The following is a 54,031-nucleotide window of genomic DNA, read 5'->3' as shown; positions in this document are numbered from 1 at the left end:
TCTTTCGATCCTTCTGTAATATTAAAATTACATGGATTCTAACGTTTTTTTCAAAAACCTACACTTTTAATCGCACCCAATATACGGCGAGGCTCTTGGCTCATAAGGTCTTGCATGCTATGCTCTGAGCCGATTTTTAAAGGGTTTTATTGATTAACATGGTAAATAAAGTCAACAAAGTTAAAACGGCCGTCTTGCCGGTTGCAGGCTTAGGTACGCGTTTTTTGCCAGCTTCAAAAGCTTCGCCTAAAGAAATGTTGCCGATAGTTGACCGGCCCATCATTCAGTATGTGGTTGAAGAGGCAATAGCTGCAGGCATCGAAAACTTGATTTTTGTGACTAGCTACACAAAGCGAGCGATTGAAGATTACTTTGATAGTAATTATGAGCTTGAAGCTGCGCTTGAGGCGTCTGGAAAACATGAGCAGCTTAAAGCTTTGAAAGCCTTGCTTCCAGCCCATGTGAATTGTGTTTATGTTCGTCAACCTTACCCTTTGGGTTTGGGCGATGCAGTTATGCGAGCTGCGGCCATCATTAAAGAAGACTATTTTGCTATTTTGCTGTCTGACGACTTGATCGATATGGGTAAGAAATCCTGCTTAAATATGCTGGTTGAATATCATCATCAAGTGGGCGGGAATGTGCTTGCGGTAGAGCGTGTGCCAAAGTCTAAGGTTGATCAATACGGCATCGTTTCTGCCGATGCTGATGGTAAAGTCTCTGGGATTGTTGAAAAGCCAAGCTTGGCTGAGGCGCCATCAGACCTAGCAGTGGTCGGGCGTTATATCTTGCACAGAGACATTTTTGGCTATTTGGCCAACACAAAGAAAGGCCGTGGCGGTGAAATTCAGCTGACAGATGCCTTGTCAGCGATGCTATCTCATGCGCCTTTTTATGCCTGCGAGCATACCGGGCGTCGATACGACTGTGGCAATAAAGCTGATTTTTTGAAGGCGACCATTGCTTATGCGCTTAAGCGAAGTGAGCTTGCACCTGGATTGCTTTCGTACCTGAAAGAAATTGTCAATGAATAGGTGTTACTGCATTAGTTGTTCTGTAGCCTATATTTTTTTGGTCGGCTTGAGTTTGAATTTGAAGCGAGTGTGGTAAATCCCTTGTGAAAAAGTTGAGGGTTCTTCATGTTATTTCTGGGCTTGGGCAGGGTGGCGCTGAGGCTATGCTCTATAAGCTTGTCAGTCATATTGATAAGAAGCGTTTTGAAAGCACGGTTATTGTAATGACCTCCGGCGGGGCCTACGTAGAGAAGCTGGAATCTATTGGGGTGCCTGTTTACATGCTCAATATGAAGACGGTTTATGGTATTTTGATGTCTTTTTTTCGTTACAGGCGTTTGCTTAAATGTCAGCGCCCAGATCTTGTGCAGTCCTGGATGTATCATGCTAACGTCTTTACGGCGGTTATGCGCCCATTCTGTATTAAAACCAGGCTCGTTCAAAATATACGGGCAAGCTTGGCAAACTTTAAGAACTACAAGGTCATGACGCGATGTGTGATTCGTTTGAATGCTTGGGTAAGTCGCTTTTCTGATATTGTGGTGAATAATTCTATGCGCTCTCAGCAGCAGCATCACGGCATTGGTTTTTTAAAGCCAAAAGACATCTTTATTCCTAATGGTTTTGACGAAACTGTTTTCTATCCAAGCCAGGGTATCTACAGCCACTGCCGAAAATTATTTGGGCTTAAGCCGTCTTCAAGGTTAATCGGTATGTTCGCACGGTATCATCCTATTAAAAATCATCGTGCCTTTTTGGAAGTGGCGCGAGTTCTTTTGGACAGTGGGCTTGATAATTGTTGCTTTGTCTTGGCGGGTGAGTTTTGTGTTAAAGCTAATAATGCTTTGCTAAGGTCTATTCAAGATTTAGGCTTGGAAAAAAAAATCCGGTTGCTTGGCGAGGTCGATGCTTCACGCTACCTTCCTGCGCTGGATGTGCATCTTCTAACTTCGCTTGAAGAGGGGTTTCCAAATGTAGTTGGAGAGTCAATGTTTTGCGGTGTCCCTTGTGTCGTAACGAATGTTGGTGATTGCGCCAGGGTTGTTTCTGAGTATGGTTTTGTTTCTCAGCCTAATGACATCGATAGTTTGGCCGAAAACTGCCTTAAAGCGCTGAAAATGACCGATGAAGAACGAGCCAGGATGCGTGATTATGCTGTAGCTCATTATTCAATACATTCGGTTGTTAAGCAGTACGAGGATCTTTATAGTAGCCTTGTTGATAATCAGGCTGAGGTTCGATAATGTGTGGTTTTGCAGGTTACTGGTCTTTTGAGCATCAGCGCGCAGATAGCTCGCTTATCGAAAAAATGCTGGCGAGTATTCGCCACCGCGGACCAGACGGTGAAGGTGTTTATGCTCAGGATAGCCTTGCTTTAGGCCATGTTCGCTTGTCCATTCATGATTTATCTCAAGCAGGCCATCAGCCGATGTTTTCTGCCTCTGGCCGGTGGGTGATTGTTTTTAATGGCGAAATATATAATTATGCCGAACTAAGGGATAGCTTGCTCGTCCATGGTGGTTTGAGTTTCAAGGGTGATAGCGATACCGAAGTTCTAGTTAATGCGATTGATATCTGGGGCATAAAAAAAGCTTTAGAGCAATGTGTTGGCATGTTTGCGTTTGCCGCGTTTGACCTTGAGAAAAAAGAACTTTATTTGGCGCGCGATCGCTTTGGTGAGAAGCCACTCTATTATGGTATTCAAAACAATACCTTGGCTTTTGCTTCTGAACTCAAGTCATTAAGGCCGCTATCTTCCTTGGGTTGGCGTTTTCAGGTTGATCGCCAGGCTTTGGCGACGTATATGCGCTATGCCTATGTTCCAACCCCTTGTTCAATTTATGAAAATATTTCGAAGCTTGAACCTGGCAGTTACCTGAAGGTCGGTTCTGATCGCAGCCAATCATTGTCGTATTATTGGCAAGCATCCAGTGTGTTGTCTCAAGATAAATTTTTAGGTACTTATGATGAGGCTGTTGATCTACTTGAGTCTAAGCTTAAAGACACGTTAAAAATACAAATGCAATCAGATGTTCCTCTGGGGGCTTTTTTGTCTGGTGGTGTTGACTCTTCTATAATTGTTGCGTTGATGCAGTCACTCTCACCCAAGAAGGTTAATACCTTTAGCATCGGCTTTCATGAGGCAGCTTTTAATGAGGCACAGTACGCTCAGGATGTGGCTAAGCATCTAAACACGAATCACACAGAGTTGTATGTTGGCCAGAAAGATCTACTTTCTGTGGTGCCTAAATTACCTACTATTTATGACGAGCCCTTTGCCGATTCTTCTCAAATACCAACGTTTTTAGTGAGTCAGTTAGTAAAAACTCAAGTCACAGTGAGTTTGTCAGGTGACGCTGGCGATGAATTATTTGGTGGTTACAATCGCTATTTTTTGGCTGAATCGGTTTTCAGCCGTTTTATTGATCCAGGGCCTTTTAGGGCAGGCCTTAAATTGCTGCCCTCGGCTCTTTTGAAAGTTTTGGGTTACTTGCCAACGGCGTATGCGCAGCTGCCTGACAAACTGTTAAAACTTAAGGCTGTGGTCGAGCAGGGTGGTCGTTCTAGAGAAGACTTATATCGTCTGTTGTGTTCTCAGATTTACGATACAAGTTTCGTACTTGGTGCCAAGGAATACAGTTTTAATGAGCGCTGGTTTTGGAAGGCTTCAAAAGAGCTTTCTTATCAAGAGTGGATGATGCTTGCTGATTCGCAAACGTATATGATGGATGATATTTTAACGAAAGTTGATCGTGCGGCGATGGCGGTTTCGCTCGAAACCCGTGTGCCGTTTTTGGATCACCGTATTTTTGAATTTGCTTGGTCGTTACCATTGGCTTATAAAATAGATCAAGGTCAAGGCAAGCGTGTTTTGAGGGATGTGCTATATCGCCATGTGCCCAAGGGGTTGATTGATCGACCTAAAATGGGTTTTGGTGTGCCGCTGAGTCAGTGGTTAAGGTCTGATTTGAAAGACTGGGCTCAGTCACTGCTTCAGCCTGATATGCTTCGTGCTCAAGGCTACTTGGATGAGAAGCAAGTATCTTCTTATTGGAAAGAGCACCTTAGCGGTAAGCGGAATTGGTCTTTTGCGTTATGGAATATACTCATGTTTCAAAGCTGGTATAAACAATGGATGATGTAGTCAAAACTAAAACGGTTATGTTGGTCGTTGCAGACATCGGCTATTTTATGTCGCATCGCTTGGCGTTTGCTTTAGCGTTGAAAAATGCCGGCTTTAGGCTCGTCGTTGCCACCACTTTTTCTTCGCCGGTGGAAAGTCAAAAGTTATCTGCTTATGGCTTTGAGGTTTTTGATTTGCGTCTTCGCGCAAAGGGAGTGGCTTTTCTGGGAAACCTTAAGCTTGTATGGAGGCTTTGGCGTGGTTTTATCAAGTTGCGTCCTGATTATGTGCATGTCGTTTCTGTCCGCATGGTGTTGCTTGGCCTCATTGCTTTTCGTTTTTCAAGGGCGAAACAGTTTATTGGTTTGTTGGCGGGCATGGGTTATTTGTTTACTTCTCGTAGCCGCTTAACGCGTTTTTTAAAAAGCATCACCTTCAGCCTTCTTCGTTTGCTTTGCTTATCTTCTAAGGTGAGGCTAATCGTTCAAAATGATGATGACTACAATACTTTGGCCAATCGCTTAATCGAGAAGAGTCGCTTGTTTTTAATTAAAGGTTCGGGGGTCAGTCTAAGCGATTATGCCTATCTTCCGGAGCCCAAAGCACCGCCAGTGGTTGTTAGCTGTATTTCACGGATGCTTAAAGATAAGGGTATTGTGGAGTTGTGTGAAGCGGCGAGAATATTATATCAAAAAGGCCGGTCGGATATACATATCCAGTTGGTCGGTGATATACATGAAGTTAACCCGAACTCCCTGAGCCGACAGGCACTGCTCAATTTCTGTGAAGAGCTGCCGAATTTATTTTGGCTCGGGCGTCGAAATGATGTAGCACACATTTATAGCAACTCACACATTGCTGTTCTTCCTTCCTATCGTGAGGGCTTGCCAAAAACCTTGCTTGAGGCTGCTGCTTGTGGTCGTGCGATCGTTTCAACGGATGTTCCGGGTTGCCGTGAGATCTGCCATGATGGTGAGAATGGTTACTTGGTTCCAAGCAAAAACTCAGTGGCTTTGGCAGCAGCAATCGAGTCTTTGGCTGATGGTTCTGAAATCCGGCAAAAATTTGGGCGAGCTAGTCGCCACATGGTTGAAGCCTTGTTTTCTGATGAAATCGTTATTGCCCAAATAATGCGCTTATACGCTTAGGCTTTACTCAACACCCTTGGTTTACTATCAGTCGCCGTCTTGTATAATGCTGGCTGACTTTGGTTGTTTATGAGCCTGGATAGAACTCGTTTTAGCATGGAGATTGAATGAAGGCGGTAATTCTTGCTGGTGGTTTGGGAACGCGGTTAAGTGAAGAAACTTCTTTGAAGCCCAAGCCAATGGTTGAAATTGGAGGCATGCCTATTCTGTGGCATATCATGAAGATTTATTCTTACTATGGTATTCACGATTTTATTATTTGCTTGGGTTATAAGGGCTATGTGATCAAAGAGTATTTTGCGAACTATTTTTTGCATATGTCGGATGTCACCTTCTGTATGCGTGAAAATGAAATGGAAGTTCATCATAAAAAGGCAGAGCCTTGGCGTGTTACATTGGTTGACACAGGTAATGAGAGCATGACCGGCGGTCGTTTGCGACGCGTTAAAGATTACCTGAAGGATGAAGAAGCATTTTGTTTTACTTATGGTGATGGCGTTGCTGATATTGATATTGACGCATTGCTTAAACTGCACAGGAAAGAAGGCAGGCTTGCGACCGTGATGGCAGTTCAGCCAGCGGGACGTTTTGGTGCGCTGAATTTTACGGATAACAAGGTCGACTCTTTTCAGGAGAAACCTAAGGGTGATGGCTCATGGATCAATGGGGGGTTCTTTGTTCTTTCGCCTGCGGTTATTGATTATATTGAGGGTGATGCAACCATTTGGGAGCAAGCGCCAATGCAAAACTTGTCTTTGAATAATGAAATGAGTTGTTATTTTCACACTGGCTTTTGGCAGCCGATGGATACGCTGCGTGAGAAACACATGCTTGAGAAGCTTTGGAACTCTGGCCAGGCGCCTTGGAGGCTATGGGGTGAATAACACGTTTTGGAAAAATAAAAAGGTACTACTTACAGGGCATACCGGTTTCAAGGGCACCTGGTTGAGCTTGTGGTTAAAGGAATTAGGGGCAGAGGTTTTTGGTTATGCCTTGTCACCCAATACCGATCCTTCACTGTTTAACCTTCTTGATATGCCGGCTTTAATCAATCATTGTGTTGGTGATGTGCGTGATCTTGATGCATTACAGGCTCGCATGAGTGCTGTTCAACCTGATATTGTTATTCATATGGCCTCACAGCCACTTGTCCGTTTTTCATACGAATACCCTCTTGAAACGTACAGTATTAATGTTATGGGTACAGCGCATATTCTTGAGGCTGTAAAAGCGTGTCCGTCTGTCAGGGTGGTGATTAATGTCACGACTGACAAGTGCTACGAGAATAAAGAGTGGATTTGGGGCTATCGAGAGAGCGAGCCGTTGGGAGGGTATGACCCTTATAGTAGCAGCAAAGCTTGTTCGGAACTTGTCACCGCGGCTTATAGGGCTTCATATTTTAATCCTGAAAAAATTGAAGAGCATCAAACGTCGATTGCAACAGCAAGGGCGGGTAATGTTATTGGTGGTGGTGATTGGGCAAATGACCGCCTAATTCCCGATATTGTAACCTCGTTGCTTGGTAATAAGCCGGTACTTGTGAGAAACCCTAAAGCGATTAGGCCTTGGCAGCACGTTTTAGAGCCACTGATGGGGTATTTATTATTGGCTGAAAGTATGTGGAACGAGCCGGGGATTTTTTCATCTGCCTGGAATTTTGGCCCTCATGTCGAAGATGTTAAGCCGGTGGGCTACATTGTTGAGCGGATGATTGATGGCTGGGGGCAAGGTGCGGCTTGGGAGCATGATAAATCTTCGCACCCGCATGAGGCTCATTACCTTCAGCTGGATAGTGCAAAAGCAAGAAAATTTCTGGGTTGGACGCCACTATGGTCGCTGGATCATGCTTTGGACGCTATCGTTGAGTGGTATAAGGCATATGCTTGTGGGGCTGATATCTTTGAGCTAACATTGGCGCAAATTCGCGCTTTTCAACATCAATTTTCTGAAAAAGGGTCTTTTGTATGACGGTTAATAATCCTAAAAATATCTTCGTGCCTTATGGTCAAACAGTTCATGGTCAAGAGGAGATTGATGCTGTTGTTGAGTGTTTGAAAACATCGACGCAAATGGGTAAGCATGTTCGTGAGATGGAAAGTCAGGTTGCTCGGCTTTACGATAAGCAGTATGGCATTATGGTGAATTCTGGGTCGTCAGCTAACTACTTGGCTATCGAATTATTGGGACTGCCCAAAGGATCCGAAGTCATTACCCCTAGCTTAACATTTTCGACCACTGTGGCACCTTTGGTGAAAAATGGTCTCATCCCTGCTTTCGTTGATGTTGAGGAAGGAACGTACAATATTGATGCAACGAAGGTAGAATCAATGATTACGAGTAATACTCGCGCCATGATGATTCCAAATCTTCTGGGTAATTTGCCGGACTGGAAAAAACTTCGTGAAATAGCTGATAAGTATAATTTGATTGTGATTGAAGACTCATGCGATACCTTAGGTGCAGAGATTGATGGCCTGTCTTCTGGGCGTTTTGTTGATATCAGCATCACAAGTTTTTATGGTTCCCATGTTATTAACTGTGCAGGTAATGGCGGCATGTTATGCGTTAATGATAAGGAGTGGAATTCCCGTGCTAAGTTGTTACGCAGCTGGGGTCGAAGCTCTTCTTTGTTTGTTGAGTCAGAAGCAATTGAGAATCGGTTTAACGTTGACATTGAAGGTATACGTTACGATGCTAAATTTGTTTTTGAGGCGCTCGGGTACAATTTGGAGCCTTCTGAGATGGGCGCTGCTTTCGGATTGGTTCAGCTGGGCAAGTTACAAAAAAACATTGATGCAAGAAATAAATGGTTCGAGCAACAGCTTGCATTTTTCAAAGAATATGAAGATTGGTTTGTTTTGCCAAAAACCCTCGAGAATTGTCGAACAGGTTGGTTGGCGTTTCCATTGACTGTCAGGAGTGATGCGCCGTTCAGTAGAACTGATATGCAAATCTATCTGGAAAAGCAAAACATTCAAACTCGAACAGTGTTTACTGGTAATATTCTGCGTCAACCAGGGTTTAAAAACATTCCGCATAAAGCTAGTTCTGAAGGTTATCGTTGTTCAGATGATGTAATGCGCGGTGGTATTTTGACGGCATGTCACCATGGTTTAAACCAAGAAATGATGGATTACCTTCATGAATGTGCAGCATCGTTTTTGCGTCAGTACGCCTAGTTCGCTTAAGGCAGGGAGGTCAAAATGAAGTTTTGCTCAATAGATCTTCCGGGCGTTTTTGAAATTACCCCCCAAGTTTCTACTGACGTCCGCGGCTCTTTCGTTAAAACATTCCACGCCCAAGAGTATGCTGATAACGGTATTGAGGGTTTTGATTTTCAAGAAGAGTATTACTCTGTTTCGAAGAAAAATGTTTTAAGGGGGCTTCATTTTCAGCTGCCGCCGCATGATCATGAAAAACTTGTTTATTGTTTATCGGGCGAAGTTTTAGATGTTTTCTTAGATTTGCGAAAAAACTCAGTTACTTTTGGCCAAGCTAGGTCTTTAATTCTAAGTGAAGACAAGGCCAATATACTGTATTTGCCTAAAGGTTTTGCCCACGGATTTCTGGTCTTAAGTGATTTAGCGATCATGGTCTATAAAACCACATCGGTGTATGCTCCCAAAGCAGATGTTGGGCTGCACTGGAAATCTTGTGAGCAACTGTTTTCTCGTGGCGATGAGCTCCCTTTGCCGATTATTTCTGAGAGGGATCAGCAGCATCCTTATTTTAGCGAGTTTAATTCACCTTTTTAAATGGCTGGGTAGATATGGCAAATTATATTGTTACTGGTTCAACAGGCTACATTGGCTCTTCTCTTGTAAAGTCACTTGCTGCATGCGGCAACTCTATTTTGTGCATAATTAGGAAGGGGTCTGATCTTACCTTGCTAGCGCAGGTGCGTGAACGTGTAGAGTTTTGTGTATACGACGGAACTCTTGAAAGCTTGTCCCAGGTAATTTCTGATTTTCATGCGACTGCGGTGGTGCATGTTGCCTCTCACTTTATTGCTGAGCATAAACCTGAAGACATTACCTCTCTTATCAATTCAAATGTTTTGTTCGGTGCTCATCTATTGGAGGCAATGTCTGGTTGTGGTGTGACCAAGCTCATCAATATAGGTACAAGCTGGCAGCACTATATGAATCGTGAATATGATCCGGTTTGTTTTTATGCTGCGACAAAGCAGGCCTTTGTGGATTTGATCAAATATTATGTGAGTGCTAGGCAGTTTTCGTGTATTACTTTGAAGCTATTTGATACCTATGGTACTGGCGATCCTCGAAAAAAGCTTGTTCATCTTCTGGGGCGAGTCGCTAGTACCGGTGAAGAACTTTTAATGTCGCCGGGGGGGCAAAAGTTGGACTTAGTTCATGTTGATGATGTTGTGAGTGCAATATTTGTCGCGTTAGAAAAGCTGGGCCAGCTAAAGCAAGGTTCCTATCAAGAGTTTGGGGTTTCTACTCGAAAGCCGATGACCTTGAAGGAGGTCGTCAGTCGTTATGAGAAACATTTTAACAAAAAGCTAAACATTGTCTGGGGAGGGCGCTCTTATCGAGATCGAGAGGTCATGGAGTTGTGGTCTAACTTCAGAACCCTCGATGATTGGTCCGCGCGCCATGTTTTTCCTGAGGGCTTGGAGTGAAGAGTTTTATTGCCCTTGGAGCATTATCAAGCTTCTTGCAAATGTCAGTTTCAACATTAAGCGGTTTTGTGCTTTCTTTTTTTGTGGTCAGGGACCTCGGTCACGTTGATACGGGTATATGGTTTTTGTATTTAAGTGTTTTTACCTTTATGACTTTTTGTGATTTTGGGCTGGGGCCATCCTTGAGTCGTGAGATTGGTTTTGCAAGTTATAAAGTCCAGCCTAAGTACAGGCTTGAAAACTTATACTCAACGGTTTTTAGTCTTGTTCAAGTTATCGCTTTTTTTGCTATTTTTCTGCTAGCTTCATTGTATGCTTATATTATTCATTCTTTCCCGCGAACTTCTGGCCATCTCACGGCGTTTTCTTTGTCGTTCGTCTTTTTTTCGATAAGTATCTTGCTTAGGCTTCAGTGCAACCCGCATCTTTCACTTATGTACGGAATGAAAAATGTTTCTACTGCGAAATTATTTGAGATGGCTGGCGTTCTCATTGGTCTCGTGTTGGCTATACTGTTTTTGTTCTTGGGTGCAGGTTTACTCGGCTTGTCAATTGCATATCTGTTAAGGTATGCGTTTCTTTTTATTGTTTCTTATTGCTATAGTAAGCGAGTATATCGGGCAAGGCTGCGTTTAAGAGTCAATAAGGCCGTCTTTTACAGGATTTATCCTGTGTGTATTCAGTGGAGTATTATGTCCCTGGGTACAATGCTAATTTTTCAGGCTGCGCCATTGCTACTGTTTCGTTTGAGCGGCCCTTCAAGTGTTACTGCTTTTTCGGTTATTTCTATGCTTGTCACCGGCGTTCTGATGGTTTCTAGCGTCATGGCTCAACCGCTTATTCCAATGGTTTCGCATTTTAAAGGGCAGGGTAATTTTGAGAAAATCCATGAGTTGTTTTCTTGGGGGCTTAAATATTCATTGTTAACAGCTGTTTTTTTGTGTGTGATTATCTTTGTTTGCCAAAAATCAATAGCTCAGGTTTGGTTGGGTGAGCTTAGGTTTCAGCCGGTCGCCCTGTCTTTAATGCTGATAACAGGCTTGCTTGAGGTGAATCATGTTTTTTGTGCTCAAATGGTTATGGCGTATGGTTACGTCAAGTTTGGCCTGGTAGCCCTAATTTCTGGCGCCATTAACCTTGTATTGTCTTATTTTTTTATTGTGAAGTTCGGTGTGGTTGGCGCAGCTCTTGGTATAGTTATTTCTCAGCTTCTCACAAACAATTGGTATGCTGTTTTTGTCTCTGTCTCAAAGCTGCGCTATTCGTTCCGTCGGTACTTTCTTATTTTCTTTCAATGCGCTTCTTGCTTTTTGTTTCAAATTTTGGTTCTTAACAAGGCTGGGGATGTTTTTAGTTTTCCGATTTTGAATATACTCTTGGTTTCAGCGCTTTCTCTTATCTTAACCCTATTGTTTACTCTGTTTGGTAGGGCTGAGAGACGTTATCTTTATAATGCTCTTTTGCGCTTAAGATTGATTTAGTGGGGCCTGGCATGATGAAAAATAAACCCAGCTTGACGATTGCAATCCCGACTTATAAGCGTGAAAAGCTTTTAAAAGCTGCTCTAGATAGCGCGCTTGCTCAGGAGACAAGTCGCGATTATCGGGTTATTGTTGTTGATAATGATACGGATAAAAATGGAGCCGCTGGACGCTTGCTTCTTGAGCATTACGGGAATGTCTCGAACTTGACGTACTATAAAAACCCAGAGAATCTGGGTATGTATGGCAATATTAATCGTTGCTATCATTTGGCTGGTACGGAATGGGTAGCTCTTTTGCACGATGATGATTTTCTGGCTAACGACTATGTTGAAAAAGTGCTTGAGCTGATCGATACATACAATTGTTGCGATGCATTTGGCATTATGCCGACTGTTCTTTCTGAGAAGATGACCCTTTACTGTAAAGCAGCTAATTTCTTTTCTTACTTGTGCCATTTTTTTTGCGCGCCTATTCGCAGCGTAACCCTCGAATCTATGGCTGTTAGTAATCAGGTGTATCAGGTAGGTTTTGTTTGTCGAAAATCTAGTTTTTTAAGTGTGGGTGGCTATGATCAAGATACTTGGGTTGCAGATTATAATTTTTATGTGAAGCTGCTTCGGGCAGGTTTCAATATGATGCGATATCAAAAGAAGTCTCTTGGCTATTATAGGGTTTTTGTTAACGAATCAAGGAATCCTGATACGGCTCTCTCGATGATGAGTGACGTAAAAAAAATTAGGCTTGAGATAATACGCTCAGTTGCTTGTCCGCTTCATATTCGACTGATGTTTTTTCTCGATTTTAGTCGCTTTAGGCTCTTAAATATAGCTTCGGAGATCTTAAGGCTTTGTTTTTATAGGGGTTATGTCACTGTAAAAAAATATGAAAAGTTTTGAATATTTTTTGCGGGCATTTATCCAATTTGATTGGCTTATTAGGAGATTTTTTTTTGGCATCTTTTATTTTTTTGGTCAGGCTTAGGAGCATTTTTTGTTTTTGATTATATTGCTTCTGGGGGTGGTTTTTTTTAGATTCCCACCTACTTATAGGCATATCATTGCCTACTGCCTTTTTTTTCACCTTTTGTTGCTGGTTATTAATACCTACTTCTATGCTATTCCGCCAATGTCGACCAGTGATCCGAAAGATTTCTTAATTAATGCGCTTTTCTATTCTAATGTTGGCTTTTTAGATACGGGCTTGGGGAATGGTGCTCAGTACTACGCTTATTTTTTATCTGTTCTATATGACTATTCATTTTTCACAAGTAACATTCTGCTGTTGGCGCAATTGTCGAGCGTTCTATTCTGGCTTATTTCAGCTTTTCTGTTGATTAAAATAGCCGAAAAACTAGGCTTTACGGCTGGGGATGAGTTTTATTTGAAGCTTGCATTGCTACTGTTTTCCCTAACTCCTCACCTCTTGGTTATTTCAACGGGAGTATTTAGGGAGGGGATTCAGTTGATGTTTACTATGCTGGCCGCATTTAGCTTGTTAACCTGGAATGAAAATAAAAACTTTTTTTATTTTATTTTGGCTGTGCTTTTATTTGTGTTGGCGGGTGTTTGGCATGTTGGTGTTTTGATCGCGGCGGTATTGCTTTTTATTTTGCTTTTTGCTTTGGTTATTCCCGGGTTTTTTTCCGGTTCGGGAAGAACGCCTTTTGGTAAGCAAATTTTTATTTTACTTTGTCTTCTTGTCTTTTCATACTTTGCATTTTATTGTTTTCTTGCCTTAAAGCAGGGTTTTGTCACTATGGCGCTGGATTACTCCTCTAAAGTTTCCCTTGCGAACACGGCTTATCCTCCGTTTGCTTCTCAAGGAACCTACTTCTCGGTTCTATTGGGCTGGCTTTATTATTTGTTCTATCCTTTTTTGTGGAAGATTGATGATGGCCTGTCGCTGTATTTTTCACTGTTTGGTGTTCTTACTCTTGTGCTATTGATTTTTTCTCTGGCCAGCTATTTTTTTGAAAAAAATGAGACCATAAGAGATGCTGTGCTTATCTTACTTCTTCTTTTTGTTTTGATTTCGCTGGTGTATTCTATCGGCACATCAAACTATGGAACAGCGATGCGACATGGGTTTTTAAGCTTTTGGATTCTATTGTTGCTCGGGGCGAGAGGGTTTCTTGTGTTGCGTGCTCGTTTTCTCGGTGAGTCTCCTTGATGTTTTTTTGAGTTTTGATTTTCTCTTGTCAAAAGTTTTTTCTAGTGTTAGTTTCACTCTATCTTTTTTAATATACGTCATAATATCATGAAATTATTTGCATCCCATTTAGGTCAATCCATCCCAAGCTCCCGTCATAGAATATTGCAGTACATCCCTTATCTCGACAGGCAGGGCATTAGCGTGCTTCTTTCAAAAGGGCTCTTAGATGCTTATCCGCCTTCGAGCAAGCTGCTTCAGCCTGTTTGGGGTGGGGCTAAACTACTTGAAGGACTTGCTAATATTCCACTTAGTTATACTTGTGATGTCAGTTTTGTGCAGAGACACTTTATTTCTAAGTTTTCAACCGTTGAACCATGGTTTAAAAAGCCGATGATTTTGGATGTTGATGATGCTATTTGGTTAAACGGCGAGGCTTCTGTGCAGAAAAATGCTGCTTTAGCTAGTACTGTTATTTGTGGAAATAGTTTTCTTGCTGAGTATTTTTCTAAAATTAATCCGCGCATTGAGATTTTGCCGACAGCGATTGATATGGATTTTTATCAAGCCAACTCTGTTGAGCCTCCTACAGGGAAATCTGATAAATTCGTTGTGGGCTGGAGTGGCAGTTCTGGTGGCTTTAAATACCTCTACGAAATTGAGGGGGCTTTGAAAAAGTTGCTGGAGCATGATCGCCGCATACACTTTCATGTCATGTCGGATAAGGCGCCCGAATTTAAGTCTTTGAATAGTGATAGAGTCGTTTTTCAGAAATGGTCTCCAGCTGGAGAGGCAGCTTTTATACAGGGATTTTCTGTCGGGATTATGCCTTTGATTGATGGTTTGTGGGAGAGGGGTAAGTGCAGCTACAAAATGCTTTCTTATATGGCTTCTCGCCTTCCTGTTGTTGTTTCACCTGTTGGTATGAATGCAGAGGTTTTGTCGCTGGCTGAGTGCGGATTTTCTGCAGCTAATGAAGATGAGTGGGTGTCAACATTAATTGCGCTATTTGATGACGCGAGCCTGGGGTCAAAACTCGGCCAGAATGGCTATCAGCTTATTTCTGAACGCTTTTCTTTGGAGGTCCTGTCCCAAAAAATGGCCAAAATACTGCGCTCTGTTTTGTAACGATTTGAACAAGCAGGCCTGCTGTTTTTTTGCTCAAGTTTTGATGCGCCCTAGTGTTTGCATCCGCTGCCCAAAGCTTGCTATAGTCCGGGCCATCAAGCGGGGAATCCCATGATCCAAGACGTCACTGAAAAACAGCTCCAATCGATCAAGACGCCACCGCATTCATTGGAGGCTGAGCAGTCGGTTCTAGGCGGGGTGATGATTGATGCCAACACCTGGGATCGTGTGGTCGAGCACCTCTGTGCCGAAGACTTTTACTTGGCTAAACACCGCGTTATTTTTGAGGCCATGCAGGAGCTAACTCAGCGTGAGCGCCCGCTCGATGTGCTCACGGTTGCGGATCTATTAAAAGCTAAAAAGCAGCTTGAAAGTGCCGGCGGTGAATCCTATCTCTTTAATCTTGCTAATAATACGCCGAGCGTGGCTAACGTGGGCGCCTATGCGGAAATCGTGCGTGAGCGCTCGGTTATGCGCCAACTTATTATGGTTTCCGGGGATATAGCTAACACCGCATATAACCCTCAAGGGCGTGCCAGCCATGAAGTCCTTGATGAAGCCGAGCGTAAAGTGTTTGCGATTGCCGAGCAAGGCCCCAGCCGCGGTGGTCCACAAAGCATTAAGCCGTTATTGGCCGAGGCGGTTGACCGTATCGATACCCTGTATCATTCGAAGAACCCGATCACGGGGGCCCCAACCGGGTTTACGGATTTAGATGAAATGACAGCCGGTCTTCAGCCGTCCGATTTGATTATTGTCGCCGGCCGACCTTCCATGGGTAAAACCACCTTTATGATGAATATCGGTGAGCATGTTTGTGTGAAGGCGGGCCTGCCAGTGTTGGTCTTCAGTCTTGAGATGCCAGGCCATTCTTTGGCCACGCGTTGCTTGTCTTCACTGGGGCGGATCGATCAGCACAAATTACGCACAGGTCGTTTGAATGATGATGATTGGCCGAGAATTTCTTCGGCCATGAGCATTTTGTCGAAAGCGCCCATGTTTATCGATGATACGGCAGGCTTAACACCATCGGAGATGCGCTCTCGTTCGCGTCGTGTGGCCAAAGATCATGGTCAGTTAGGTTTGATTTTGGTCGACTATTTGCAGCTGATGACGGTGCCAGGCATGTCGGATAACCGCACGCTGGAAGTGTCTGAGATATCGCGCTCATTAAAGGCGTTGGCCAAAGAGTTAAAAGTGCCCATTATTGCAGGCTCCCAGCTTAACCGTAGCTTGGAGCAGCGGGCGGACAAGCGGCCTGTGATGTCAGATTTGCGTGAGTCCGGTGCCATCGAGCAAGACGCGGACGTGATTATGTTTTTATATCGAGACGAAGTGTATCACCCGGAGACGGCTGAAAAAGGCAAGGCTGAGGTGATTATTGGTAAACAACGTAATGGACCAATCGGTAGAGTGGATCTCACTTTCCTTGGCCAGTACACGCGGTTTGAGAATTATTTGAATGAACAGTTCGTGGGTGACTATTAATCTCGACAAATCTGCATTGGAGCATAACCTAAGTCGAGTTAAAGAGTATGCCCCAGCCGCTAAAGTATTGGCGATGATCAAGGCTAATGCTTATGGCCATGGCCTCATCGAAACCGCTGATGCTTTAACGAATGCCGATGCTTTTGGTGTGGCTCGTTTACCCACGGCCATAGAGCTTCGCCATGCCGGCTTTACTCAGCCCATTGTTTTAATGGCGGGAGTGTTAAGCGAAGACGAACTTGCTCTGGCGCTAGAACATGAGTTGACCTTGGTCGTGCACACGCATTATCAGCTGGATTTACTCGAGCAGGCTAAAGCGTCGTACCCACTGTGGTTGAAGATTGATACAGGCATGGGGCGTTTGGGCTTTTTACCCGAAGAGTTTCCTGAAGCCTTAAAGCGTGCTGAGGCGATCACCAAAGATTTAGTCCTATTTTCTCACTTGGCCAATGCTGATCAACCCGATCATCCTCGCAATCAAGCCCAGATTGATCTTTTTCTTGCTCTGACAAAGGATTTGCCTTATCCGCGAAGCCTTGCAAACTCTGCTGGGTTGATTGCTTTGCCGGGTATTCATTTTGATTGGCTCAGGCCTGGCATTATGCTTTATGGCGCTTCGCCGCTAGAGAATCAATCCGCCAAATCATTGGGTTTAAAGCCTGCTATGTCTTTGTATGCTAGGGTTATAGTGATCAAGACGCTGAAAACAGGCGATTATGTCGGGTATGGGAGTCGTTATCGTTGCGACAAGGAAACGACGGTGGCGGTTTTGGGTGTGGGCTACGGTGATGGATTGTCGCGTGTTTTGGATGAGGCGGCGCATGTCATGATTTTAGGGCAAGTTTGTCCAATTATCGGGCGCGTTTCTATGGACTTGATCACTGTAGACATCACTGGCTGTAATGTGAAAATCGGTGATGCTGCGATGTTTTGGGGCGAGGGCTTGGATGTGGCTGAAATGGCAGCGTCAGCGAACACGATTGCGTATGAGATACTGGTGCATGTTTCACCACGTCTTGCGATCTGAGTTTACTCTCGATGGCGGTTTTGTATAATGCCTCTTTGTTTTTGGGGCGATGATTGGAGTATGGTTTGGATAAACGCACGATATTGATAACAGGCGCAGCAGGATTTATCGGGTTTCACTTGGCTAAAAAACGCCTAGAACTCGGTGAAACGGTTGTTGGCATCGATAACCTCAATGATTATTATGATGTGGGTTTAAAACAAGCCCGGCTTGCCAAGCTTGCCGAGTATTCTAACTTTATTTTTGAGCAAGGCGATATCGCAGACCTATCGTTTGTTAACCATGTGTTTGGTGAATATCAGCCTGTTTGTGTGACTAACTTGGCGGCTCAAGCGGGTGTGCGCTACTCTTTGGAAAACCCTCACGCCTATATTCAGTCCAATGTGGTGGGTTTTACCAATATTATCGAGGCGTGTCGTCATCATGCGGTTAAGCATTTAGTGTATGCGTCTACCAGCTCTGTGTATGGCGCAAATCAAGCCCAGCCTTTCAGTGAAACAAAGGGGGCTGATCATCCTTTGGCTATTTATGCAGCCAGTAAAAAATGTAACGAGCTTATTGCGCATTCTTATGCTCACCTTTATGGCTTGCCTTCGACGGGCTTGCGTTTTTTTACCGTGTACGGCCCATGGGGGCGGCCGGATATGGCATTGTTTTTGTTTACAGATGCCATGATTAAAGGCGAGACCATCAATGTATTTAATTATGGCAATATGATTCGTGATTTTACGTATGTGGCTGATATTGTTGAGGGGGTTTCTCGTGCCATGGATCATCCTGCCAAGCCAGATCCCAATTGGGATCCTTTAAACCCCAACCCTGCCAGCAGTTATGCGCCTTATCGTATTTACAATATTGGCAACAATAATCCGGTAAAATTGATGGATTATATTCACGCGATTGAAAAAGCGCTTGGTATTGAGGCAAAGCTTAATATGATGCCGATGCAGGCAGGTGATGTGCCGTCTACGTATGCTGATACGTCCTTGTTAGAGCATGATTTAGGGTATAAGCCTTCAATGTCGGTTGTTGAGGGTGTTAAGCAATTTGTGGACTGGTATAGAGAATACTATCAAGTCTAGTGGCGCTTAAACTGGATTATTATGGCTAACAATATTCACACGGTTATTTTATCTGGCGGCGCGGGCTCAAGGTTGTGGCCTTTGTCGCGGAAATCATCACCCAAGCAGTTTATTCCTTTGTTGGGTGAAAATAACTTACTGCAGGATGCTTGTCTTCGTTATAAAGGTAATGATCAGTTTCAGACATTGACGGTAGTGTCTAATGAGGAGCACCGCTTTCAAGTCGCGGAGTCCTTAAGAGCAATCGGTATTAATGATGCTGAAATTATTTTGGAACCTTTTGCGCGAGATACTGCGCCTGCCGTTGCTTTGGCGGCTTTGTCACTCTGTGAGAAGTTTTCTGATCCTTTGATGTTTGTCGTTCCATCAGATCACTATATGGAAAATCTCGAGGAAATGTTTTCTATTCTTTCGAGCGCTCATTTCGAAAATAATGCCTTATACACCTTTGGCATTAAACCTAGGTCGCCCGAATCGGCTTATGGCTATATCGAAGCTGGCGAACAGTGCTCTCGTGGTATTTTTAGTGTAAAGCAATTTGTTGAGAAACCCTCGGTTGAAAAAGCTCAGGCGTATTGCGATGCTGGTAATTTTTATTGGAACAGTGGCTTTTTTCTATTCAAGGCTAAGGCCTACTTGGATGCATTAAAAACACTACAACCGGCGGTGTATGCTCAATGCTATAAAGCTTTTCAGCAAAAAACTAAAGATTTGGATTTTATCCGTGTTGGCGTAGAAAGCTTTTCGCAAAGTCCAGCGATATCCATTGATTACGCTGTGATGGAGAAAGCCAGTAATGTTAAGCTCATTCCGCTTGAATCGCTAAAGTGGTCTGATATTGGCTCTTGGAATGCATTGTTTGATCTAAGCGAAAAAGATGAAAGCGGTAATCTCATTAAGGGTGATGTTTTTCAGATCAATACCAATAATTCTTATTTGCGCTCTCAAACGCGACTTCTTGCTGCAGTCGGCGTTGATCATTTGATTGTTGTAGAGACGGCTGACGCAATTCTTGTTGCGCATCGGGATCATGATCAGGATATCAAAAAGTTGGTTTCTGTTTTGAAGAAGGCTTCTAGAAGTGAAGTGGTCAAAAATAAGCGCCGCTACGGCCCTTGGGGGCGTAGTGATTGTTTTATTGAGTCGGAGCATTTTGTGATTAATCGGCTAAGTTATAATGCTAACGCAAAAAGCTCGCTGCAAGTTCACCATCATCGTTCAGAGCATTTCGTGATTTTGCGTGGGCTTGCGAAGGTTGTTGTTGACGGTGTTGAGCATCAGCTTTCGCAAGGCATGTCAGTTAATGTTTTGCCTAAGCAAAAGCATCAAATTTTTGCGTTCGGTGAGGAGCCCTTGGAAATTCTGGAGATACAATACGGCGAGATTATTTCTCCAGAAGACGTTGTGAGGTTGGGTGAGAATTAGCTGTTCTATAAATAATATTATTAGGGCCCTAGCTCAGGCTTGCCTTATTCTTTTTAAATAATAGCTGCGATAGCATAGTGGCAATATCCAGCCTTAGCCGGGAGCCGCTGATCGGGATAGAAATTAATTGGCAGATGGCTATTATAGCCCTACAGCCCCACCCAAAGAAACTTATAAATACATACCGAGGTAGCTTGTTTTTGATCTTTTCTAGCAAAATATAGGCGTGTTTGTTAATCAGTTTGCTTAATATATTGTACGCTTGTTCTGATATCAAGGGATAAATTCTGTGGGAGCCAGGCTCGTTACGAGAAAATTCATATTTGTTCCATGATGACTTTCATAGTACAATCTGCTTCAATTTTAATCATCACAAAGGCCTTTTTATGAAAAAAACAATGACATACGCACTGATTGGCGCTCTATCGTTGAGCCTGGTGGCGTGTTCAAATATGACAAAGCAAGATGTCGGTGTGATCACCGGCGGTGCCGTAGGTGGTTTGGTGGGTAGCCAGTTCGGCGGCGGCAGTGGCCAGATTGTGGCAGCTGTGGGTGGTGCTGTTTTGGGCGCTGTCATCGGCGGCGCTATTGGTAAAAATATGGATGAAACGGACAAGCTCAAAGCCCAGCAGGCCTTGGAAGACAACCGCACGGGCCAGTCTTCTAGCTGGAGCAACCCGGATAATCATCGTCACTACCGTATGACCCCGACGAAAACCTATTATCACGATGGTAAACCGTGTCGAGATTACACGATGCTGGTGACCATTGATGGTAAACCTGAGAAGGTGCACGGCGTGGCTTGCCGTCAAAATGGCAAGTGGGTTCAAAAGAAATAGGTCGACATCGGTCAATTTTTGACCTACAATCTGAGCCCCTGAAGAATAAAAAGAAAAAAGCCTATGTATTGCTGCGAAGTGGATCACTGTACGGATAAGCTCGGCGACGACAGCGCGGATCGCGGGCTTTTTTTACAAAGTTTGATTAAGCGTGGTCTGGCTATGGGCCATTTGGACAGCGCGGCAGTGTGTTTGAATGAGCTTCGAGAGCTATTTGGCGAACAAGCCAAAGTCTTTGAAACTTTATTACCCTACTGTCCCTTGGGTGCTGATTTATCGGAAGAGCTGGCTGAGTACCGCTTAGGTTTGGTGGTTGAGAAAGCCAATAACGAATCGTAATGAGTGTCTTGCGCGGCAAGCATCTTGTGTAACCTGGGTTGAAATGTGAAGCATTGAAAGCCCGGGTTTAAATTTCCCTGGGTTATCCTCACTGCGTTCGCCAATCCAAACTACATCCACGGGCCAACGCGTCGGAAGACGGTTGCCACAGACCCTAAAATACCGCTTTAAAATCCTCTGCTCCTTCGTATAATGGTTGTTTGAATTAAACACGGCGCACTGTATGAAAACGATTTTCGCTTGCCAAAAATGCGGCTCACAATTTCCTAAATGGTCAGGGCCATGCGGCGAGTGTGGTGCCTGGAATAGCCTGGTTGAAGAGGCGCCGGCTACAAGCGCTAAGGTTGCGGATAAACTGAAAGGCTATGCCGGTGAAAAAGCCGCGGATATTACCTCGTTAAAAGATGTTTCCCTGGAATCTGAGGCGCGCATTCAAACGCCGATGCAAGAGTTTAATCGCGTTTTGGGTGGTGGTATCGTTCAGGGTTCGGTGGTGTTGATTGGTGGCAGCCCCGGTGTGGGCAAATCGACCTTGTTATTGCAAGTGCTCACGGACCTCTCCCAAGCCAAACATTCTGTCTTGTATGTCACCGGTGAGGAATCGCTGTCGCAAGTGGCCTCACGCGCGAAGCGCTTGCAGCTTAAGGCCGATGAGCTTTCATTGTTAGCTGATACGCAAGTCGAAAACATCATGACTAAAGCGAAAAAGCTGAAGCCTCAAGTGATGGTGGTCGACTCCATTCAAACCATTTTTACCGAGCATTTAAGTGCAGCCCCTGGCTCTGTGAGTCAAGTGCGCGAAAGTGCAGCGCAATTGGTTCGCTTTGCCAAAACGACAAACATCACGTTATTTATTGTGGGGCATGTGACCAAAGAGGGCACGATTGCCGGGCCGCGCGTGCTCGAGCACATGGTGGATACTGTTTTATATTTCGAAGGTGAGGGCAGTAGTCGCTACCGTGTGATCCGCGCGATCAAAAATCGTTTCGGTGCGGTCAATGAATTGGGTATTTTCGCCATGCTCGAAGGCGGCTTGAAACCGGTGAGTAACCCTTCGGCGATTTTTTTATCCAAAGACATGCCAGAGCAATCAGGCAGTGTGTTGATGGCTGCTTGGGAAGGCAGCAGACCTTTGCTGCTCGAGGTGCAAGCGCTTTTGGATGATAATGAATCCGGCTACACCAAGCGTGTAACAGTTGGGCTGGATCAAAACCGTTTAGCCATGTTACTGGCGGTGTTGAATAAACACACGGGGATTTCTTGCCATCAACAAGATGTGTTTGTAAACATTGTGGGCGGTATGCGCGTTTCAGAAACCGCAGCTGATTTGGCGATTTTGCTCGCAGCCGTTTCAAGCTTGAAAAATAGGCCCTTATCACGCGAAGTGATTGTGTTTGGCGAGGTGGGTCTGGGCGGTGAAATACGCCCCGTGCCTAATGGCGAAGCGCGTTTAAAAGAAGCAGCCAAGCACGGGTTTAAACGCGCGATTGTACCGAAAGCCAATGCACCGAAAAAACCCTTGCCCGATATCGAAGTCAAAGCGGTTGAGCGTTTATCCGATGCGCTTAGCGAATTGTTTTAAACCTTGTTTTGCCAAGTGTCTCTAAGGCCCACGATCTTGTTAAAACACGGCGAGCTTGCGCTGTGATCAAAGCGGTCTGCGCAGAAATACCCTAAGCGGTTAAATTGAAACGCAGCTTCAGGTTGTGTATGGGCGAGACTGGCTTCAACTTTTGCGTGTTTGATGTCTAAAGAATCGGGGTTGATTGCTTCTAAGAAATTCTCAAGCTTGCCTGGGTCTTCGTCTTTAAATAATCGGTCATACAAACGCACGGTGGCGTCTACAGCGTGGTCGGCGGATAACCAGTGAATGATGCCTTTGATTTTGCGCCCGTCTTCGGGTTTTTTGCCGCCCAGGGTTTCTGGTAGGTAGCGGCAGATTAATTGAGTGACCTTGCCTTGTTCGTTTTTAATGATCTCTTGACACTCGATCACGTAGGCATTGAGTAAGCGAGCGGGTGTTTCCGGTGTGAGGCGGTGAAACCCTTTGGGTGGGTTTTCATCAAAATCCTCACGCTCGATGTATAAGCGCTTTGAAAAAGGTAGCTCACGACGGCCCAGTGCTTCGTTTTGCGGGTGATTCGCAACACTTAACATTTCACTTTCGTTGTCGGGATAGTTGCTGATGATCACTTCGATGGGGTCGAGCACGGCCATGCGGCGCTCGGCATGGGTGTTTAAATCATCGCGCACGTGCTGCTCTAGAATACTAAAGTCAATCGTGGAGTTCACTTTCGACACACCAACGTGATCGATGAAGCTTCGGATGGCCCGTGGCGTAAATCCACGGCGTCTTGCGCCGGCTAAGGTTGGCATGCGCGGATCATCCCAGCCGGTCACGTGTTTTTCATCCACCAGTTGTTTGAGCTTGCGCTTGCTCGTGACCGTGTAGTTTAAGTTTAAACGCGAGAATTCAATTTGCTGTGGGCGTGCCTCAAGGCCTGAGTGTTCGACAAACCAATTGTACAAAGGGCGATGGTCTTGGAATTCGAGTGAGCATAGCGAATGGGTGATGTGTTCAATCGTGTCTTCCAAGGCATGTGCGAAATCATACATGGGGTAGATGCACCAAGTATCACCGGTGCGGTGATGGTGTGCTTTGCGAATGCGGTACAAGGCAGGGTCGCGCAGATTGATATTGCTGGCGCTCATGTCAATTTTCGCGCGCAAAGTGTATTGGCCGTCGGCAAATTCGCCGGCTTTCATACGTTCGAATAAGTTTAAATTTTCTTCGACTGTGCGATCGCGATCTGGGCTGTTTTTACCGGGTTCGGTGAGGGTGCCGCGGTATTCGCGCATTTGCTCGGCGTTTAAGCTGCAGACATACGCTTTGCCTTCTTTGATGAGTTTGATGGCGACGTCGTAAAAAATATCAAAGTAATCCGAAGCGTAAGTGAAGTGATCGCCCCAATCAAAACCCAGCCAGGCTACGTCGGCTTTAATGGCGTCGATGTATTCTTGGTCTTCTTTAAGCGGGTTGGTGTCGTCCATGCGCAAATAGCAGGGCCCGCGCTTGTAATCTTGGGCGATGCCGAAGTTGATGCAAATCGCTTTGGCATGGCCGATGTGCAGATAACCGTTCGGCTCCGGTGGAAAACGTGTAATCACTTTGCCATCGTTTTTATTCGCTTGGATGTCTTCATCGATTTTGTTGCGGATGAAGTTGGTAATGTGTGCCACGGGGTCGCCTCGCCGTCGTTTTTAGTGGGCTTACTGTATGCGATTTGGCTTTGAAAGTCGATGTTTTGCGAGTGCATCTTTTAATTGGGTTGGTGAGTAATACGAAGATAAGCCAGGCCACATGGACCCAGAAAAGTAGCTTGGGTTGAAATGCGAAGCACTGAAAACCCGGGTTAGCTTCGCTAGGCTTATCAACCCAGGCTGCATTTTACCGCCAATGCCATTGTGTCAAGGCTTACTCCGTCTGCGAGACCGAAGAAGCTCTCTAATTGCAGGTAAAACGCTCAAAACGATGATGAGTAAAATCACGAGGGAGAAATGGTTTTTCACCAGCGGGATTTTGCCAAACCAATAACCGGCAAGGCTCAGAAGCCCGATCCAGGCGATAGAGCCTAGCACACTAAAGCGCAAAAAGAAGGCATAAGGCATGGTGGCAATGCCTGCCACAAAGGGGGCGAAGGTGCGAACAATCGGCAAAAAGCGCGCGAGCACCACGGTTTTGGCGCCGTATTTTTCGTAAAATTTTTCGGTGTAGTGTAAATATTGGCGTTTAAAGATACGGCTGGCTGGGTTTTTGAATAACAAGCGCCCAAACTTGCGGCCTATCCAGTAATTGCTGGAGTCCCCGAGAATGGCGGCGATGATCAGCAGGGTGATTAGCGAGCCAATGTCCACCGCTTGCGGTTGACTGGCGGCTAAGGCGCCGGCGGCAAACAAAAGCGAGTCACCGGGTAAAAACGGAGTGATCACTAAACCCGTTTCACAAAAAATGATCAAAAATAAAATGCCGTAAGCCGTGGCGCCATAGTTGTGGAAGAACAGGGCGAGATAGACATCCAGGTGCAAAATAATGTGGACTAATTGTGAGATCGTTTCCATAAACTGCCTTCATTGCGCCCCAGAAAGGATTCGAACCTTCGACCTGCCCCTTAGGAGGGGGCCGCTCTATCCAGCTGAGCTACCGGGGCGAAGCGGCCATTATACCGGTGTTGGCCTTGAAGTCTAATGTGCGTTTGTTTGATCGTACGCGTCTGTTCGTTATCCCGGAAAACGCATAGCGTTTATCCGGGATCCATGGATTCCCGTCTGCGCGGGAATGACGGTTGCTACAGGTAAACATCAAAGCGGTGGGTTTTGCTGGTCTGGCTAAAGCTCGGTTTGCCGAGAATGTCGCTAAGTTTGGGTCGCTTTAACACCGTGCGTTTTTGCGCATGACTGAGTGCCGCGGCAAGCAAAGCTTCAGCATTATCGCCATGACCCAAAAGTTGCTGCATGATCTGCATGTCTTTTTTAACCAGCGCCGATTTTTTTCGCTCGGGAAACATGGGGTCACAATAGACGATGTCATGCGCCGGCAGTGTTTGAATCAGCCCAAGACTGTCGCCATGAAGTAAGGTGATCCGTGAGAGGGTTTCCGGGTAGCGTGCTTCCGCGCGCTTGAGCGCATCGCTTAATAAGGCAAAAAGCTCGGCGGATTGCTCAACGGCGGTGACACGATGCCCGCGATGGGCGAGCAAAAAGGTGTCGCGCCCAAGACCTGCGGTCATGTCCAGCACGCTGATGTGCTTGTCATTACCGATGGCTTTAAATAACGGCGATTTTTGCCCGGTTTCGCGCAAGCGTTTATGAAAAGCGGGGCTTAAAAAATCAATGTGCAGATTTTGCCCATGAAGTGTGAGTACTAGGCCTTGTTTCGTGGATGCCAACATGTGAAGGGTTTCGTTAATATTTGCTTAATGATGGCAGTGTATACTTTGATCACAAAAACAACAATGAGGTTGGCTAATGGGAAAATCTGACGCCCAAATCCTTGCAGCGCTAGCGGAAAGAGTAAAGGCATTACCCCCTGTGCCAAAAGTCACGACGGATGACGAATCTTCTCCTGAACGTGTATACATTTCTACCGCGTCTCGGGCATCAGTTGCTGAACGTATGCAGTACAAAGCCGCGGTTAATAGCGGTAAGTTTAGTGTCGTTATCGAGTTGTGTCGTTTAAACGCTTTACCTCGCCTGTTACCTGTGCAATCTCCTTGGACGGGTGAACTATTTAGTCAAAAAGGTGTGCGAGTCGGTTCTTCGGAAAGCGGTACAGTTTATTGTCAATTTGATCTTGGTTTTCTGGATCCGAATGATTTAACGGATGATCAAATCACTCATCTGTTAAATGTTGCAAAAGCTATCGGTAAAGGCAATTCTTTGTTGGTTCAGTGCGATAATGACCAATATAGTGCTAATAGTTTGCTTGCGCTCTTTCAGCTTTACTTGGGTGTGGCAGGTATAGTGCGGGATCAAAAACCCAGTACTGAACTTAAGCACAAATTGGATGACTTTATTCAACCGTGTGATAAGTCTTTGGGTGATGAGAAAAACTCATTGTTTTCTTTGCTGTTGAAGCTTTGTGAGTCTGATGGAGCGCTCAGCCGGAATCTTGTAATGATCACCGAGTTGATTCACGAACATTTGCCTTGCCACTCTCCATCGCCTTGAATTTATTCCTGATAATGGCTTGGTTTCTTAAGGTTGGCTTAATAAAACCTTGCCAGACTTTGGGCTTGAGTTAAAAGAGTCGAAACAATGACCACACCACACGATAAAATTAAGTGCTTGCTGCGGGTGAGTAATGAAGCAGCGGATCAAGTGACTTCTGAGGCGCTGATCGAGCGAGCCAAGGCGATGGCCATAAGCTGTGCGCAGGCGGATATTGATAATAGACTCCTGGTCGAGCCAGCGCAACTTCTCCAACTTTCGGACCACTTTGAGTGTTTTTCACCGGCTTTGGATATTGCGGTTATTCAGAGAAATTATGAGGAACTTAAGGCTGTCTGTGATGACCGTCGCACCTCTGACCAAAATAAACCCACCGTTTTGTATGAAAGCAGCTCTTCACCTTTCGATGCGCTTGGATCAGACGATCTTGCGATTCTAAAGCGCTACGCTGATTCTATGTGGGAGATAGTCGAGACGCCTGGCTATTTGAATCTTGCAGAAGTTTTGAGCTATCAAGAGCCGTATTATGATATCACTGACCGTGAAACCCGGGAGGGCGCTTACCCGCGTCGCCAATATATTGAAGGTTTTGACTTTTTCCCTGTGGGCGAGACCGGCCTGTTTATCAGTCAAGGTCCTTATGAGTCAGAAGAGCAGGCTAAAAATTTTGCTAATGCTTTAAGCCAGTTGAAAGTAGATTATTGCATTGCTTTGGGCGATTGTGACAGAAAGGATTTTTACCCCTATTGGAAAAAACCCGAGCCGCCGCTTGAGAGTTTGGGTGCTACGATTTGGGGTGATGGTGTCGCAACCCATGATTTAGACGGTTTGCCTGATACCAAGGCCTACCAGTTTGATATTGTTGATATGACGGCAGAACCGTTAACACACCATCAAATTGCGACGTTGTATGAAGTTGCACAGGCTTTGAAGCGTCCGGAGACCAAAGTCTTGGTGCACTGCAGATCGGGCTATGGGCGCTCTGCGATGATTATTGGCGCGATCGATTGGTATCTGAATGCTGGGAAATATTTGCCTCAAAATATAAATGAGATAACACCAGATTGTTTGGGGCATTATATCAATCAATTTCGCGAATCACGCGCAGGCGCTTTTTTGACACCGATGCAAGCAGTGAATAGCTTGAAGATAGCCAGTGCCTTGTTTAACCATGAGTATGATTTGCGTCTTTCTACTTCGGTTGATGCTATGGTTAACCGTCGAGGGCTTTCGCCATTGCGAGCCGGATTTTCGGGTGAGCAGCCTCCTGATGCTGCTGATGCACTTGCAAGAAAAAGTGCGATGTGACGGCAAAATGAATAATGATTAAAAAGGAGAGAATATGTACGGTCAGATTGATAAATTAAAGGCGTTGATTGAAGAGATAGAAACCTGTGAAAAGCGCTTAAGTCTTGATGAGCTTACCGCTTCGGTGCTGGATTTAAACTTCCAGGCCGCGTTGCTTGCTCCTGGGTTTGAGTTTTCCCTTGAAGAAAATGACGTGAAGCAGCTTGAGGACTTTTTGGTTTTCTTTAAACGTGAGTTGCTGGCTGTTCAGGATTGCGCTGATCGGCGAAGTTGGTATGATCGGGTGCTTGCACACTTTGGTTCTGATGAAGTGGATCCTCTTTTTGAACAATGGGGCGCTCTTTGTTCGGACGAGGTTTCTCAAGTCATCATAAATGCACTTATTTGGTCACGCGGTGATTTGCTAAGGTCTGGCTTATTGACTGTGCTGGCCGAGGAGGAGACAAGCTTTGGTAGTGATCCCTTACAGTTTACTGAGCAAGAGTATCGTTTATCGGCTGTATTGCGTATGCCTTATTGGGCGTATCGTATTGCACAGCGCGCGCTTAAATCAAGCGAGCAAGGCGGTGGTTTTGAACCGTGGCCGTATATTCAGCTTTTTGATGGCTTACCACTTTATACCTCGCAAGGGCCTAGAGCCTGCTTGGCAGAACACTTGGATGGTGAGAGTAAAGTTAGAGGCTTATTTATTAAGGCGTTGCTTGATAGACGTGTCAAAGCCGTGGTTGCGCTGGGGGTCGATTCTGCGCAGGTCGAAAGCGGTGAACGATTTGATTTTTATCATTATGCTCAAGCCCAATCTGATGATGAGAGTGGGCTTAGGCGACATTGTAATAATATTCCTGTGTTTCAGATCACGTTGCCCGACGGCGCTGCACCTGAAGCATTGAATAATGACCAGCTTGCAGCATTGCTTGAAGCCGCGAGAATCTTGGCGTCGGGTCAGCCTGTGTTGGTGCACTGCTCCGCAGGACTTGGACGTGCGTCTATGATGGCCATGGCTTTGCGATATTTTGTGTGTGCTGATCGCTTGCTTGAATCCGATTCGCCGCAAAAATACCTTCAGGCTTATATTGCTAGTCTGCATTCTGTGATGGAGAAACGAATAGGCGCGTTTCAAAAAGCGACACAGGCATTGTCGGCCTTAACAATTGCACAGCAAATGTTTGAGCTGAGGCTCAATGCTGAGCTGCGTGTCAGTGCTGCTTCAAGCGCAACGTTTCGGCTTCCCACCACCCCACCTTCGCCGTACAGTTTGCCTGCTGCCGCCGCTGATATTGCCGCTGCTGCTGCCGGCCCTAAGAACCTTTGATTAAATGTTAGGTGAGAAGTATATGCCAGAGTATGAACAGGTTTATGGTGACGCAATAAGGAAGCTTGTTGCTGGGCGTGCGTATACTACGTTGGAGCTTTTTTCCGAGGGGGACTCGATAATAGCAGAAAGGTGGCCTGGAAACGTTTTGTATGGGACCAAGCTTGGTAAAGGAAGCTTTGGAGTGGTTTTGGCAAGCCCCGAGTCTGCACGCGTGCTAAAGCTTTTTTTTTATGCTGTATCAGAGGGGGCTTTCCTGGCGCCTGGAGGCGCATTTTCCCGAGAAGTCTTTTTTTTAAGCATTGTGCATGGTGCGGCACTTGAGCTTTTGTTGCTTCATTCACAACCTTTTCAAGGGTATCAGCGTTATGCAATTAGCTTTCCTTATGATCCGGCGTTTGGCACCTCATTGCATGCTTATCTTTATGGCAAAGAAACCCAGTTTAATCTGAGCGATATATTGAGGGTACTTAAAAAAATGGTTGGTAAGCTAATAAAGCTTCGCCGTACAATCAATAACGCTTCTGTTGTGCAAGCTAATGGCTTAGGCCACTTTGTCCATTGTGATATAAGTACGGCAAATATTGTGCTTGATCCACAAACGTTGCGCGTCCGAATTATAGATTTTGGTTGCGGGCATTTTGAGGGTGAAGTAAAGCATGATCTGCCTCGCAATGGCTCGGTGGGTTATATTACAGATAGGCGAGCGAGGGCTGATTACGTGCCTAAGCAAGAAGATGATGTGTATTCATTGTTGACGATTATGGTTCAGGCATTGTGCCGCCTTTTTGCTAAAGGGCAGGTAGGAGCCCGCTTTTTTTCACAGGCGCTAGGTGCACTTAGAACACGTATTTCACAGCAATGGCCAGCATTTATTCAGGCTATCGCCGACAAAATTCCAGTTGACGTTGGCTCTTATACTGTAACGGAGTTATTGCATTACATTCGCACTCAGTTTGAGCATTACTTGAAAAATGAGCCGATGGATGAGGCTGAAAAGATCAAGCAGACGCTCAAGGACTTTGGGGCTAGGTTAAGCCGTGTTAGTCATAGGGGGGTGGGGTTTTTTAGTCAGCCAGCCCCACCACCGCCAGCGCCACCAAACTCACTATCAGCGCCACCACCACCAAACTCACCATCTGACGGCTATTCTCCATGCGCGCATAGCCCTGGCGCATAGCCTAATCAGTCTTTAAAGCCCTGTAAAAAACGCGTATACTCGCAAAAAAATACGGGGCTTGAACTATGTTATTTAACCGACATTATCCCAATACCCGCATGCGCCGTGTGCGCGCTAAAGCGTTTTCGCGTCGTTTGGTCGCCCAACATCATCTAACGGTAGATGATTTAATCCAGCCGATTTTTGTGATCGAGGGTGAAGGGGTCCGCGAGCCGATTGCCTCAATGCCCGGTGTTTCGCGCTTAACGATTGATGAGTTGCTCAAAGAGGTCGATGAGTTAGCCGTGCTCGGCGTGCCGGCCGTGGCCTTGTTTCCAAAGCTGGATACGCACAAAAGCTTGATGGCTGAGTACGCTTATGATGATCAGGGTTTGATGCAGCAAGCCACGCGTGCGATTAAAGAACAATACCCCGAGATGGGCGTGATTGTGGATGTGGCGCTGGATCCTTACACCACGCATGGGCAAGATGGTATTTTGGATGAGCAGGGTCGCATTTTAAACGATGTGACCGTTGAGAGCTTGGTCAAGCAAGCCTTGTCTTTGGTGCGTGCCGGTGTGGATATCGTAGCTCCTTCGGATATGATGGATGGCCGTGTCGGCGCGATTCGCCAAGCGTTCGAAGCCGAAGGTTTTGATGAAGCGATGATTTTATCCTACGCGGCTAAATACGCCTCTAAATTTTACAGCCCGTTTCGCGATGCTATCGCTTCAAAGAGTGCCGCAGGTATTGAGGCGGATAAGCGCACGTATCAAATGTCCTTTGAAAACCGTGATGAAGCTTTGCATGAAGTGGCGCTGGATATTCAAGAAGGCGCGGATATCGTGATGGTAAAACCCGGCACCTTGTATTTGGATATTTTGCGCGAAGTCAAAGACGCCTTTCGCCTGCCCACCTTTGTGTATCATGTGAGCGGCGAGTACAGCATGCTGAAAGCGGCTGTGCAAAACGGCTGGCTCAAAGAGCAAGATTGTGTGATGGAAACCCTGATGGCGTTCAAGCGCGCCGGTGCTGATGCGATCTTGACGTACTACGCCAAAGAGGTGGCGAAGTGGCTGGCTTAAAACGTTTTGATGTCATTATCAATGGCGCAGGTGTGGCCGGCTTAACGCTGGCCATTGCTTTATCGAAACAAGACTTTTCCGTGCTACTGGTTGACCCGCGTGAAGCCTTGGGTGAGCTTGATGACAATATTGACCTGCGCGTGCGCGCAATCAATGAATCTTCTCGTAAGATCTTATCAAATTTAGGTGTGTGGCAGCGCTTAGATGCTGCGCGTTACGGCCGTTTTGAATCCGTAGAAGTTTGGAATCAAGAGGGCGCTGTGCATTATGATGCGAGCTTAAGTGGCGCGTCGTTTTTAAGCGCGGTGGTGGAAGAAAAACAATTACTCTTGGCGCTTGAGCAAGCCTTAAATGAGACCTCGGTGCAGCGTGTTTATGCCAAAGCGCGACACCTTAAACAGTTTACAGACAGTGTGATCGTGCTTTTGGATAATGATGAACGTTACGAAGCCAGTGTGTTGGTGGGTGCAGATGGTGCACATTCTTGGGTGCGCGAAGCCGCCGGTATTGCGCTCAAAACCAAGAGTTATGGTCAGAGTGGCTTGGTGGCGACCGTTAAACATGAGAAGCCACATGCTCATTGCGCGTGTCAGCGTTTTATGCCCACAGGGCCTTTGGTGTTTTTGCCGCTGGCGGATTTGCACGGCTCATCGATTGTCTGGTCATTGCCGAATGAGCAAACACAAGGTTATTGCGAGCTCGATAAGGCTGTATTTAATAAGGCCTTGGAGCATGCATTTGAATCTCGTCTGGGTGAGGTGAGTGTGCAAAGCGAGCGTGTGGCGTTTCCCTTGATTGAGCGCTTGGCAGCATCCTTTGTTGCCCCTCATATTGCTCTGGTGTCAGATGCAGCGCACACCATGCACCCTTTGGCCGGGCTCGGTTTAAACTTAGGTTTAATGGATGTGGCCTGGCTTGTGGATGTATTGAACAAGGCGAAAACAGAGCATTTGCCGATCGGTGATGAGCGTATTTTAGTGCGCTACCATCAGGCTCGAGTGTTTCCCGTTTTAAAGCTTCAAAAAACCATGGCTGCGTTCCAGGCCTTGTTTAGCAATAACAATCAGCTTCTCGATATTTTGCGCAACAAGGGCCTTGAGTTGACCGATACCCAAGCCTGGCTTAAACGCCTGCTGCTGCTAGAAGCCCAGATGCTAGAGGCTTGCCCGCCGTCGTTGGTGCGCCGTGTACCGTGAAAAACGCTACGACAGCGATGTGCGCTTGCCCCGTTGTGAAAAGCAAAAGCTTTTCGATCACAGGCCCGGGTGATGCGCAAAAATGCGTGACGCAGCCGCATCAAATTTGGTCTGCGATCTCCATTAAAGACGCCAGTGGCAACAGTAACTTTGTCGGCGCTTTGTACCAAAAAACCTTCCCTGATTCACCAATTGTCACTTCTGGCAGTTAATCTTTCCAGCTCGCCGGCCGTGTTTTCGCGGCCGGTTTTTATGGATAAAAACCCCTAGCGTTCAGATAAGGCCATCGTTATACTCTGCCAACATTCTTCTTGCTTGAGGAAAATAATGAGCAAAAAAACACCATTGCATCAGGCCCATGAACAGGCGGGCGCCAAGCTTGTGGATTTCCACGGCTGGACCTTGCCGATTCACTATGGCTCACAAATCGAAGAGCACCATGCTGCGCGTCAAGATGCGGGTATGTTCGATGTTTCGCATATGACGATAGTGGATTTTACAGGTGCTGAGCTTGAGGATTTTCTACGCCGTTTGGTTACAAACGATGTGGCGAAAATTGTGCCCGGCCAGGCGCTCTACACAGTCATGTGTAATGAGCAAGCCGGCATCATAGATGATCTCATCATTTATAAACGCGAGCAGGGCTACCGTTTGATTTTAAACGCAGCAACGTTTGATGACGATATGGCCTGGCTTGAGAAGCAAGCCGCTAATGTTGATATCGATTATCAGGTGCGTAGTGATTTGGCGATGCTGGCGGTGCAGGGCCCCGCGGCACGCGAAAAGGCGGCTAAAGCTTTGCCTAAAGTGATCGTGGATCAAGCCAGTGCATTGAAACCGTTTTATTTTACTGAAAGTGGGGATGTGTTTGTCGCGCGCACGGGTTATACCGGCGAAGACGGTTTTGAAGTGGTGATGCCCGCGGCTGAGATTGAACACTTTTGGAACGCTTGTTTAACGAGTGACATTAAGCCTTGCGGTTTGGGTGCGCGCGATACTTTGCGTCTTGAGGCAGGCTTAAATCTTTATGGCAACGATATGGATTTATCGCATCATGCCTTGGAATCGAATGTTGCATGGACAGTGGCCTTTGTACCGGAAAATCGTGATTTTATCGGCCGATCAGCGCTAGAAATGCTTAAAGCTAAAGGCGGTTATCCTGCGTTGTTGGGTTTGGTGTTGTTAGATCGCGGTGTGTTGCGCGAGCATTTATCGGTCTTTAAAGATGGTAAACAAATCGGTGAGACGACGAGCGGTACATTTTCACCGACACTGCAAAAAGGCGTGGCCTTTGCAAGAATTCATGCAGCACCCGGTGACACTGTGCAGGTTGAAGTGAGAAATAAATTATTAAATGCGCGCGTGGTGAAGTTGCCGTTTGTGCGCAAAGGCAAAATTATGATTGAGGAGATACACTAATGAGCCATATTCCCGCTGATTTAAAATACACGCAGTCGCACGAGTGGGTGCGCCTTGAAGGTAACGGTCTAGTGGTTGTGGGCGTGACTGATCACGCGCAACAATTATTAGGTGACTTGGTATTTGTTGAGTTGCCAGAAGTGGATGAAGACGCCCAGGTCGGCAGCGAAGTGTGTGTGTTGGAGTCGGTGAAAGCCGCGGCAGACGTTTATGCGCCCATCACCGGTACGATCACGGAAGTGAACGAAGCCTTAAATAACACCCCTGAAATCATCAACAGCGATCCTTACGGTGAAGGTTGGTTGTTCAAGATGGAAATCACAGACGAGTCGACGTTGAATGACTTATTATCGGCTGAAGCCTACCAGCAACACGCTGCGTCTGAACAACACTAATTCATAAGCGAGCAGATCATGGCGTTTACTCCGCACACAGAAAAAGATATTGAATCGATGCTTAAGACCCTGGGCGAGCGCTCAGTGGATGCCTTGTTTGATGAGGTGCCTAAAGACTTGCGCTTTACTGCGGCATTGAATATGCCAGAAGCGCTGTCTGAGATGCGTTTGACGCAACATATGCAAGCTTTGGCGGCGAAAGACGATGGGTTTGTGAATTACATCGGTGCGGGCAGTTACGAGCATTTTATTCCCGCGGCAGTCTGGGAGCTGGTGGGGCGCGGTGAATTTTATACGGCGTATACACCGTATCAAGCCGAAGCCAGCCAAGGTGGTTTGCAGGTGATTTACGAATACCAAACCATGATCGCAAGCTTAACCGGAATGGATGTCGCTAATGCGTCGGTTTACGATGGCGCGACGGCTTTGGCTGAAGCTTTGCTCATGGCGGTGCGTGATAATCGTGCGGTGAAAAATAAAGCGGTCTTGGTCGCGGGAAATTTACACCCGTACTATCGTGACACAGTTAAAACAATTTTAGGTGAGCAATCTATCGAAGTCGTTGAAACGGGTGTTGATGAAAAAACAGGTTTGGTTGATGTGAACGTTTTAGGCGATGTGGCGTGTGCTGCGCTAGCGATCGCACAGCCTAACTTCTTCGGTGGCTTAGAAGACGTGGATGCGCTAACAAACTGGGCACATTCAAACAATATGCACGTGATCGGCTGTGTGAATCCTTTAACGTTGTCACTTTTAAAGCCGCCAGGCCAATGGGGCGAGAAAGGCGCAGACATTGCCTGTGGTGATGGCCAGCCTTTGGGTGTCCCCATGGCTTCAGGGGGGCCGTATTTTGGTTTTATGACCTGTCGTGAACCTTTAGTGCGTCAATTACCCGGTCGTATCGTCGGGCGCACAGTGGATGTCGAAGGTAAGCCGGGTTTCACTCTAACATTACAAGCGCGTGAGCAGCACATTCGACGCGGCAAAGCGAAATCTAATATTTGCACGAATCAAGGTTTATTGGTGACAGCCGCCACGATTTTCATGAGCCTGCTAGGTTTTGAGGGCTTAAAGAAAATGGCCTTAAAATCACACGAGCATGCGCAAGCCTTGTTAGAAAGTGTGTGTGAAATTCCTGGCGTGAAGCGCCGCTTCGAATGTGAAAATTTGTATGAGTTTGCTTTGGAGCTGCCGGTTGCAGCCAGTGATGTCTTGGCGATTCTGGAAAAACAAAAAATCATCGCAGGTTTGGCGCTACGCCAGTTTGATCCGGCTTACACAAACACCTTGCTGGTGTGTGTAACCGAAGTGAAAACCGAAGAACAATTGGCTCAATATAAAGAAGCCTTAGAAGCTGCGATTGCAAAGGTGAGTGTATGATTATTTTTGAAAAATCACGTCAAAGCCGTTGTGCGAAAAGTTTACAGTGTAAAACTTCAGGCAAGTCGCCGAAGATCAGTAAATCACTGTTGCGAACAGATAAAGCTTTATTGCCAGAAGTCTCTGAGCTTGAGGTCGTGCGCCATTTCACGAATCTCTCGCGTAAAAATTTCTCGATTGATGCCGAGTTTTATCCGCTAGGTTCATGCACGATGAAGTACAACCCGCGTGCGGCCCATAAGTGTGCGTCATTGCCAGGGTTTCTCAATCGACATCCTTTGGCCCCGGTGTGTGCAAGCCAGGGGTATTTGCAAGCGGCGTATGAATTGCAAACGTATTTGGCTGAAGTGACGGGCATGAAGGGTGCTAGCTTAACGCCGATGGCGGGCGCACAAGGTGAGTTGGCCGGTGTGGCGATGATACGCGCCTATCACGAAGCACGCGCTGATCATAACCGCGATGAAATCATTGTGCCCGATGCAGCGCATGGCACCAACCCCGCGTCTGCTGTGATGTGCGGTTTTAAAGTGAAAGAAATTCCAACCGGTGAAGATGGCGATATTAATGTCGAAGCCTTAAAAGCGGCCTTAAGCGAGCGTACCGCCGGCATTATGCTGACAAACCCATCGACGGTGGGCGTGTTTGAGCGCGATATTCAAACCGTATCCAAATTAGTGCACGAAGCCGGCGGTTTGCTGTATTACGACGGCGCAAATTTAAACGCGATTGTCGGTAAAGTGCGCCCCGGTGATATGGGTTTTGATGTCTTGCATTTTAATTTACACAAAACCTTTGCTACACCGCATGGCGGTGGTGGTCCCGGTGCTGGCCCTGTGGCCGTGAGTGAGCGTTTAAAGCCGTATTTGCCAGGCCCGATTGTGTTAAAAGAAAATGACACGTATCGCTACAGTGAGCCAGGTGACTTGCCCAATAGTATTGGTCGTTTGTCCACGTTTATGGGCAACGCCGGCGTTTTGTTGCGTGCGTACATTTACGCGCGTTTGTTGGGCCGTGAGGGCATGCCAAAAGTGGCGGAAATGGCCACATTAAATGCCAACTATCTCATGAAAAAATTATCGGATGCGGGTTTTAAGCTCGCTTACCCGGGCCGTCGTGCCAGTCATGAGTTTATTATCACCTTGTCTGATCAAGCCAAAGCCTATGGTGTGACGGCAAAAGACTACGGCAAACGTTTATTGGACTACGGCATACACGCACCGACCACGTATTTTCCGATTCACATACCCGAATGTTTATTGATTGAGCCGACGGAAACGGAAACCCAAGAAACCTTGGATCGTTTTATTGATGCAATGATTGCGATTAAGCGTGAAGCTGAAACGAACCCAGAGCGGGTGAAAACCGCGCCACACACGATGCCGGTGCGTCGATTAGATGACGTGAAAGCCGCTCGTGAGTTGGATATTGTATTCAAGGCCACTGAATAGGCGTGGATTTCGATGGGTTGAAAATTGCTTGTAAATATTCTATGTTAGCTTGTCAGAGTAATGAAAGGAGTTTTTTTATGAATAAGCGTATGGAAGAGTTGGTTAAAGCGTATCGCCCTAAAGACGATAGCAGTAATATTAAGCGGGTTGATGCCTATCAATTGCTTACGTCGTACGGCTCGTTTACGGTTAGCGAAGCTAAAATTTCTCCTAGGTTGAAAAAAGTGACCTTGTCACGAGCGGCGCTAGACACGTTATTGTCTGAATCTCAGAAAATGAGTGTGATTGATCTAGAGTATGTTGCCGCTTATCGCTTTTTTCTCGCCGAAGCTTTAAACAGAATCTGTGATGGCAAGCTTAGGGATGTGCTCACAGGCATTCTTCACGATCGACAATCGGGTGCCTTGGTATTTGAGGTGGAAGGCTTTGAGCCAGATGCGGACAAAGACTTTGATAAAATGCTAAAGCTATCCACAGCAGTGTCGTATCTTTACGGTAAATCTAATTTAGACTCCATGAGTGGAAAGTACTATGCCCGTTTTGCGGTTGAAAATACCGATGCGAGTGATAGTTTCTTACGGAAATTTGCTGAGCGCATGACGCTGCATAATGATGGCAGCTATGTTAAAGAGTTAACGGATTATGTGTTGATGATGAAGCTGGCTGAGCGTGAAGTCAAAGGCGGGTATTCATTACTGCTGCATTTAGATGATTGGGAAGATTTGGCTTTGTTTTCGAATCACCCCATTGGCAATAGAAGCTTGAAGTTTTCATCACCACCCAGTAAGGGCTTGAGTTACAGTGTTCATCATCCGATATTTCATCAAGATCGACATGGTCTTCCTTGTATGTCGTATATTGACCAGTTTGTTAAGCCGGCTACCACAGAAGAAGGTCTGTATGTCTATGCGTTGAGCCAATCTCTGGAAACCAGCCAGTCGGTTCTGGGTTTTGAATTGAAGGTAGGCATGTTTGTGATTTGCAATAATCATTTCTGGTTGCATGGTCGAGATAAGTTTGCTGAAAATACGAAGCTTTATCGTGAGCTTATGCGCCAGCGCGGTATTTTCTTTACTAATTTGTATAGACAGCCGTACCCCGATGAGTTGGAGCGTTTCTAAGAAAGGATTCTGTAATGAAATATGATGTGATTATTGTCGGCGGCGGTATCGTTGGCTGCGCTACGGCGCTTGCTATTCTTAGAAAGGACCCTGCTCTTAAGCTTTTGTTGCTTGAAAAAGAAAGCAAGCTCGCTGTGCACCAAACCGGGCACAATAGCGGTGTGATCCATGCAGGCGTGTATTACACGCCGGGCAGCTTAAAAGCCAAGTTTTGCCGTCAAGGTTGTGACGACACTAAAGCCTTTTGCCAAGAACACGGCATTCCTTTTCAAGTACCGGGTAAGTTAATTGTTGCGGTCAATGAAAAAGAGCTGCAGTGGATGGAAGAGTTGATCGTTCGCTGCGAGAAAAATCGACTGACGGTGACGCGCTTAACACCTGAGCAAATTCGTGCGCAGCAACCCGGCATTCAAGCGCTCGGGGGCTTTTTGGTGGCTGAAACGGGTATAGTGAATTGGGCGAAGGTTTGTCAAAAATACGCAGAGCTTGTGCGTGAGATGGGCGGAGAGATTCGCCTTGGCCAAACGGTGACAGGTATTAAAGAAACCGCACAGTCTGTCACGGTTACAACTCAAAGTGATAGGTTTGAAGCTGGCTACCTTGTGACGTGCGCAGGTTTGTATTCTGACAAGATGGTGATGCTCTCAGGCCATAAGCCAGAGGTGAGAATTTTACCGTTTCGCGGTGAGTATTATCAGCTGGTTGAAAAATACAATGGCTACTTTAACCACTTGATTTATCCCGTGCCTGATCCGGATAGGCCTTTCTTGGGTGTGCATTTCACGCCTCAGGTTTCAGGTATAGCGACAGTCGGGCCAAACGCTATTTTAGCGTTGTCACGCGAAGCGTATCGTTGGCGAGATTTTAATCTTAGAGAGGCGGCAGAAATCGTGACGTATTGGCCGCTGTGGAAAATGTTATCTCAACAGTTGGGTGCAATTGTGAGTGAGCTTAAAGGTTCGATTTCAAAACAGCGTTACACTAAGCTTTTGCAGCAGTATTTTCCAGGTATTCAAGCCGGTGATCTTAAACCGTATCCCGCTGGCGTGCGCGCGCAGGCGATTGATGCGAAGGGTAATTTGGTCAATGATTTTGTGTTTACCGAGTCCGATAGAATTGTGCATACTTGCAATGCACCATCACCTGCAGCCACATCCAGTTTGCCCATAGGTCGGTACATTGCTGAGAAATTGTTTGATAAAATGCGCGCCTAGGAGAGGTTTATGTCAAATGCTTTGAATGCGTTGATCGATGAATTGGGTCTGAGGTCTTATTTTAATGGTCAAGTTAATATCGACGGTCAGGACCCGATGCTGGCTTCGCCACATAAATTGGGCGAGGCTGTTTCAACCGCTTTGCTTTTAGGGGCGGCGGCAGGTAGCGCCATTTGGAAAATGCGCACAGGCCAAGACAATGATTTGTCCATTCGCATGTGTGACGCCATCCATTTTCTTCACCCCGTGCATTTCATTTGGCAAAATGGTTATAGCATGGATGTTCACGCAGATAGCGTGGATTTGAATTATCACTATTTGTGTCGTGATGGTCGCAGAGTCTGGATTCAATGCGGGCCGCCGTATGCAAAATTGCAGAACGGTTATCTGAATTTTTTTAACTGCGGTAATAATAAAAAGGCAATTGCCGAGAGAATAGTACAGTGGAATTCGTTTGAGCTTGAAGAAAAATTAGCAGAGTTAGGCTTGCCTTGTTGCGTAGTTCGCACGCCTGAAGAATGGCGAGCTCACCCCCAGGGTAAGCTTTTGGTGAATACGCCCTTGATTGAAATTGAAAAAGTGGCTGATGGTAAGCCCGCGGGTTTGGATGGAGAGACCTTTCTTCCGCTGACGGGTGTTAACGTGTTAGATTTTACGCATGTCTTGGCAGGTCCGCGAGCGATGATGGGTTTGGCGGAGTTTGGCGCCAATGTGCTTCAGGTCGTTCCGCCCCATCATATCGATCCCAAAACCATTAACTTAGGCGTTAATGCCGGTAAACAATCCGCTTTTGCAGATTTACGTGATGAGCGTGATTTAAGGCAGTTTAAGCGTTTATTGGCTCGTGCAGATGTTTTTGCTTCTTCTTATCGCCCAAGCGTGATCGATCGCTTTCATTTAGCCTGTGAAAAGGTTGTGCCGCTGAATTCGCGCGGTATGGTTTATCTTTCAGTCAATGCTTATGGTCACGAAGGTCCTTGGAAGGATCGTGCTGGGTTTGACCAGAACGCACAAATGGTTTCAGGTTTTGCAGCTACCGAAGGTACCTTGGATGCGCCTAAGCCGCCGCCAACTTTTTATATCAACGATTTATTGACCGCGTACTTTGGTACAGCGGGGGTCATGGCCGCTTTATTAAGGCGTGCAACGGAGGGCGGTAGTTATCATGTGAAGATTTCATTAACACGAAGCTGTATGTGGGCTCAAGATTTGGGTTTAATCGCGCCAGAGGTGTATCGCCAAGCACCGGAGTCAGATTGCTTTCCAAGACGATTCACGAACGACCCTTCTCAATATACATACTTGCCGTCCTTTAGCCATGAGCGTTCGCCCTACGGGTTGATCACGCGTCTTGCACCGCCTGTGAAGTTTAGTCATTTGACGTTGGCAACGCTGCCCTCGCCCGTGCCATATGGTTCGTGTTCATTATCTTTTTAATGTTCGCTTGTGTGAGTGTTTTGATGCCTTCGCTCGTTTTGATACGAAGGCCACCCTCATTATCAATACCTTGTGTAGGATGAGCCTGGTCACTGCCCTCTAACACAACGCTTTTTTCTTTGAGGTAATCGTAAGGTAAAAAACGTTCATTAAGATCGTCGGTGTGACTGAAATCTCTTGCTGCGTTAAGCAACGCAGGGATCAGCTTGATGGCAATCATGCTGCGATTAAAGGTTTCACCGCTTAATTCTGCTAAAGACGTCCAAGGGTTTGAAAGGGTATCGGTATTTCGCATGTTGACATTCAGGCCAATGCCAATGATCGCTTGTGTTTGTTCACCTTGCGTGATGGTTTCGACTAAAATGCCGGCGAGCTTTTTATCGTTCACATAAAGATCATTCGGCCATTTGATCATGATCGGTAACTCAAGAGGCTTTAGGCTTTCAAGCACGTTCAGTGCGACCAATATGGGCAGGCGGGTGACGTGTTTTAGTGTCTTCAGCGGCATTTTGATGGATAAGTAAATATTTTGAAACGCCGGCGAGTGCCAGGATTTATTGCCTTGGGCTCGACCGGCTGTTTGTGCTTCGGCTAGGCAAATGTGGATACCAGCTCCTGCAGTTTTCATGGCTTCGTTGGTGGAGGGGATGCTGTTGTGCACGAGCAGTGAATCAAAAACGATGGCGTGCTTTTTAAGTTCTTTCTCTATGGTTGCGGTATTTAAGGGTGTCATGGCGTTGATTATATGACGCGTGCTATGCGGCGAAAAGAAAAAAATGAGGCTGAATGTGTGCCTGAGTCATTTGCTTAATGGTGGTTCGCAGTCTAAGATCAAGGCTGATCTTTGCAAGGAGGCAGTTATGTCATCACATTTTTCTATCGGTTCTTCACTTTCAGGGGCTTGGTCAGGCATGCGTGGTGCTAAGCTTAAGCTTTGGGGTGCGTTTATTACTATGCTTGTTATTGTCGGTATTTTTAATCTCATCAGTAGAGGTTTGGGAAGTACACAGATGCCGGTCCTTGAGATTATTGGCGGCGTGATTATGTTGCTGGTCGCTTTTTTTATTCAACCCCAGCTAATGGTTGGTATGCTGACGGTTGCCTTAAGGCATGTTCGTGGTCAGCCGGCAAGTGTAGGACAGGTGTTTTCTGGCTTTAAGTCGAACCTGTTTTTGAATATTGCCGGTTTTCAACTTTGTATGGTCTTAAGCTCGATAGTTGTCGGCTTTGTATTGTATCTGATTGCGGTCTTGTTTGGTTTGGCTTTTTCGATCAGCCCGCATGGTGTGCAAAGCCTCAGCCTTATTGCAGGTCTCACCATGCTTTATGGCATTTTGATGGATTACATGGCCATTCCGGCCTTGGCTGACGGTAAGGATTATACCAGCGCTTTTATGTTCGCTTTAAAAAGATTGACGCCTTTGCGAGTCATCAAATTGATTATTCTTTGGATCATTGTTGCCATCGTGTTGGCGATCAGCTTGATTCCGATTTGCCTTGGTTTGATTTGGACCTTGCCTTGGATGTTCACGGTGCAGGCGAAAATCTACCAATCGTTGAATGGCCAGTAAGTCTTTTTACTCGCCTGTTCCAATGCTATGATGTGCGCAAAATCTTAAAGGTGTTTTGTGCACATCAAGTCAATTAAAGTTAATACGGTTATTTTGGGTGGCGGCATTGCCGGTCTTTGGTTGTTGCATCGCTTACGAAAGCAGGGTGTGGACGCTGTATTGCTGGAAAGTGACGCCTTGGGGGCCGGGCAAACCGGTGCCTCGCAAGGTATTATTCATGGTGGTGTGAAGTATGCGCTTAACGGCGTGCTCAATCGCGCTTCACAAAGCATCGCGGATATGCCGGGCATTTGGCAAGACTGCTTGCTGGGTTACGGTGAGGTGGATTTATCCGAGGCGAAGACTTGGTCGGATTCTCAGTATTTATGGTCGCCGAAACGCTTGGGCTCTCGTTTAAAAATCTTCTTTGCCTCTCAATTGTTGCGCGGTCGCTGCGATGCTGTCCCGCGTGAAAAGATGCCAGCCCCGTTTGATACGCCGGCCTTTAAGGGACAATTGTACCGTTTAAATGAATCCGTGGTCGATGTGTATTCCGTGCTCGAGGCGCTGGCAAAGCCTTTTCAGGAGGTGGTTTTAAGTGCGCCACGTTCGCACACTTCAATTAAAGTGTCTCAACATAAAATTCAAAGCATCGATGTGGTGCACGGTGAAAAAGTGTTTCATCTTCAGGCCGATAATTATGTGTTGGCTACGGGCGAGCAGAATGAAGCCTTAATTCTGCACACACGCGTGGTACATTCACCCATGCAGCGAAGACCGCTGCGTATGGCCTTGATCACCTTTGACGGCATTACGCCTGTTTACGCCCATTGTTTTGCCAAAGGTAATAAGCCTGCGATCACCATAACCTCGCATAAAAATGAAAACGATGAATGGGTGTGGTACATCGGCGGCGAGGTGGCTGAAAAGGGTGCTAAGCAGCCACCCGAAAAGCATCGAGCGTGTGTGTTAAAAGCCTTGAAAAAAGGGTTTCCTTGGTTGGGCTTTGAGCACCTGCGTTTTGATAGCTTTATGGTGGATCGCGCTGAAGCTTGGCAGCCTGATGGGTCGCGCCCCGATTTGCCTTATGTGAAAAATTTTGGCGATGTGACGGTGGTCTGGCCCACAAAGCTTGCGTTTGCACCCATGGTGGCTAATGAGGTGATGCAACATTTAAAGCCCAGCGAACACCCTGCGTCGGGTTTAGATCATTTGACCGATTGGCCAAAAGCGCAGGTCGCTAAAGCCATTTGGGAGCGCGTATGAAGTACCAAGCGGTTTCGGGGATAGATCGCGCTTTGTCATATATTGGCTTGGGTACCGTCAAGCTTGGGCGTGACCAAGGCGTGAAGTACCCAGCCTCTTTCAAGATTCCAAGTGATAAAGAAGCCGCTGATCTGATTGCGCTGACAAAAGACTTAGGCGTGAATGTTATCGATACCGCGCCAGCCTATGGTCAGAGTGAGGCTCGTTTGGGTCAGTTGCTAAAAGGCCAGCGTGATGATTGGGTGATTATCAGCAAAGCCGGTGAAAACTTTGAAAACGGTGAATCGACGTTTGATTTCTCTGCTGGGGCAATCGAAGACAGTGTAAAACGCAGCTTGAAACGTTTGAGCACGGATGTGATTGATATGCTTTTGATTCATTCGAACGGTGATGATGCAAGGCTGATCGAAGAGGACGATGTGTTTGGTACGTTGTCCAAGCTAAAGCAAAACGGACTGATTAAAACTTTTGGTATGTCGGTTAAAACGGTGAAAGGCGGCGAGCTGACCTTGAAATATGCTGATGCGGCCATGATCACGTTAAACCCGTTCGATCGTGAGTGTGAGAGCTTATTGCCTTTGGCAGAACGCTTGGGCAAAGCGGTGTTGATCAAGAAAGCCTTTGCTTCAGGGCATGCTTATGCGGGTGATCAACGGCTTACCCCGGCAGAAATTTTTCAATTTTTGTCCGCTTTTTCTGCCATCACGAGTGTGATTGTGGGCACGATTAATCCAGCGCATTTACGGTCGAATGTTCGGGCGTGCTTTTAAGGGCTCTGGGTTTACTCATTGAGTGTCTGGCTCGCCAGCTTCAATATCCGATGATATACTGCCGCAAACAGGAGATCTGCCCGTGACAGTCATTCAGGATGCCAAGTTTTTAAAGGCCAAAGTGCTTATTGTCGGTGATGTGATGTTGGATCGTTATTGGTACGGCCCGGTGTCGCGCGTCTCACCGGAAGCCCCGGTGCCTGTCGTTAAAGTGAATGAAGTGGAGGATCGTCCGGGCGGGGCGGGTAACGTGGCGTTAAACGCGGCGTCATTGGGTGCAAGCGTGCGTTTGCTGGGTGTGATCGGTAATGATGAGGCGGGTCGTAAGCTGGATGCCAAGCTGCAAGCTGCGGGTGTTGCCACAGAGCTTCATGTGAATCACGCACAGCCCACCATCACCAAGCTGCGTGTTTTGAGTCGTCATCAACAGCTGTTACGTTGCGATTTTGAGGAAAATTGGGCGGGCTTTGTGGAGCGCGAGGCTTTTGAGAGCGCTTACATAAAAGCGCTAGCTCACTGTGACGTGGTGATTTTATCCGATTACGCAAAAGGCACGTTGTACAATGCACCACATTTTATTGCGCTGGCGAAAAAAGCGAACAAACCTGTGTTAGTTGATCCCAAGAGCCAAGATTTTTCGGATTACCGTGGCGCAACTTTGCTAACACCCAATCGCCAAGAGTTTGAATATGCCGTAGGCCAGTGCGAGGATGAGCAGGCGATTGCTTTGAAGGCTAGAGCATTAATGAAAGCTTGCGATTTTCAAGCGATGTTGGTCACGCGCAGTGAACACGGCATGAGCTTGATTGAAGCCAATGAAGCCACGCATATTCCCACCCAAGCACGCGATGTGTTTGATGTGACAGGGGCGGGTGATACGGTGATTGCCACTTTAGCCGTGTGTGTCGCGGCGGGCTTGCCGTATGTGGATGCGATGCATTGCGCGAACACTGCCGCAGGTATTGTGGTGGGACGCATGGGTGCAGCCTCCGTGAGCTTGCCAGAACTAAAAGCAGCGTTGTTGCCCGATGAGGCGGCTCTGCATGGCATTGTGAATGAAGAGCAGCTGGGGCTCGCTGTCGCAAAAGCGCGCGGTAAAGGTGAGAAAATAGTCTTTACGAATGGATGTTTTGATATTTTGCACGAAGGCCATGTCAATTATTTAACTGAGGCGCGCAAACAAGGTGCACGTTTGATTGTGGCGGTGAACACCGATGAATCGGTTTCGGCCAATAAAGGCCCGAGCCGCCCGGTGAATACTTTGTCACGCCGCATGGCGGTGCTGGCCGGCTTGAAGTCGGTGGATTGGGTGGTGCCGTTTGCTGATGAAACCCCGTGTCGTTTATTGGAACAGATAAAACCCGATGTTTTGGTGAAGGGCGGTGATTACGGTATCGAAGCCGTTGTGGGTGCAGATATCGTGAAGGCCTACGGTGGTGAAGTGAAAGTGTTAGGTTTGGTTGAAGGGGTTTCGACCACGGCAACCATCAAAAAGATTGAGGGAAAGGCGTAATGGGAACCTTGTTTATTATTTCTGCGCCCTCCGGTACGGGTAAAACCAGCTTGGTGAAAGGCATGGTGGAATCATTGTCGCACATTTCAGTTTCTGTTTCTCACACCACGCGGCCCGCGCGCCCCGGTGAAATTAACGGTGTGAATTATCATTTTGTGGATGATGCGACGTTTGAGTCTATGCTCGCTGAGGGAGATTTTTTAGAGCATGCGCAGGTCTACGATTATCACTATGGTACCTCAAAAAAAGCGGTGGCTGATCGCTTGGCACAAGGGCGCGATGTCATTTTAGAAATCGAATGGCAGGGGGCGCGTCAAGTCCGCCAAGCCTTTCCGAATGCGGTGAGTATATTCATTTTGCCGCCAGATCAAGGCGCGTTGCGTGAGCGTTTAGAATCGCGTGGTCAGGATAGTGTGGCAGTGATCAATAAACGCTTGGCATTGGCGGCACAAGAGATTGGCTATCATGCTGAGTACGATTACTTGGTGGTGAATGATCAGTTTGAAGTGGCCTTGTCGGATTTGCGCTCGATTGTGCGCGCGGAGCACTGCCGCCAGCCTGAGCAAGAAAAACGCTTGGCCGCTTTGTTGCAGTCGTTCACATCTTAGCGTTTTTATCTGCAATCCTCGATTTTTTCGCCTGTCTTTTGGGACTCAGGAGTGTTTTTATTTGCTCGCTTCTTCTTGGTCTCCCGTTTCTCTTGCGCAGAGACGCTTTTCGCCATCCATGGCCGCTCCCTTCAGAGGCCCTGCGCAAGAAAAACCCTCGCCCAAGACAGCGAGCGTGCGCAATCCAGGATGGCGGTCTTGATAATGCCCAATTGCCAGGCTCGTCAAGCTATGGCATAATCGCGACCTTCTGTATAGAGGAGACCATCAATGGCCCGTTTGACCGTTGAAGATTGTTTAAAAGAAATCCCTAATCGTTTTGATTTGGTCTTGGCTGCCGCTCGTCGTGCGCGCCAAATTTCCAAAGGTGCTGTGCCTAAAGTGGATTGGGATAATGACAAGCCCACTGTGGTGGCTTTGCGTGAAATTGCCACTGGTCATTTGAATGCCTACGAAGACACTCTTCATGAGCAACAAATGGAAGAAACAATTACTTTAGATTTAGAGGAAGATAGTGCACAATAAAGGTTGATTAAACAACCCGTTGGGCACCATGGAGCCTCTATTTTCGCCATTAGAACAAAGCCTTGCGACCTATCTGCCCGAACATGAGGTAGAAAAAGTCCGCCAGGCTTTTTTGTTGGCTGAAGAAGCTCACGCGCCGCAGACCCGAAGCTCGGGTGAGCCTTATATCACACACCCTGTGGCCGTCGCTACGATTCTGGCCAATATGCATTTCGATGCCGAAACCGTGATGGCGGCTTTATTGCACGATGTCATCGAAGACACGGAGTTCAGCAAGCAACAAATTATTGAGCGTTTTGGCGAGCAGGTCGGTAACTTGGTCGATGGCGTGAGTAAGCTTACGCAGTTTGATTTTAAAACCAAAGCCGAAGCGCAAGCCGCAAATTTCCGTAAAATGATGCTTGCCATGGCGAGCGATATTCGAGTGATTCTCATCAAGCTGGCTGATCGCTTGCACAATATGCGCACCTTGGGTCACTTGCCACCGCACAAGCGCCGACGTATTGCCAAAGAAACCTTAGAAATTTACGCGCCCATCGCTAACCGCTTAGGTATGCGGGGTTTTCGTGATGAGCTGCAAAACTTAGGGTTTAAAGCCTTGCACCCTTTGCGCTCAAAGGTGCTCATGGCCGCGGTGAAAAAAGCACGCGGTAATCGAAAAGAGGTGATTCGTTCGATTGAAGCTGCGTTGGATAAAGTACTCAGTGATGTCGGCATTTCTGAATACAAGCTCATGGGCCGCGAAAAAAGCTTGTTCAGTATTTATCGCAAGATGAAAGAAAAACATCTGCACTTGAATGAAATCATGGATGTGTATGCGTTTCGTATTGTCGTGAAAAGTGTGGATTTGTGTTATCGCGTGTTAGGCTCGGTGCATAATCTCTATAAACCCGTCCCGGAGCGTTTTAAAGACTATATTGCGATTCCTAAAGCTAACGGCTATCAATCCTTGCACACGACGTTGTTTGGTCCTTACGGTTTGCCCATTGAAATCCAGATTCGCACAGAAGATATGCAAAATGTGGCGGAAAATGGTATTGCTTCACACTGGCTGTATAAAGAAAAAGGTGAAGCGGCTGACGAGGCGCAACTGCGTGCGCGCAACTGGATTAAAGGCATTTTAGATATTCAAGAAAGCACAGGCAACTCGATCGAGTTTATCGAAAACGTGAAGATCGAACTGTTTCCAGACGAAGTGTATGTGTTCACGCCTAAGGGCGATATTTTAGAATTGCCGGCTGGCGCCACCGCGGTGGATTTTGCCTATGCGGTGCATTCGGATGTGGGCAATAGTTGTATTGCCGTGAAAATTGATCGACGTTTATCGCCCTTAAGTACGGCTTTAAAAAATGGCCAGCGCGTGGAAATCGTTTGCGCACCGGGTGCGAGGCCGAACCCTGCATGGTTGAACTTTGTGGTCACCGGTAAAGCGCGCAGTAATATTCGCCATTATTTAAAAACGCAGCAGCGCGAAGAGTCGATTCAACTTGGTCAGCGCATGTTGGATCAAGCCTTGTTGCAATATTCCACCACGTTAGAAAAACTCGATACGCTACAAATTACTCGTTTAATTCAAGCCTTGGAGCTTGAAACGGAAGATGATTTGTTCGAAGCGATTGGTTTGGGTAACCAAATGGCGCCGATTTTAGCCCAGCGTTTAGTGGGTGCAGAGCCTGAGGCGCTCGAATTGCAGGTTGGCGAGGCGGCGGATAAAACCTTAGCCATTCGCGGCACAGAAGGCATGGCTGTACGCTTTGCTAAATGTTGTTATCCGATTCCTGGTGATCCGGTTTTGGGTGTTTTGACGTCAGGGCGCGGTATTGTCGTGCACCGTGAAGATTGCGACACACTCAATAGTTTTATGCAAAATCATTCAGATAAATGCATGCCGCTACGTTGGGAAGCCGAGCTCGATCAGCAATTTGAAGTGGCGTTGATTATTTTGGTCGAAGATCAGCGCGGCGCGCTCGCCGCGTTAACGGGCGCTGTGGCAGGCGCGGAAAGCAGTATTCATGCGATTCAAACGCGCGATCGTGATGAGCGTTTCGTGCAAATTGCTTTAGTGATTACGGTCGATGATCGTACTCACTTGGCACAAGTGATTCGTCGTATTCGACAAATAGCGGCCGTGGAAAAAATTTATCGTAAAAAACAGTCAGATTAGAGAGGTACTTATGAAACACGTGATTAAAACCAACACCGCCCCAGAAGCCCTTGGCAGCTATTCGCAAGCGATTTTGGCCAATGGCTTGTTATTTATTTCAGGCCAAATCGGTTTGAAACCGGGTGATGAAACCCTTTCGGGTGATTTCGATACACAAACACGGCAAGTGTTTAAAAATATTGAGGCGGTCATTGAAGCGGCCGGTGGTCGTGTGATTGATTTGATGAAGCTCACGGTATTTGTCACAGACCTCAATCACGCCAAAACCTTTAACGACATCATGGTTGAGTTGTTCGAAAAGCCGTTTCCCGCACGCGCCATGGTGGAAGTGTCACGTTTGCCCAAAGGCGCGCTGGTTGAAGTCGAAGCGATCGCTTTGTTGGATTAGGTTTTATTTCTCCCCGGGTTATCGCTTCGCTCAATCCAAGTTGCGTTTGTTTCGTGTGTAGCAACCGTCTTTGCGAGGAGCGTAGCGACGAAGCAATCTCCAGGTTAATGAGCCAGATTGCCGCGCTCACTGTCGTTTGCTCGCAATGACATTAGCCATAAAATGTAGCCTGGGTTGAACGCCGAAGGCGTGATAATCCGGGAAGGTTTAAACCCGGGTTTTCAATGCTTCGCATTTCAACCCAGGCTACTTTTGCTTTGAGCTCTCTGCAGGGCGCCTCTATCGCCTTGTTTTTACTGTACAAATTTTGCCCGCCAAAATTTAGGCAAAAAAACCCTATAAAACAATGAATTACAGACCAGTCGGGTCGTTTTTGTTAAGAATTCCTTAAGCTTTCGTGGGTATAATGTGCGCATCTAACAACAATAACGGTTAAAAAATGAGCAGAGAAAACATAGAACAGCGCTTTGATAAGAGCCTCAATGCTGCCTTGCGTGTTCGTGCAACCGCTAAAATATCGTCTCATGAATTCAATATGGATGCTAATAGAGCGCTTGTAGAGTTATCTTCTAAGTTCGGTCAGGAAGAATTTCCTGGCTCCAGAATGGGTGAATTTTTTGAGGTAATGGGACGTTACGGAACACAGGTCTTAGGTGGTGGTATTAGTGTTTTTCTAATGGAGCACTGCCGCTTAAAAAATTACCCAGATGCGAAGCCCCTTATTCTTAAGCCCAAAATTCATGTTGATTTGGACGATGATGGCAATTATGTTTTTAACTATTCATGTCATATTTTAGGGTTTTTTAAGGATGACTTCTCTGTTGTTATGCTTACAGAAGATAGTAAAAAGCTTTTTCAAACAGATCCCGTGAAGAATACGAATGAGGCTAGAGAGCGTATTTTGCAAAGCGGGAGCTCTGCCTTTGTCAGCGCCAGTGTATCTTTTACTGTCAACAAAACTAAAAGCAGTTTTGAGCATCATTTGCAGCCTACGCGGTTAAAATACAATGCTGAGCATGTGCAACTTGGTGATTCATCGATGATGGCTCCCAATTCTCGGTGCGAGCTTTTACAGCGCTTTGGTGTGGTTGGTGATGGTAGAAGTGTACCCATGGCTCGACGAAGCACAAGCCCTGCTTCTGCTGCTTCTGAAGGCCGTGCAACTACTCCTGAAGACCGACGATTGCCAACACTTCGCTAAATCGCTCGCCGCTGGCTTTGTGGTGTTTGCGTTGGTACACATCTAAGTACGCGCGCAAAATGTAGCGGTAATCCCTGCTTTGAAACACACGGCCGATTTTTTCGGCCAGTGCGACATCATCTTTGCGTTCTATATTGCAATACTGAAATAACACACAGGCTAAGAGGGCGGCAAGAGAGGCTTGTCGTGCCTTATTTTTGTCTGCTTGAAAAAAACGATCGATAATATCATCCACGGCGCGGCGTTGGTCGAAGTGTTGCCAGCGCTTAAAAAATTCGAGTGATAAGCGCTCACATTCTTCTAGGCTGTATTCATGGTCTTGCGATAGCAATAAAAACAAACCGGCTGGGATAATGCCTTCAATATTCGCCCATGAGCAATTGCCCGTGATTTGCGGTGGCATGTCCAGCACAATCATTTCTTGCAAGCCCAGCGCTTGGTTTAAGCCTTTGTGCACATAGTCTTCGCTGGTTTCAGAAAAAAAGAGGGTGTTGATCAGGCTGAAATCAAAACGGGCTTTGGGTTTCATGCGATAGAGGGTAAGGCTGGCATTTTTTCGGCCGTATTCACCACGGTCACATTTGGCCAGCAACCGCCCCGCGCGTAAAAAACACACAGCGTGTCCGTGGTAAGCCACGGGCAGTAACACAATGTTTTGTTGAATCAAACTTTCAATCTGCGTGCGATGTTGCGTGGGATCAACCCAGTAGTGTTGGAATTTCATGAGCGTCATCGTGCGCTCAAAGGCGTGCAATAACGTTTTGGCTTTATCGCGCAGCCTATGAAATTCACGACCGGCAAAGTGATGCACAAAATGGCGAAACGAGTGGTAAATGATCGCCACCGTGGACTCTAGAATAAAGCCTTCGAGGTTCACTTCGCAATAGCGTTTGCTGGTGCTGACGATATCCACTTTGCCTTTGAGCTGATAGCGATGCGCGAGTAATTTGGTTTGCACATAATCTTTTATAAACTCTAAGTCTAGGCCGTAGCTTTTCAGTAAAAAAAGTAAGTGTTGGTTATCACGCAAGTAGGCCATCGTGCCAGCGGGCATGCTGTGTGTGGTGTAGCTGTTTGGGTTGGCGCCGTGCTTTAAAAGCTGCTCGACAATCACTTCGTTTTCATTGTCCACTGCCCAGTGCAAAGGTGTGCGGCCTGTGGTGTCGGCAAATTCAATATTCGGTTTAAAGCTTAAAAGGTACTCAAGCATATCAGCTTTGTTGGCGATGATGGCTTCGATCAGGGGCGTGTAGCCATATTCATCGTAGTCGTCGAGGTCGGTGTGCTCGGAAACTAGGGGTTTAATGTCTTCAAGTTGGCCGAACAAAATGGCTTGGGCAAGTGACATGCTTAGCCTCGGTTAAAGCTGATAGTTTGTTGATGTTGAGCCTGTAGCCGTTGTTGGAGTTCAAGCTTTTGTCGCAGTCTCAATTCAAGCTTTTCTCGCGCTTCTGGGTTCTCTGAAGCCAGTGGAGTGGCTTCCATATCATCCGGAAAAGTGCCGGCAAGTTTTTGACCGCCAAGTAAAGGGTGCTGTGGCATGCCCTGAGCAAGGCCTTGCTCTTGCACGGGGTCTCGATCTTTGGGCGAGTGCTGCGTGCTTTCATCGTGTGTGGCAAAGCGTTTTTGCTCCTTTCGAACACCTTGTAGAACATCGGGATAATGCTCGTCGATGTCGGGAATCACACTGATAGGTTTTATGGTTTTGGCCATGGTTTATGCTCGTTGTTGTGCCACTGAGTGTAGCACACTATTCATCTCTGAGTTTGCGTTTGAAGAAAATGGTTAACACGTCAACGCCGATAATTTTATGTCCATCGGGGTTGAACGCTAATATCGTTTGCTCGTTGTCGAGGCTTCGTAACTGTTTTTTACCCGAGTGGATCAAAAGCTCACGCAGGACAACTTCACCGTTATTAAGGCGAACCAGCACGGTGTCGTCATCAATAGGCTCAACATCCGGGTCGATGATAAATAGGGTATTTTGCGGGTAGCGCGGGTACATGGCAGGCCGGCTTTCCAATGCGAAAGTGTGGTCGCCGAGCTTGTTATCCAGCTTGCGGCTAATGGCTTGCCAGCGTTCCCAGTCTGTTAAATCGAGCGTGCGAATATCGCGAGCTCTTTCGACCATTTCCCAATCCAAAATCGGCACGTGTTGCGGTTTGGTTTTGAGGGTTTGTGAGCGGCAATCCAAACATTGGTGGATCAGTGTGTCGATAGAGACTTCAAAATAATCGGCGAACAGTTTGAGTGTGTGAATGCGTGGGTCTTCGGTTTCGCCGGACATTAAGCGGCGGATGGTCATCACGGGCAGGCTTAGGTCTTGCGCAAGATTATTGATGCCGATGCCGTGGTGGCGCATCAAGGTGCGAAGGTTCACCCCCAGGCACTGACGGGGATTATTGTTATGGTTGTGCACTAAATGGCTCATGTCCGTCCTTTTTTCAGCCTGCGATTTTATCATAAAAAGCCCAAAAATCGACTATTTTAGTTTATTTTATGACCAAGGCCACTCAGCTATTTGATAAATATGGGGAAAATTTAATCACAAAATCATTTGAAAACATAACATGTTTGTTATACAGTGCGTCCAACACAAACGCTAACTCAAAGTATTTGTGCCACCCTTCAAGCAATGCCTGGCGAGGAATAAAAATAATAAGCTTCGCCGCCGGCGTTCAGATGCCTTCTCCTATTGTTATTTCTTGAGAGCGCTAGTTCAACAGAAGCGCTTATGCAAAAAGTCGATACGCCCCTGTATGTTTCGAAACAAGAAGGGCGTGGTCGCTACGGTTTTTAACTGGCTTTTTGCGCTTTAATTAAATTAATGGCCTTGATGATGTTCACAGCTTCGTGGAGTTGGTAATCCTAAAAAACGCAGTTGAGCCTATTCCTGCTGTTCAAATTGGCGACTAAATCAGATTATTTTTTCAACAATAATTGGGCTATCCAGGT

The 54,031-nt window shown here is 46.5% G+C and carries 50 protein-coding genes and 1 tRNA gene; 43 read left to right on the top strand and 8 right to left on the bottom strand.

The window, feature by feature from the left end; genetic code table 11:
* Nucleotides 1–158 precede the first annotated feature (158 nt).
* From COV52_09440 to COV52_09345, 20 genes are all read left to right on the top strand, one after another.
* Entirely contained in the window at nucleotides 159–1,034 is an 876-nt protein-coding gene (locus COV52_09440) for a UTP--glucose-1-phosphate uridylyltransferase (protein PIR10352.1), read from the top strand.
* A 143-nt stretch (nucleotides 1,035–1,177) separates the two neighbouring features.
* Nucleotides 1,178–2,257 carry a hypothetical protein gene (locus COV52_09435; protein PIR10351.1) on the top strand — a complete coding sequence of 360 codons (1,080 nt, stop codon included), beginning with the start codon at nucleotides 1,178–1,180 and terminating at the stop codon, nucleotides 2,255–2,257.
* The gene (gene asnB, locus COV52_09430) at nucleotides 2,257–4,158 is read left to right on the top strand and encodes an asparagine synthase (glutamine-hydrolyzing) (GenBank protein PIR10350.1); all 1,902 of its coding nucleotides are present in this window, start codon (nucleotides 2,257–2,259) and stop codon (nucleotides 4,156–4,158) included. The genes COV52_09435 and asnB overlap by 1 nt, the downstream gene beginning before the upstream one ends.
* On the top strand, nucleotides 4,146–5,285 hold the full coding sequence (locus tag COV52_09425; GenBank protein ID PIR10349.1) for a glycosyltransferase family 1 protein: 1,140 nt from the start codon (nucleotides 4,146–4,148) through the stop codon (nucleotides 5,283–5,285). The genes asnB and COV52_09425 overlap by 13 nt, the downstream gene beginning before the upstream one ends.
* Nucleotides 5,286–5,392: 107 nt before the next feature.
* Nucleotides 5,393–6,169: a glucose-1-phosphate cytidylyltransferase gene (gene rfbF / locus COV52_09420; GenBank protein PIR10348.1), complete on the top strand. Its 777-nt coding sequence runs from the start codon at nucleotides 5,393–5,395 to the stop codon at nucleotides 6,167–6,169.
* The gene (rfbG, locus tag COV52_09415) at nucleotides 6,162–7,253 is read left to right on the top strand and encodes a CDP-glucose 4,6-dehydratase (GenBank protein ID PIR10347.1); all 1,092 of its coding nucleotides are present in this window, start codon (nucleotides 6,162–6,164) and stop codon (nucleotides 7,251–7,253) included. Before rfbF ends, rfbG begins: the two co-directional genes overlap by 8 nt.
* 20 nt (nucleotides 7,254–7,273) lie before the next feature.
* Nucleotides 7,274–8,464, top strand: coding sequence for a NarL family transcriptional regulator (locus COV52_09410; protein PIR10355.1), 1,191 nt, complete (start codon nucleotides 7,274–7,276; stop codon nucleotides 8,462–8,464).
* 24 nt (nucleotides 8,465–8,488) lie between these two features.
* Nucleotides 8,489–9,040 (top strand): dTDP-4-dehydrorhamnose 3,5-epimerase, encoded by a 552-nt coding sequence (gene rfbC, locus COV52_09405; GenBank protein PIR10346.1) that lies wholly within the window; start codon nucleotides 8,489–8,491, stop codon nucleotides 9,038–9,040.
* Between the two features lie 14 nt (nucleotides 9,041–9,054).
* Nucleotides 9,055–9,930 (top strand): NAD-dependent dehydratase, encoded by an 876-nt coding sequence (locus COV52_09400; protein ID PIR10345.1) that lies wholly within the window; start codon nucleotides 9,055–9,057, stop codon nucleotides 9,928–9,930.
* 41 nt (nucleotides 9,931–9,971) lie between these two features.
* The gene (locus COV52_09395; GenBank protein PIR10344.1) at nucleotides 9,972–11,411 is read left to right on the top strand and encodes a hypothetical protein; all 1,440 of its coding nucleotides are present in this window, start codon (nucleotides 9,972–9,974) and stop codon (nucleotides 11,409–11,411) included.
* Nucleotides 11,411–12,310: a hypothetical protein gene (locus COV52_09390; protein PIR10343.1), complete on the top strand. Its 900-nt coding sequence runs from the start codon at nucleotides 11,411–11,413 to the stop codon at nucleotides 12,308–12,310. The genes COV52_09395 and COV52_09390 overlap by 1 nt, the downstream gene beginning before the upstream one ends.
* A 94-nt stretch (nucleotides 12,311–12,404) precedes the next feature.
* Complete coding sequence (locus COV52_09385; GenBank protein ID PIR10342.1) at nucleotides 12,405–13,583, top strand: hypothetical protein; 1,179 nt, start codon at nucleotides 12,405–12,407, stop codon at nucleotides 13,581–13,583.
* 87 nt (nucleotides 13,584–13,670) lie between these two features.
* On the top strand, nucleotides 13,671–14,690 hold the full coding sequence (locus COV52_09380) for a group 1 glycosyl transferase (protein ID PIR10341.1): 1,020 nt from the start codon (nucleotides 13,671–13,673) through the stop codon (nucleotides 14,688–14,690).
* Nucleotides 14,691–14,801: 111 nt separating this feature from the next.
* Nucleotides 14,802–16,178, top strand: coding sequence for a replicative DNA helicase (locus COV52_09375; protein PIR10340.1), 1,377 nt, complete (start codon nucleotides 14,802–14,804; stop codon nucleotides 16,176–16,178).
* The gene (alr, locus tag COV52_09370; protein PIR10339.1) at nucleotides 16,153–17,205 is read left to right on the top strand and encodes an alanine racemase; all 1,053 of its coding nucleotides are present in this window, start codon (nucleotides 16,153–16,155) and stop codon (nucleotides 17,203–17,205) included. Before COV52_09375 ends, alr begins: the two co-directional genes overlap by 26 nt.
* Nucleotides 17,206–17,285: 80 nt before the next feature.
* Nucleotides 17,286–18,287 carry a capsular biosynthesis protein CpsI gene (locus COV52_09365; protein PIR10354.1) on the top strand — a complete coding sequence of 334 codons (1,002 nt, stop codon included), beginning with the start codon at nucleotides 17,286–17,288 and terminating at the stop codon, nucleotides 18,285–18,287.
* 21 nt (nucleotides 18,288–18,308) lie between these two features.
* Complete coding sequence (locus COV52_09360) at nucleotides 18,309–19,712, top strand: mannose-1-phosphate guanylyltransferase/mannose-6-phosphate isomerase (protein PIR10338.1); 1,404 nt, start codon at nucleotides 18,309–18,311, stop codon at nucleotides 19,710–19,712.
* Nucleotides 19,713–20,098: 386 nt separating this feature from the next.
* A complete protein-coding gene (locus COV52_09355) occupies nucleotides 20,099–20,551 on the top strand; it encodes a hypothetical protein (GenBank protein ID PIR10337.1) in 453 nt (150 codons plus the stop codon).
* A 63-nt stretch (nucleotides 20,552–20,614) separates the two neighbouring features.
* Nucleotides 20,615–20,890: a hypothetical protein gene (locus tag COV52_09350; protein PIR10336.1), complete on the top strand. Its 276-nt coding sequence runs from the start codon at nucleotides 20,615–20,617 to the stop codon at nucleotides 20,888–20,890.
* A gap of 223 nt (nucleotides 20,891–21,113) precedes the next feature.
* Nucleotides 21,114–22,472 (top strand): DNA repair protein RadA, encoded by a 1,359-nt coding sequence (locus COV52_09345; GenBank protein PIR10335.1) that lies wholly within the window; start codon nucleotides 21,114–21,116, stop codon nucleotides 22,470–22,472.
* On the opposite strand, the gene COV52_09340 is transcribed toward COV52_09345, so the two are convergent.
* The 4 genes from COV52_09340 to COV52_09325 all read right to left on the bottom strand — a co-directional run bounded on the left by COV52_09340 (nucleotide 22,469) and on the right by COV52_09325 (nucleotide 25,839).
* On the bottom strand, nucleotides 22,469–24,130 hold the full coding sequence (locus tag COV52_09340; protein ID PIR10334.1) for a glutamine--tRNA ligase: 1,662 nt from the start codon (nucleotides 24,128–24,130) through the stop codon (nucleotides 22,469–22,471). The two genes, COV52_09345 and COV52_09340, sit on opposite strands and share 4 nt — an antisense overlap.
* A 228-nt stretch (nucleotides 24,131–24,358) precedes the next feature.
* A complete protein-coding gene (locus COV52_09335; protein PIR10333.1) occupies nucleotides 24,359–25,009 on the bottom strand; it encodes a hypothetical protein in 651 nt (216 codons plus the stop codon).
* Nucleotides 25,010–25,021: 12 nt separating this feature from the next.
* A tRNA-Arg gene (locus COV52_09330) sits at nucleotides 25,022–25,098 on the bottom strand.
* A 138-nt stretch (nucleotides 25,099–25,236) separates the two neighbouring features.
* Nucleotides 25,237–25,839: a hypothetical protein gene (locus COV52_09325; protein PIR10332.1), complete on the bottom strand. Its 603-nt coding sequence runs from the start codon at nucleotides 25,837–25,839 to the stop codon at nucleotides 25,237–25,239.
* A gap of 76 nt (nucleotides 25,840–25,915) precedes the next feature.
* Here COV52_09325 and COV52_09320 point away from each other — a divergent pair, with 76 nt between their 5' ends.
* The 14 genes from COV52_09320 (at nucleotide 25,916) to COV52_09255 (ending at nucleotide 41,091) form a co-directional block, all read left to right on the top strand.
* Nucleotides 25,916–26,617, top strand: a complete 702-nt coding sequence (locus tag COV52_09320) for a hypothetical protein (protein ID PIR10331.1) — start codon at nucleotides 25,916–25,918, stop codon at nucleotides 26,615–26,617.
* A gap of 87 nt (nucleotides 26,618–26,704) precedes the next feature.
* Nucleotides 26,705–27,925 carry a hypothetical protein gene (locus tag COV52_09315; protein PIR10330.1) on the top strand — a complete coding sequence of 407 codons (1,221 nt, stop codon included), beginning with the start codon at nucleotides 26,705–26,707 and terminating at the stop codon, nucleotides 27,923–27,925.
* A gap of 34 nt (nucleotides 27,926–27,959) precedes the next feature.
* Nucleotides 27,960–29,237 (top strand): hypothetical protein, encoded by a 1,278-nt coding sequence (locus tag COV52_09310; protein PIR10329.1) that lies wholly within the window; start codon nucleotides 27,960–27,962, stop codon nucleotides 29,235–29,237.
* A gap of 184 nt (nucleotides 29,238–29,421) precedes the next feature.
* Entirely contained in the window at nucleotides 29,422–30,417 is a 996-nt protein-coding gene (locus COV52_09305; protein PIR10328.1) for a hypothetical protein, read from the top strand.
* 65 nt (nucleotides 30,418–30,482) lie between these two features.
* Nucleotides 30,483–31,481 carry a porphobilinogen synthase gene (locus COV52_09300; protein ID PIR10327.1) on the top strand — a complete coding sequence of 333 codons (999 nt, stop codon included), beginning with the start codon at nucleotides 30,483–30,485 and terminating at the stop codon, nucleotides 31,479–31,481.
* A complete protein-coding gene (locus COV52_09295) occupies nucleotides 31,469–32,677 on the top strand; it encodes a hypothetical protein (protein PIR10326.1) in 1,209 nt (402 codons plus the stop codon). The genes COV52_09300 and COV52_09295 overlap by 13 nt, the downstream gene beginning before the upstream one ends.
* The gene (locus COV52_09290; protein PIR10325.1) at nucleotides 32,674–32,889 is read left to right on the top strand and encodes a hypothetical protein; all 216 of its coding nucleotides are present in this window, start codon (nucleotides 32,674–32,676) and stop codon (nucleotides 32,887–32,889) included. Before COV52_09295 ends, COV52_09290 begins: the two co-directional genes overlap by 4 nt.
* Nucleotides 32,890–33,004: 115 nt before the next feature.
* Complete coding sequence (gene gcvT, locus COV52_09285; protein ID PIR10324.1) at nucleotides 33,005–34,096, top strand: glycine cleavage system protein T; 1,092 nt, start codon at nucleotides 33,005–33,007, stop codon at nucleotides 34,094–34,096.
* Nucleotides 34,096–34,491 (top strand): glycine cleavage system protein H, encoded by a 396-nt coding sequence (gene gcvH, locus COV52_09280; GenBank protein PIR10323.1) that lies wholly within the window; start codon nucleotides 34,096–34,098, stop codon nucleotides 34,489–34,491. Before gcvT ends, gcvH begins: the two co-directional genes overlap by 1 nt.
* Before the next feature lie 18 nt (nucleotides 34,492–34,509).
* Nucleotides 34,510–35,871 carry an aminomethyl-transferring glycine dehydrogenase gene (locus COV52_09275; protein ID PIR10322.1) on the top strand — a complete coding sequence of 454 codons (1,362 nt, stop codon included), beginning with the start codon at nucleotides 34,510–34,512 and terminating at the stop codon, nucleotides 35,869–35,871.
* Complete coding sequence (locus COV52_09270) at nucleotides 35,868–37,319, top strand: glycine dehydrogenase (aminomethyl-transferring) (protein PIR10321.1); 1,452 nt, start codon at nucleotides 35,868–35,870, stop codon at nucleotides 37,317–37,319. Before COV52_09275 ends, COV52_09270 begins: the two co-directional genes overlap by 4 nt.
* Before the next feature lie 2 nt (nucleotides 37,320–37,321).
* Complete coding sequence (locus COV52_09265) at nucleotides 37,322–38,440, top strand: hypothetical protein (protein PIR10320.1); 1,119 nt, start codon at nucleotides 37,322–37,324, stop codon at nucleotides 38,438–38,440.
* Nucleotides 38,441–38,454: 14 nt separating this feature from the next.
* Nucleotides 38,455–39,654, top strand: a complete 1,200-nt coding sequence (locus COV52_09260; GenBank protein ID PIR10319.1) for an L-2-hydroxyglutarate oxidase — start codon at nucleotides 38,455–38,457, stop codon at nucleotides 39,652–39,654.
* 9 nt (nucleotides 39,655–39,663) lie between these two features.
* Nucleotides 39,664–41,091, top strand: coding sequence for a hypothetical protein (locus COV52_09255; GenBank protein PIR10318.1), 1,428 nt, complete (start codon nucleotides 39,664–39,666; stop codon nucleotides 41,089–41,091).
* Here the strand turns inward: COV52_09255 and COV52_09250 are convergent.
* Nucleotides 41,024–41,824: a biotin--[acetyl-CoA-carboxylase] ligase gene (locus COV52_09250; protein ID PIR10317.1), complete on the bottom strand. Its 801-nt coding sequence runs from the start codon at nucleotides 41,822–41,824 to the stop codon at nucleotides 41,024–41,026. The genes COV52_09255 and COV52_09250 overlap by 68 nt on opposite strands.
* A 127-nt stretch (nucleotides 41,825–41,951) precedes the next feature.
* On the opposite strand from COV52_09250, the gene COV52_09245 reads away from it, so the two are divergent.
* From COV52_09245 to COV52_09205, 9 genes are all read left to right on the top strand, one after another.
* Nucleotides 41,952–42,662 carry a hypothetical protein gene (locus COV52_09245; GenBank protein PIR10316.1) on the top strand — a complete coding sequence of 237 codons (711 nt, stop codon included), beginning with the start codon at nucleotides 41,952–41,954 and terminating at the stop codon, nucleotides 42,660–42,662.
* A 57-nt stretch (nucleotides 42,663–42,719) separates the two neighbouring features.
* A complete protein-coding gene (locus tag COV52_09240) occupies nucleotides 42,720–43,907 on the top strand; it encodes an FAD-dependent oxidoreductase (GenBank protein PIR10315.1) in 1,188 nt (395 codons plus the stop codon).
* Nucleotides 43,904–44,677, top strand: a complete 774-nt coding sequence (locus tag COV52_09235; GenBank protein PIR10314.1) for an aldo/keto reductase — start codon at nucleotides 43,904–43,906, stop codon at nucleotides 44,675–44,677. Before COV52_09240 ends, COV52_09235 begins: the two co-directional genes overlap by 4 nt.
* Before the next feature lie 142 nt (nucleotides 44,678–44,819).
* Nucleotides 44,820–46,190, top strand: a complete 1,371-nt coding sequence (locus COV52_09230) for a bifunctional heptose 7-phosphate kinase/heptose 1-phosphate adenyltransferase (protein PIR10353.1) — start codon at nucleotides 44,820–44,822, stop codon at nucleotides 46,188–46,190.
* A complete protein-coding gene (locus COV52_09225) occupies nucleotides 46,190–46,798 on the top strand; it encodes a guanylate kinase (GenBank protein PIR10313.1) in 609 nt (202 codons plus the stop codon). Before COV52_09230 ends, COV52_09225 begins: the two co-directional genes overlap by 1 nt.
* A gap of 270 nt (nucleotides 46,799–47,068) precedes the next feature.
* Nucleotides 47,069–47,323: a DNA-directed RNA polymerase subunit omega gene (locus tag COV52_09220; protein PIR10312.1), complete on the top strand. Its 255-nt coding sequence runs from the start codon at nucleotides 47,069–47,071 to the stop codon at nucleotides 47,321–47,323.
* A 28-nt stretch (nucleotides 47,324–47,351) separates the two neighbouring features.
* Nucleotides 47,352–49,487 (top strand): bifunctional GTP diphosphokinase/guanosine-3',5'-bis(diphosphate) 3'-diphosphatase, encoded by a 2,136-nt coding sequence (locus COV52_09215; GenBank protein ID PIR10311.1) that lies wholly within the window; start codon nucleotides 47,352–47,354, stop codon nucleotides 49,485–49,487.
* A 10-nt stretch (nucleotides 49,488–49,497) separates the two neighbouring features.
* Nucleotides 49,498–49,875, top strand: coding sequence for a reactive intermediate/imine deaminase (locus COV52_09210; protein PIR10310.1), 378 nt, complete (start codon nucleotides 49,498–49,500; stop codon nucleotides 49,873–49,875).
* Nucleotides 49,876–50,314: 439 nt separating this feature from the next.
* Nucleotides 50,315–51,076, top strand: a complete 762-nt coding sequence (locus COV52_09205) for a hypothetical protein (protein PIR10309.1) — start codon at nucleotides 50,315–50,317, stop codon at nucleotides 51,074–51,076.
* Here COV52_09205 and COV52_09200 read toward each other — a convergent pair.
* From COV52_09200 to COV52_09190, 3 genes are read right to left on the bottom strand one after another with little or no spacing between them, the layout of a single operon-like run.
* Nucleotides 51,039–52,424, bottom strand: a complete 1,386-nt coding sequence (locus COV52_09200; protein PIR10308.1) for a hypothetical protein — start codon at nucleotides 52,422–52,424, stop codon at nucleotides 51,039–51,041. The two genes, COV52_09205 and COV52_09200, sit on opposite strands and share 38 nt — an antisense overlap.
* Nucleotides 52,425–52,426: 2 nt before the next feature.
* Nucleotides 52,427–52,789: a hypothetical protein gene (locus COV52_09195; GenBank protein PIR10307.1), complete on the bottom strand. Its 363-nt coding sequence runs from the start codon at nucleotides 52,787–52,789 to the stop codon at nucleotides 52,427–52,429.
* A 37-nt stretch (nucleotides 52,790–52,826) separates the two neighbouring features.
* A complete protein-coding gene (locus COV52_09190; protein ID PIR10306.1) occupies nucleotides 52,827–53,540 on the bottom strand; it encodes a peptidase S24 in 714 nt (237 codons plus the stop codon).
* Nucleotides 53,541–54,031: the final 491 nt, after the last annotated feature.

The organism is Gammaproteobacteria bacterium CG11_big_fil_rev_8_21_14_0_20_46_22 (genome assembly GCA_002796245.1).
In the GTDB taxonomy this organism is placed as follows: domain Bacteria; phylum Pseudomonadota; class Gammaproteobacteria; order UBA12402; family UBA12402; genus 1-14-0-20-46-22.
This window is presented reverse-complemented; position numbering and strand designations above follow the sequence as displayed.

Coding starts and splice junctions, on each gene's coding strand:
- COV52_09275 (PIR10322.1), top strand. CDS start 34,510: ATGGCGTTTACTCCGCACACAGAAAAAGATATTGAATCGATGCTTAAG.
- rfbF (PIR10348.1), top strand. CDS start 5,393: ATGAAGGCGGTAATTCTTGCTGGTGGTTTGGGAACGCGGTTAAGTGAA.
- COV52_09380 (PIR10341.1), top strand. CDS start 13,671: ATGAAATTATTTGCATCCCATTTAGGTCAATCCATCCCAAGCTCCCGT.
- COV52_09235 (PIR10314.1), top strand. CDS start 43,904: ATGAAGTACCAAGCGGTTTCGGGGATAGATCGCGCTTTGTCATATATT.
- COV52_09310 (PIR10329.1), top strand. CDS start 27,960: ATGTACGGTCAGATTGATAAATTAAAGGCGTTGATTGAAGAGATAGAA.
- COV52_09250 (PIR10317.1), bottom strand. CDS start 41,824: ATGACACCCTTAAATACCGCAACCATAGAGAAAGAACTTAAAAAGCAC.
- COV52_09300 (PIR10327.1), top strand. CDS start 30,483: ATGTTATTTAACCGACATTATCCCAATACCCGCATGCGCCGTGTGCGC.
- COV52_09345 (PIR10335.1), top strand. CDS start 21,114: ATGAAAACGATTTTCGCTTGCCAAAAATGCGGCTCACAATTTCCTAAA.
- alr (PIR10339.1), top strand. CDS start 16,153: ATGAACAGTTCGTGGGTGACTATTAATCTCGACAAATCTGCATTGGAG.
- COV52_09360 (PIR10338.1), top strand. CDS start 18,309: ATGGCTAACAATATTCACACGGTTATTTTATCTGGCGGCGCGGGCTCA.
- COV52_09325 (PIR10332.1), bottom strand. CDS start 25,839: ATGTTGGCATCCACGAAACAAGGCCTAGTACTCACACTTCATGGGCAA.
- COV52_09205 (PIR10309.1), top strand. CDS start 50,315: ATGAGCAGAGAAAACATAGAACAGCGCTTTGATAAGAGCCTCAATGCT.
- COV52_09440 (PIR10352.1), top strand. CDS start 159: ATGGTAAATAAAGTCAACAAAGTTAAAACGGCCGTCTTGCCGGTTGCA.
- asnB (PIR10350.1), top strand. CDS start 2,257: ATGTGTGGTTTTGCAGGTTACTGGTCTTTTGAGCATCAGCGCGCAGAT.
- COV52_09255 (PIR10318.1), top strand. CDS start 39,664: ATGTCAAATGCTTTGAATGCGTTGATCGATGAATTGGGTCTGAGGTCT.
- COV52_09350 (PIR10336.1), top strand. CDS start 20,615: ATGTATTGCTGCGAAGTGGATCACTGTACGGATAAGCTCGGCGACGAC.
- COV52_09225 (PIR10313.1), top strand. CDS start 46,190: ATGGGAACCTTGTTTATTATTTCTGCGCCCTCCGGTACGGGTAAAACC.
- COV52_09215 (PIR10311.1), top strand. CDS start 47,352: ATGGAGCCTCTATTTTCGCCATTAGAACAAAGCCTTGCGACCTATCTG.
- COV52_09210 (PIR10310.1), top strand. CDS start 49,498: ATGAAACACGTGATTAAAACCAACACCGCCCCAGAAGCCCTTGGCAGC.
- COV52_09355 (PIR10337.1), top strand. CDS start 20,099: ATGAAAAAAACAATGACATACGCACTGATTGGCGCTCTATCGTTGAGC.
- gcvH (PIR10323.1), top strand. CDS start 34,096: ATGAGCCATATTCCCGCTGATTTAAAATACACGCAGTCGCACGAGTGG.
- COV52_09200 (PIR10308.1), bottom strand. CDS start 52,424: ATGTCACTTGCCCAAGCCATTTTGTTCGGCCAACTTGAAGACATTAAA.
- COV52_09260 (PIR10319.1), top strand. CDS start 38,455: ATGAAATATGATGTGATTATTGTCGGCGGCGGTATCGTTGGCTGCGCT.
- COV52_09315 (PIR10330.1), top strand. CDS start 26,705: ATGACCACACCACACGATAAAATTAAGTGCTTGCTGCGGGTGAGTAAT.
- COV52_09195 (PIR10307.1), bottom strand. CDS start 52,789: ATGGCCAAAACCATAAAACCTATCAGTGTGATTCCCGACATCGACGAG.
- COV52_09335 (PIR10333.1), bottom strand. CDS start 25,009: ATGGAAACGATCTCACAATTAGTCCACATTATTTTGCACCTGGATGTC.
- COV52_09270 (PIR10321.1), top strand. CDS start 35,868: ATGATTATTTTTGAAAAATCACGTCAAAGCCGTTGTGCGAAAAGTTTA.
- COV52_09375 (PIR10340.1), top strand. CDS start 14,802: ATGATCCAAGACGTCACTGAAAAACAGCTCCAATCGATCAAGACGCCA.
- COV52_09245 (PIR10316.1), top strand. CDS start 41,952: ATGTCATCACATTTTTCTATCGGTTCTTCACTTTCAGGGGCTTGGTCA.
- COV52_09230 (PIR10353.1), top strand. CDS start 44,820: ATGTTGGATCGTTATTGGTACGGCCCGGTGTCGCGCGTCTCACCGGAA.
- COV52_09190 (PIR10306.1), bottom strand. CDS start 53,540: ATGATAAAATCGCAGGCTGAAAAAAGGACGGACATGAGCCATTTAGTG.
- COV52_09400 (PIR10345.1), top strand. CDS start 9,055: ATGGCAAATTATATTGTTACTGGTTCAACAGGCTACATTGGCTCTTCT.
- COV52_09220 (PIR10312.1), top strand. CDS start 47,069: ATGGCCCGTTTGACCGTTGAAGATTGTTTAAAAGAAATCCCTAATCGT.
- COV52_09395 (PIR10344.1), top strand. CDS start 9,972: ATGTCAGTTTCAACATTAAGCGGTTTTGTGCTTTCTTTTTTTGTGGTC.
- COV52_09320 (PIR10331.1), top strand. CDS start 25,916: ATGGGAAAATCTGACGCCCAAATCCTTGCAGCGCTAGCGGAAAGAGTA.
- rfbC (PIR10346.1), top strand. CDS start 8,489: ATGAAGTTTTGCTCAATAGATCTTCCGGGCGTTTTTGAAATTACCCCC.
- gcvT (PIR10324.1), top strand. CDS start 33,005: ATGAGCAAAAAAACACCATTGCATCAGGCCCATGAACAGGCGGGCGCC.
- COV52_09425 (PIR10349.1), top strand. CDS start 4,146: ATGGATGATGTAGTCAAAACTAAAACGGTTATGTTGGTCGTTGCAGAC.
- COV52_09435 (PIR10351.1), top strand. CDS start 1,178: ATGCTCTATAAGCTTGTCAGTCATATTGATAAGAAGCGTTTTGAAAGC.